At 69.0% G+C, this 56,411-nt stretch carries 48 protein-coding genes and 6 tRNA genes; 20 read left to right on the forward strand and 34 right to left on the reverse strand.

From position 1 onward, the window contains the following. Positions 1 to 159: 159 nt before the first annotated feature. A complete protein-coding gene (locus ACLBYD_RS09375) occupies positions 160 to 957 on the forward strand; it encodes a peptidylprolyl isomerase (RefSeq protein ID WP_447816195.1) in 798 nt (265 codons plus the stop codon). 34 nt (positions 958 to 991) lie between these two features. Here ACLBYD_RS09375 and ACLBYD_RS09380 read toward each other — a convergent pair whose 3' ends face one another. From ACLBYD_RS09380 to tesB, 12 genes are all read right to left on the reverse strand, one after another. Beyond that, a complete protein-coding gene (locus ACLBYD_RS09380; protein ID WP_060653184.1) occupies positions 992 to 3,304 on the reverse strand; it encodes a RelA/SpoT family protein in 2,313 nt (770 codons plus the stop codon). Positions 3,305 to 3,408: 104 nt separating this feature from the next. After that, positions 3,409 to 3,966, reverse strand: coding sequence for an adenine phosphoribosyltransferase (locus ACLBYD_RS09385; RefSeq protein ID WP_016694929.1), 558 nt, complete (start codon positions 3,964 to 3,966; stop codon positions 3,409 to 3,411). Continuing rightward, a complete protein-coding gene (locus ACLBYD_RS09390; protein WP_447816196.1) occupies positions 3,963 to 5,714 on the reverse strand; it encodes an ABC transporter substrate-binding protein in 1,752 nt (583 codons plus the stop codon). The genes ACLBYD_RS09385 and ACLBYD_RS09390 overlap by 4 nt, the downstream gene beginning before the upstream one ends. A gap of 1 nt (position 5,715) precedes the next feature. After that, positions 5,716 to 6,918 (reverse strand): protein translocase subunit SecF, encoded by a 1,203-nt coding sequence (secF, locus tag ACLBYD_RS09395; protein WP_447816197.1) that lies wholly within the window; start codon positions 6,916 to 6,918, stop codon positions 5,716 to 5,718. Between the two features lie 2 nt (positions 6,919 to 6,920). After that, entirely contained in the window at positions 6,921 to 8,717 is a 1,797-nt protein-coding gene (gene secD / locus ACLBYD_RS09400) for a protein translocase subunit SecD (RefSeq protein WP_447816198.1), read from the reverse strand. Between the two features lie 111 nt (positions 8,718 to 8,828). Continuing rightward, positions 8,829 to 9,158: a preprotein translocase subunit YajC gene (yajC, locus tag ACLBYD_RS09405; RefSeq protein ID WP_447816232.1), complete on the reverse strand. Its 330-nt coding sequence runs from the start codon at positions 9,156 to 9,158 to the stop codon at positions 8,829 to 8,831. 147 nt (positions 9,159 to 9,305) lie between these two features. Beyond that, on the reverse strand, positions 9,306 to 10,403 hold the full coding sequence (ruvB, locus tag ACLBYD_RS09410) for a Holliday junction branch migration DNA helicase RuvB (RefSeq protein WP_231782071.1): 1,098 nt from the start codon (positions 10,401 to 10,403) through the stop codon (positions 9,306 to 9,308). A 95-nt stretch (positions 10,404 to 10,498) separates the two neighbouring features. Beyond that, complete coding sequence (ruvA, locus tag ACLBYD_RS09415) at positions 10,499 to 11,095, reverse strand: Holliday junction branch migration protein RuvA (RefSeq protein WP_106199921.1); 597 nt, start codon at positions 11,093 to 11,095, stop codon at positions 10,499 to 10,501. Next, complete coding sequence (gene ruvC / locus ACLBYD_RS09420) at positions 11,092 to 11,670, reverse strand: crossover junction endodeoxyribonuclease RuvC (RefSeq protein WP_033096573.1); 579 nt, start codon at positions 11,668 to 11,670, stop codon at positions 11,092 to 11,094. The genes ruvA and ruvC overlap by 4 nt, the downstream gene beginning before the upstream one ends. A 196-nt stretch (positions 11,671 to 11,866) precedes the next feature. Next, positions 11,867 to 12,619 (reverse strand): YebC/PmpR family DNA-binding transcriptional regulator, encoded by a 753-nt coding sequence (locus ACLBYD_RS09425; protein WP_006551388.1) that lies wholly within the window; start codon positions 12,617 to 12,619, stop codon positions 11,867 to 11,869. Positions 12,620 to 12,724: 105 nt separating this feature from the next. Beyond that, on the reverse strand, positions 12,725 to 13,363 hold the full coding sequence (gene pdxT, locus ACLBYD_RS09430) for a pyridoxal 5'-phosphate synthase glutaminase subunit PdxT (protein ID WP_447816233.1): 639 nt from the start codon (positions 13,361 to 13,363) through the stop codon (positions 12,725 to 12,727). Between the two features lie 82 nt (positions 13,364 to 13,445). Then, on the reverse strand, positions 13,446 to 14,270 hold the full coding sequence (tesB, locus tag ACLBYD_RS09435) for an acyl-CoA thioesterase II (protein WP_059381320.1): 825 nt from the start codon (positions 14,268 to 14,270) through the stop codon (positions 13,446 to 13,448). 142 nt (positions 14,271 to 14,412) lie between these two features. Between tesB and ACLBYD_RS09440 the strand changes: the two genes are divergently transcribed. Both ACLBYD_RS09440 and ACLBYD_RS09445 read left to right on the forward strand, forming a co-directional pair. Next, positions 14,413 to 15,234, forward strand: coding sequence for an alpha/beta fold hydrolase (locus ACLBYD_RS09440; protein WP_447816199.1), 822 nt, complete (start codon positions 14,413 to 14,415; stop codon positions 15,232 to 15,234). Continuing rightward, positions 15,231 to 16,427, forward strand: coding sequence for a SpoIIE family protein phosphatase (locus tag ACLBYD_RS09445; protein ID WP_447816200.1), 1,197 nt, complete (start codon positions 15,231 to 15,233; stop codon positions 16,425 to 16,427). Before ACLBYD_RS09440 ends, ACLBYD_RS09445 begins: the two co-directional genes overlap by 4 nt. Before the next feature lie 5 nt (positions 16,428 to 16,432). Here ACLBYD_RS09445 and pdxS read toward each other — a convergent pair whose 3' ends face one another. The 9 genes from pdxS to ACLBYD_RS09490 all read right to left on the reverse strand — a co-directional run bounded on the left by pdxS (position 16,433) and on the right by ACLBYD_RS09490 (position 25,275). Beyond that, positions 16,433 to 17,335 (reverse strand): pyridoxal 5'-phosphate synthase lyase subunit PdxS, encoded by a 903-nt coding sequence (pdxS, locus tag ACLBYD_RS09450; RefSeq protein WP_447816201.1) that lies wholly within the window; start codon positions 17,333 to 17,335, stop codon positions 16,433 to 16,435. A gap of 250 nt (positions 17,336 to 17,585) precedes the next feature. Then, positions 17,586 to 18,668, reverse strand: a complete 1,083-nt coding sequence (locus tag ACLBYD_RS09455) for an NUDIX hydrolase (protein ID WP_447816202.1) — start codon at positions 18,666 to 18,668, stop codon at positions 17,586 to 17,588. Beyond that, a complete protein-coding gene (locus tag ACLBYD_RS09460; protein ID WP_231411668.1) occupies positions 18,665 to 19,792 on the reverse strand; it encodes a glycosyltransferase family 4 protein in 1,128 nt (375 codons plus the stop codon). The genes ACLBYD_RS09455 and ACLBYD_RS09460 overlap by 4 nt, the downstream gene beginning before the upstream one ends. Then, on the reverse strand, positions 19,793 to 20,695 hold the full coding sequence (locus ACLBYD_RS09465; RefSeq protein ID WP_447816204.1) for a phosphatidylinositol mannoside acyltransferase: 903 nt from the start codon (positions 20,693 to 20,695) through the stop codon (positions 19,793 to 19,795). Then, on the reverse strand, positions 20,692 to 21,363 hold the full coding sequence (gene pgsA / locus ACLBYD_RS09470; RefSeq protein WP_447816205.1) for a phosphatidylinositol phosphate synthase: 672 nt from the start codon (positions 21,361 to 21,363) through the stop codon (positions 20,692 to 20,694). Before pgsA ends, ACLBYD_RS09465 begins: the two co-directional genes overlap by 4 nt. A 151-nt stretch (positions 21,364 to 21,514) precedes the next feature. Further along, the gene (locus ACLBYD_RS09475; RefSeq protein WP_060653306.1) at positions 21,515 to 22,036 is read right to left on the reverse strand and encodes an HIT family protein; all 522 of its coding nucleotides are present in this window, start codon (positions 22,034 to 22,036) and stop codon (positions 21,515 to 21,517) included. A 59-nt stretch (positions 22,037 to 22,095) separates the two neighbouring features. Next, positions 22,096 to 24,174 (reverse strand): threonine--tRNA ligase, encoded by a 2,079-nt coding sequence (gene thrS / locus ACLBYD_RS09480; RefSeq protein ID WP_447816206.1) that lies wholly within the window; start codon positions 24,172 to 24,174, stop codon positions 22,096 to 22,098. Between the two features lie 139 nt (positions 24,175 to 24,313). Next, positions 24,314 to 24,964 carry a DUF742 domain-containing protein gene (locus tag ACLBYD_RS09485; protein WP_447816207.1) on the reverse strand — a complete coding sequence of 217 codons (651 nt, stop codon included), beginning with the start codon at positions 24,962 to 24,964 and terminating at the stop codon, positions 24,314 to 24,316. Positions 24,965 to 25,203: 239 nt separating this feature from the next. Continuing rightward, positions 25,204 to 25,275, reverse strand: a tRNA-Val gene (locus tag ACLBYD_RS09490). Positions 25,276 to 25,708: 433 nt separating this feature from the next. Here ACLBYD_RS09490 and ACLBYD_RS09495 point away from each other — a divergent pair. The 5 genes from ACLBYD_RS09495 (at position 25,709) to ACLBYD_RS09515 (ending at position 26,171) form a co-directional block, all read left to right on the forward strand. Beyond that, positions 25,709 to 25,781: transfer RNA gene (locus ACLBYD_RS09495), tRNA-Gly, on the forward strand. Positions 25,782 to 25,806: 25 nt separating this feature from the next. Beyond that, positions 25,807 to 25,877, forward strand: a tRNA-Cys gene (locus ACLBYD_RS09500). Between the two features lies 1 nt (position 25,878). Beyond that, a tRNA-Val gene (locus tag ACLBYD_RS09505) sits at positions 25,879 to 25,953 on the forward strand. A gap of 50 nt (positions 25,954 to 26,003) precedes the next feature. Further along, positions 26,004 to 26,079 (forward strand) — tRNA-Gly (locus tag ACLBYD_RS09510). A gap of 20 nt (positions 26,080 to 26,099) precedes the next feature. Then, positions 26,100 to 26,171: transfer RNA gene (locus tag ACLBYD_RS09515), tRNA-Val, on the forward strand. Between the two features lie 158 nt (positions 26,172 to 26,329). On the opposite strand, the gene ACLBYD_RS09520 is transcribed toward ACLBYD_RS09515, so the two are convergent. Continuing rightward, positions 26,330 to 26,824, reverse strand: a complete 495-nt coding sequence (locus tag ACLBYD_RS09520; RefSeq protein ID WP_447816208.1) for a 2-isopropylmalate synthase — start codon at positions 26,822 to 26,824, stop codon at positions 26,330 to 26,332. Between the two features lie 450 nt (positions 26,825 to 27,274). Between ACLBYD_RS09520 and ACLBYD_RS09525 the strand changes: the two genes are divergently transcribed. After that, complete coding sequence (locus ACLBYD_RS09525; protein WP_447816209.1) at positions 27,275 to 27,844, forward strand: GNAT family N-acetyltransferase; 570 nt, start codon at positions 27,275 to 27,277, stop codon at positions 27,842 to 27,844. 52 nt (positions 27,845 to 27,896) lie between these two features. On the opposite strand, the gene zapE is transcribed toward ACLBYD_RS09525, so the two are convergent. Beyond that, a complete protein-coding gene (gene zapE, locus ACLBYD_RS09530; protein ID WP_060651215.1) occupies positions 27,897 to 28,910 on the reverse strand; it encodes a cell division protein ZapE in 1,014 nt (337 codons plus the stop codon). Positions 28,911 to 29,090: 180 nt separating this feature from the next. Between zapE and ACLBYD_RS09535 the strand changes: the two genes are divergently transcribed. The 3 genes from ACLBYD_RS09535 to msrB all read left to right on the forward strand — a co-directional run bounded on the left by ACLBYD_RS09535 (position 29,091) and on the right by msrB (position 32,420). Then, on the forward strand, positions 29,091 to 30,635 hold the full coding sequence (locus tag ACLBYD_RS09535) for an alpha/beta hydrolase (protein WP_447816234.1): 1,545 nt from the start codon (positions 29,091 to 29,093) through the stop codon (positions 30,633 to 30,635). 63 nt (positions 30,636 to 30,698) lie between these two features. Beyond that, entirely contained in the window at positions 30,699 to 31,934 is a 1,236-nt protein-coding gene (locus ACLBYD_RS09540; RefSeq protein ID WP_081314378.1) for a glycosyltransferase family 87 protein, read from the forward strand. 57 nt (positions 31,935 to 31,991) lie between these two features. Next, positions 31,992 to 32,420, forward strand: coding sequence for a peptide-methionine (R)-S-oxide reductase MsrB (gene msrB / locus ACLBYD_RS09545; RefSeq protein ID WP_447816210.1), 429 nt, complete (start codon positions 31,992 to 31,994; stop codon positions 32,418 to 32,420). Here the strand turns inward: msrB and ACLBYD_RS09550 are convergent. Beyond that, positions 32,383 to 33,108, reverse strand: a complete 726-nt coding sequence (locus ACLBYD_RS09550; protein WP_447816211.1) for an HAD family hydrolase — start codon at positions 33,106 to 33,108, stop codon at positions 32,383 to 32,385. The two genes, msrB and ACLBYD_RS09550, sit on opposite strands and share 38 nt — an antisense overlap. Positions 33,109 to 33,284: 176 nt before the next feature. On the opposite strand from ACLBYD_RS09550, the gene ACLBYD_RS09555 reads away from it, so the two are divergent. Continuing rightward, positions 33,285 to 34,253, forward strand: coding sequence for an L-lactate dehydrogenase (locus ACLBYD_RS09555; protein WP_447816212.1), 969 nt, complete (start codon positions 33,285 to 33,287; stop codon positions 34,251 to 34,253). Positions 34,254 to 34,257: 4 nt separating this feature from the next. On the opposite strand, the gene ACLBYD_RS09560 is transcribed toward ACLBYD_RS09555, so the two are convergent. From ACLBYD_RS09560 to hemE, 4 genes are read right to left on the reverse strand one after another with little or no spacing between them, the layout of a single operon-like run. Further along, positions 34,258 to 36,543, reverse strand: a complete 2,286-nt coding sequence (locus tag ACLBYD_RS09560; RefSeq protein WP_447816235.1) for a molybdopterin-dependent oxidoreductase — start codon at positions 36,541 to 36,543, stop codon at positions 34,258 to 34,260. 55 nt (positions 36,544 to 36,598) lie between these two features. After that, a complete protein-coding gene (gene hemQ / locus ACLBYD_RS09565) occupies positions 36,599 to 37,294 on the reverse strand; it encodes a hydrogen peroxide-dependent heme synthase (RefSeq protein ID WP_447816213.1) in 696 nt (231 codons plus the stop codon). Between the two features lie 5 nt (positions 37,295 to 37,299). Next, a complete protein-coding gene (locus ACLBYD_RS09570) occupies positions 37,300 to 38,658 on the reverse strand; it encodes a protoporphyrinogen oxidase (RefSeq protein ID WP_447816214.1) in 1,359 nt (452 codons plus the stop codon). After that, the gene (gene hemE, locus ACLBYD_RS09575; RefSeq protein WP_447816215.1) at positions 38,655 to 39,752 is read right to left on the reverse strand and encodes a uroporphyrinogen decarboxylase; all 1,098 of its coding nucleotides are present in this window, start codon (positions 39,750 to 39,752) and stop codon (positions 38,655 to 38,657) included. The genes ACLBYD_RS09570 and hemE overlap by 4 nt, the downstream gene beginning before the upstream one ends. Before the next feature lie 168 nt (positions 39,753 to 39,920). Here hemE and ACLBYD_RS09580 point away from each other — a divergent pair, with 168 nt between their 5' ends. The 3 genes from ACLBYD_RS09580 (at position 39,921) to ACLBYD_RS09590 (ending at position 43,330) form a co-directional block, all read left to right on the forward strand. Beyond that, positions 39,921 to 40,496, forward strand: a complete 576-nt coding sequence (locus ACLBYD_RS09580) for a DUF3000 domain-containing protein (protein WP_026061620.1) — start codon at positions 39,921 to 39,923, stop codon at positions 40,494 to 40,496. Positions 40,497 to 40,546: 50 nt separating this feature from the next. Beyond that, positions 40,547 to 41,959, forward strand: coding sequence for a WS/DGAT/MGAT family O-acyltransferase (locus tag ACLBYD_RS09585; RefSeq protein WP_447816216.1), 1,413 nt, complete (start codon positions 40,547 to 40,549; stop codon positions 41,957 to 41,959). 117 nt (positions 41,960 to 42,076) lie between these two features. Further along, on the forward strand, positions 42,077 to 43,330 hold the full coding sequence (locus ACLBYD_RS09590; RefSeq protein WP_447816217.1) for an HRDC domain-containing protein: 1,254 nt from the start codon (positions 42,077 to 42,079) through the stop codon (positions 43,328 to 43,330). A 48-nt stretch (positions 43,331 to 43,378) separates the two neighbouring features. Here the strand turns inward: ACLBYD_RS09590 and ACLBYD_RS09595 are convergent, their stop codons facing one another. Beyond that, positions 43,379 to 43,990: an oxygenase MpaB family protein gene (locus ACLBYD_RS09595; RefSeq protein WP_447816218.1), complete on the reverse strand. Its 612-nt coding sequence runs from the start codon at positions 43,988 to 43,990 to the stop codon at positions 43,379 to 43,381. Between the two features lie 474 nt (positions 43,991 to 44,464). Between ACLBYD_RS09595 and ACLBYD_RS09600 the strand changes: the two genes are divergently transcribed. After that, positions 44,465 to 45,862 carry a sugar porter family MFS transporter gene (locus ACLBYD_RS09600; protein WP_447816219.1) on the forward strand — a complete coding sequence of 466 codons (1,398 nt, stop codon included), beginning with the start codon at positions 44,465 to 44,467 and terminating at the stop codon, positions 45,860 to 45,862. A 56-nt stretch (positions 45,863 to 45,918) separates the two neighbouring features. Here ACLBYD_RS09600 and dxs read toward each other — a convergent pair whose 3' ends face one another. From dxs to ACLBYD_RS09625, 5 genes are all read right to left on the reverse strand, one after another. Then, a complete protein-coding gene (dxs, locus tag ACLBYD_RS09605) occupies positions 45,919 to 47,862 on the reverse strand; it encodes a 1-deoxy-D-xylulose-5-phosphate synthase (RefSeq protein ID WP_447816221.1) in 1,944 nt (647 codons plus the stop codon). Between the two features lie 159 nt (positions 47,863 to 48,021). Then, positions 48,022 to 49,617, reverse strand: a complete 1,596-nt coding sequence (locus ACLBYD_RS09610) for an MDR family MFS transporter (RefSeq protein WP_447816222.1) — start codon at positions 49,615 to 49,617, stop codon at positions 48,022 to 48,024. Continuing rightward, the gene (locus ACLBYD_RS09615; RefSeq protein ID WP_159418508.1) at positions 49,614 to 50,072 is read right to left on the reverse strand and encodes a MarR family winged helix-turn-helix transcriptional regulator; all 459 of its coding nucleotides are present in this window, start codon (positions 50,070 to 50,072) and stop codon (positions 49,614 to 49,616) included. Before ACLBYD_RS09615 ends, ACLBYD_RS09610 begins: the two co-directional genes overlap by 4 nt. Before the next feature lie 152 nt (positions 50,073 to 50,224). Continuing rightward, complete coding sequence (locus ACLBYD_RS09620; RefSeq protein ID WP_447816223.1) at positions 50,225 to 51,508, reverse strand: class I SAM-dependent RNA methyltransferase; 1,284 nt, start codon at positions 51,506 to 51,508, stop codon at positions 50,225 to 50,227. Then, a complete protein-coding gene (locus ACLBYD_RS09625; RefSeq protein ID WP_447816224.1) occupies positions 51,505 to 53,502 on the reverse strand; it encodes an APC family permease in 1,998 nt (665 codons plus the stop codon). Before ACLBYD_RS09625 ends, ACLBYD_RS09620 begins: the two co-directional genes overlap by 4 nt. A 141-nt stretch (positions 53,503 to 53,643) precedes the next feature. On the opposite strand from ACLBYD_RS09625, the gene ACLBYD_RS09630 reads away from it, so the two are divergent. The 3 genes from ACLBYD_RS09630 to ACLBYD_RS09640 all read left to right on the forward strand — a co-directional run bounded on the left by ACLBYD_RS09630 (position 53,644) and on the right by ACLBYD_RS09640 (position 56,337). Further along, positions 53,644 to 54,309 carry a potassium channel family protein gene (locus ACLBYD_RS09630; RefSeq protein WP_447816225.1) on the forward strand — a complete coding sequence of 222 codons (666 nt, stop codon included), beginning with the start codon at positions 53,644 to 53,646 and terminating at the stop codon, positions 54,307 to 54,309. Between the two features lie 25 nt (positions 54,310 to 54,334). Beyond that, complete coding sequence (locus ACLBYD_RS09635) at positions 54,335 to 54,988, forward strand: potassium channel family protein (protein ID WP_016694461.1); 654 nt, start codon at positions 54,335 to 54,337, stop codon at positions 54,986 to 54,988. A gap of 131 nt (positions 54,989 to 55,119) precedes the next feature. Then, complete coding sequence (locus tag ACLBYD_RS09640; protein ID WP_254582871.1) at positions 55,120 to 56,337, forward strand: IS110 family transposase; 1,218 nt, start codon at positions 55,120 to 55,122, stop codon at positions 56,335 to 56,337. Positions 56,338 to 56,411 lie beyond the last annotated feature (74 nt).

Raw genomic sequence — 56,411 nt, forward strand, 5'->3', positions numbered from 1 at the left:
ACGTCGGCGTCTTCAGGGCTCCGAAGGCGTGGATGCTACCGTCCGGTACGAGATCCGCTGGACCACACCACCTCACGGGGTGATCTCGGGGGTGATTGTTCACCGATCCGCACTCGGCACCTATCGGTTCGTGCAGGGTTCCGATAGCGTCCCGATTCTGTGATCCACACCACTGAGCGGCGGTTCGCGTCCCGGCTCCGCACCGTTGTTCCGCTCTGTCTCGTCGCCGTCGCAGCGTTGCTCGGCGGTTGTGCGCAGGACGCCGGTTCCGCGACCACGAAGGTCACCGAGGCCGCACAGCCACGGTCGGCTCCCCCGCGCGATCTGTCCATCTATCGGGGACTCCCCGAGGTCCCGGCCCCACCGGCACCGACCGTGACGTGCGAGTACGTCGACAAGGGTGGTGCTCGTCCCCCGTCGACCACATCGACCGTGGGCATCGTCGACTTGACCCTCGAGACGTCGATCGGGGCGATCCCGCTCGTGCTCGATCGGGCCCAGGCGCCGTGCACGGTCAACAGCTTCGTCGATCTCGCGCGTCGCGGGTTCTACGACGGCACGTCCTGCCACCGTCTCGCAACCGATCCGGGCGGTGAGCTCTACCAGTGCGGCGACCCGACCGGCACGGGATCCGGCGGTCCCGGTTACACCTTCGCGGACGAGTACCCGGTGCCCCAGTTCGATGCGGAGGCGGCGACGTCCTATCTCCCGCCGGCGGTGCTGTATCCGCGCGGCACGATCGCGATGGCCAATGCCGGGGTGGAGAACAGCAACGGCAGCCAGTTCTTCCTGCTGCTCGGAGATTCGCTGTTGCGCCCGGACTTCACGGCCTTCGGCCGCATCGCCGATGCCGGGATGCCGGTGCTCGACGCGGCCGCCGCGAACGGACACGACGGTTCCAGCCCGCTCGGGGGTGGCGTACCCACGACGCCCGTCGTGATCGGAGCCGTACGGTGACGGAGCGACGTGAACGGGGCGATCAGGGGGGCGATCAGGCTGCCGAGGTCACCCGGTAGACGTCGTAGACGCCCTCGACGTTGCGGACGACATTGAGCACGTGTCCGAGATGCTTCGGATCGCCCATCTCGAAGGTGAACCGGCTCACCGCGACCCGGTCGCCCGTGGTCGTCACCGAGGCCGACAGGATGTTGACCTTCTCGTCGGCGAGCGCCTTCGTGACGTCCGACAGCAGGCGGTGCCGGTCGAGGGCCTCGATCTGGATCGCGACGAGGAAGACCGACGACGGCGAGGGCGCCCACTGCACCTCGATGATGCGCTCCGACTGCTCCCGCAGCGACCCGGCGTTGGTGCAGTCGGTGCGGTGCACGCTCACCGCTCCGGTGCGGGTCACGAAGCCCATGATCTCGTCGCCGGGGACGGGCGTGCAGCACTTGGCGAGTTTCGAGACCGTGCCCGGTGCGCCCGGCACGAGGACACCGGAGTCGCCGCTGTGCCGCGAGCGGGTGGGGATGGTCGACGGGGTCGACCGCTCGGCCAGCTCCTCCTCGACACCGCCGACCCCGCCGAGCAGCGCGACCAGCCGTTGCACGACGTGGTGCGCCGAGACATGGTGCTCACCGACCGCGGTGTACAGCGCCGAGACATCGGCGTAGCGCAGTTCCTTGGCGACCGCGACCATCAGGTCGGCGTTCATCAGGCGCTGCAACGGCAGACCGACGCGACGGACCTCCTTCGCGATGGCGTCCTTGCCGGATTCGAGGGCCTCCTCGCGACGTTCCTTGGCGAACCACTGCCGGATCTTCGCCTTGGCGCGGGGTGAGACGACGAACGACTGCCAGTCGCGGCTCGGGCCGGCGTTGGGGTCCTTGGAGGTGAAGACCTCCACGACCTCGCCGTTCTCGAGCTTGCGTTCGAGGGCCACGAGGCGGCCGTTGACCCGGGCACCGATGCAGCGGTGCCCGACCTCGGTGTGCACGGCGTACGCGAAGTCCACGGGCGTCGAGCCGGAGGGCAGCGTGATCACGTCGCCCTTGGGCGTGAAGACGAAGATCTCCTTGACCGCCAGGTCGTAGCGGAGCGATTCGAGGAACTCCCCCGGGTCGGCCGCTTCCCGCTGCCAGTCGAGGAGCTGCCGCATCCAGGCCATGTCGTCGAGCTCGGCGACATCACCCGAGTGGCGTCCCTTGGTCTCCTTGTACCGCCAGTGCGCGGCGATGCCGAACTCGGCGGTGCGGTGCATCTCGTGCGTGCGGATCTGCACCTCGAGCGGCTTGCCCTCGGGACCGATGACGGTGGTGTGCAGCGACTGGTAGACGCCGTAGCGGGGCTGGGCGATGTAGTCCTTGAACCGTCCCGCCATGGGCTGCCACAGCGAGTGCACGACACCGACGGCCGCGTAGCAGTCGCGGATCTCGTTGCACAGGATGCGCACGCCGACCAGGTCGTGGATGTCGTCGAAGTCGCGCCCCTTGACGATCATCTTCTGGTAGATCGACCAGTAGTGCTTGGGTCGGCCCTCGACGACCGCGTCGATCCGCGACGCCGAGAGTGTCCGCCCGATCTCGTCGCGGACGGTGGCCAGGTAGGTATCGCGCGACGGCGCGCGGGTCGCGACGAGCCGGACGATCTCCTCGTACTTCTTCGGGTGGAGGATCGCGAAGGCGAGGTCCTCGAGCTCCCACTTGACCGTCGCCATCCCGAGGCGGTGGGCCAGCGGGGCGATGACCTCGAGGGTCTCCCGTGCCTTGCGGGCCTGCTTCTCGGGAGGCAGGAAGCGCATGGTCCGCATGTTGTGCAGGCGGTCGGCGACCTTGATGACGAGCACCCGAGGGTCGCGCGCCATCGCGATGATCATCTTGCGGATGGTCTCGCCCTCGGCGGCCGAGCCGAGCACGACCTTGTCGAGTTTGGTGACGCCGTCGACGAGATGCGCGACCTCTTCACCGAACTCGGCGGTGAGCTGCTCGAGCGTGTACCCGGTGTCCTCGACGGTGTCGTGGAGCAGTGCCGCGACGAGGGTCGTGGTGTCCATGCCGAGTTCGGCGAGGATCGTGGCGACCGCCAGCGGATGGGTGATGTACGGATCGCCGGACTTGCGCTTCTGGCTGGCGTGCCGTTCCTCGGCGACGTCGTAGGCCCGCTGCAGCTGCGAGAGGTCGGCCTTCGGATACAGCTCGCGGTGGATGGTGACCAGCGGCTCGAGGACCGGCTTGAGGCTCGTGCCCCGCTGACCGGTGATGCGTCGCGCCAGGCGGGCGCGTACCCGCCTCGACGCGGAGGTCGATGCCGGTGTGGGGGTCGGGTTCTGACCGGAATTGTGGGACCGATCGAGATTCTGGGTCATGCCTCCACCTCCCGTCGCGGCTGCGAACCCGGTTCGTCACCGATGCGCATGTCCGGACCGTACGGGCCCGGCGGGTTCACCGGCACCTGTGGCAACTCTATCTCTCAGATCCGCACGAGAGACGTGAGCGGGTACTTCTGCAGCCGCGCCCGACCACCGAGGGCTTCGATCTCGGTGACGACGGTGATCCCGACGACCTCGGCGCCGACGCGTTCGAGCAGTTCGACGGTCGCGGCGAGGGTTCCGCCGGTCGCGAGGACGTCGTCGACGACGAGCACCTTGCGGCCCTGGAGGGCCATCCAGTCGCCCGGGATCTCGATCGCGGCGGTGCCGTATTCGAGGCTGTATTCACAGGTCTGGACGGGCGGCGGGAGTTTGCCCGCCTTGCGGACGGCGAGCACGCCCACCCCGAGGGTGCGGGCGATGCCGCCGCCGAGGAGGAAGCCGCGCGCATCGATACCGGCGACGAGTTCGGCGTCGGGCGCCGCGGAGGCCAGCGCCGCGATCACGGCCGAGAAGGACGGTCCGTCGGCGAAGACGGGCGTCAGGTCGGCGAAACGGACACCCGCGGTCGGGAAATCGTCGACCCATCGGGTGTGTTCGGCGACGGCCACGGCAGCTTCCTCGACGAGCCGCGGGTCGCCGATCCGTTGAGCGTTCATCCTCCGAGTATCCACCGGTCCATGTTCCAGCCCGCACCCGCGGTCGTCGGGTTGGGCATCCCGGCATGCATTCCCGCCGCGAACCCGATCGTGCGGGGCTGCGCGAACAGGGGCAGGGTGGGGACGTCGCCCCACAGGATGCGTTCGGCCTCGGTCGCGAGTCCCGCGATGGCCGCGTTGTCCTTCGCCACGAGCAGGCCGTCGAGCAGTTCGTCGACGCGGCCGATCGAATAACCGCCGACGTTGCTGCCGGCCCCGGAGTGCAGTGCGTCGCGGGCGTGCTCCATGTCGGCGGCGCCACCGGCACCGGCGGCCGTGGCCGTCCCGACGAGGATCGCGTCGACCTCCCCCGCCGTCAGCTGCGACGGCCTGAAGGTGTCGGAGCCGGCGTCGACGATCTCGATGCCCGCCTCGCGGCAGGACTCGCCGATCAGCTCGACGGTGCGCGCGCGGCGCTCGTCCGGTCCGAGATAGCCGATGCGGACCTGCATGCGGTCCTGACCGGAGGCCTCACGTTCGGAACGCGCGGCGTCGATGTCGACCTCGGCGTAGCGTTCGGCGGTCGGCACGGTCTGCGGGTACAACGGCGAGTCGGGCGCCAGGAGCCGCGAGGTGATCGGGCCCGTGACGCCGTTCGACTCGTCGGACGCGCCGAGTTCGTCGAACAGCTGTGTGCGAGGCGTGCACAGGGCGACGGCGCGGCGCGCCGCCGGGTCCTGGAAGACACCGCTCGTGGCGAACACCAGTTGCTCGAGGTTGCGTGAGACGACGGTGGAGACGTCGGCGCCGTCGCCGAGGTTGCTGTGGCCGACGGATCCCTCGGCCACGTCGACGACGTGGATGCGGCCGTCCTCCGCGGCCGCGGACGTGTCGGTGCCGCGCGGCCAGACGACGATGCGGTCGGTGCCCGGGGCGTTCCCCCACCACCGCTCGTTCGCGACGAGCGTCAGGCCGTCCTCGGCGGTGTACGACTCGAGGCGGTACGGGCCCGCGGACGGGAACAGCGCCGGATCGATCTCACCCGGGGTGAGGCTCCAGCCGGTGTTCCAGAACTCCGCGATGCGCCGGACGGCCTCGGTGTCGTTCGCCGTGATCGCTCCGACCAGGTCGGACACACCCGACCGTCCTGCCGCCACGTGGGCCGGCATCAGCTCGGTGGCCCCGAACAGCGCCTTCCAGTTCGTGTCCTCGCGGCCGGGCCGGAAGACGACGGTGGCCTCCTTCGACCCGGGCTGACAGTCGACCCGGTCGATGTCGGCGTAACCACCACGATGGGCGGCGTCGAACAGCGGGACCTGCTCGCCGGACTCGTCGGGAGCGGTGAAGCGTCCGCTCGACGCAGCCCAGGCCAGGACGAGGTCGTCGCAGGACATGGGCACACCGTCGGAGTAGACCGCGTCCGGCGACAGGCGGTACTGCACGGTGAGCCCCTCACCGGGCACGACCGAGGCGGTGCCGATGTCGGTGTCCGCGATCACCCGGCCCGACGGACCGACGTAGCCGAAGCCCGGCAGCACCCGGGCGAACGCCTGGCGCGCGCCCGAGGCCGCACCGTCGACGGTGTTGGCGTTGTAGGTCGTCACCGTGTTGTCGATCGCGTACCCGATCGAGTGCACCGGTTCCTCGTCCGTGCCGCACGCGACGGTGGAGAACGCAAGTGTCGAGGCCACCGCCGCGCACGCGAGGAGCGTGCCGCGGCGCCTCGGCGACCGCGTCGTCGTCGGGTCGTTCCGCTCGCTCACCGCCATGTCAGGACCTTCTCTTGCCGCGCTTTCCGGTGGGTCGTGCCCCGGGGGCGGGGCCGCGACGGACCGTCGCCCGGTCGGGCAGGGATCCGGCGCCCTGCACCGTCGGCACCACCTTTGCGTCGACCGCGTCGGCCGACTGCGATCCGGCCGTCGTCCCGGCCTTCGCCGCGCGGGCGGCGGCCTCCTCCCGCTTGGCAAGCACCTTGCGGGTGTGCTTCGCGACCGGACCACGCCATTCCTCGAGCGTAACCAGCAACGGGGTCGCGAAGAAGATCGACGAGAAGGTACCGACGACGATGCCGACCAACTGGACGAGGGCGAGGTCCTTGAGCGTGCCCACACCGAGGAGCCACACCGCGATGACCATCAGGGCCAGCACCGGCAACACCGAGATGATCGTGGTGTTGATCGAGCGCATGAGCGTCTGGTTGACGGCGAGGTTGGCCTGCTCGGCGTAGGTGCGGCGGTGCAGGTGCAGGATGCCGCGGGTGTTCTCCTCGACCTTGTCGAAGACGACGACCGTGTCGTAGAGCGAGAAACCGAGGATCGTGAGCAGACCGATGACGGTCGCAGGGCTGACCTCGAAGCCGACGAGGGCGTAGACACCCGCTGTCACGATGATGTCGAAGAACAGGGCCGTGATCGCTGCGAGCGCCATGTTCCGCTGGTATCGGATCGTGATGTAGATGCTGACGATGACGAGGAAGACCACCAGCGCGATGAGCGCCTTGTTGGTGATCTGGCTTCCCCACGTCTCGCTGACGTCGGCGACGCTGATCGAGTTGCGGGACGGCTCACCGTCCGGCCCGGCGGGCTGGAACTCCTCGAACAGCGCGGTCTGCAGCTCGGCGACCTGCTCGCCGTCGAGGGTCTCCGACCGGATCTGGACGGTCGCTCCGTCGCCGGCGCCGACAGTCTGCACCGCCTCGGGTTCGAAGCCGATGGTGTCGCTGAAGACGGTCTCGACTTCCTCGACGGAGACGCCCGGCACGGCCGGCATCTGGATGCGGGTGCCGCCCTCGAAGTCGATACCCCAGCTGAATCCGCGCAGCAGCATGCTGAGCAGGGCGATCAACACGATCACCGCGGTGACGATGTACCACCGCTTGCGGCGTCCGACGATCTCGAAGGCGCCCGTGCCGGTGTACAGACGGGACAGCCGGCTGTGCTGCGGCGCGGCCGTCGTCGTGGTCGTGTCGGTCATCGTCACGCCTCCTTCGCAGCGGTCGCGGCGACGAGACGACGCTCGTCGGCCACCTGCTGGATCGCGCCCAGACCGTTCACGCTCGGCTTGGACCAGAACTTCGACTTCGAGGCCAGGAACACCAGCGGCCAGGTCACCAGGAACACGACGACGACGTCGAGGATCGTGGTGAGGCCGAGGGTGAACGCGAAGCCGCGGACCTGACCGACGGCCAGGACGTAGAGCACGGCGGCGGCGATGAAGCTGACCGCGTTACCGGACAGGATCGTCCGGCGGGCACGGGCCCAACCGCGCGGCACCGCGGAACGGAAACTCCGCCCCTCACGGATCTCGTCCTTGATCCGTTCGAAGAACACGACGAACGAGTCGGCAGTCATGCCGATACCGATGATGAGACCGGCGACGCCGGCGAGGTCGAGCGTGAACCCGATGTATCTGCCGAGCAGCACCATGACCGCGTAGACCGCCAGGCCCGACAGGACGAGCGACAGCGCGGTGAGCAGTCCGAGCATCCGGTAGTAGGCGAGGCAGAAGAGCAGCACGAGGGCCAGGCCCACCGCACCGGCGATCAGGCCGGCCTCGAGCGAGGCCAGACCCAGTGTCGCGGAGACGGTCTCGGCTTCGGACGCCACGAACGACAGCGGCAGCGAGCCGTACTTGAGGGTGTTCGCGAGCTCGGCGGCCTGCGTGTTCGTGAATTGGCCGGTGATCGAGGTTGCACTGCCGGCGGGCGTGGCGCCCTGGATCACCGGGGCGCTGACGACCTTCGAGTCGAGCACGAAGGCGGCCTGCTGACCGATGTTCGCGGCCGTGAACTGCGCCCAGGTGTTGCTGCCCTCGCTGTCGAAGGTCAGGCTGACCTCGTAGCGCGACTGCTGCTGGTTGAAGCCGGAGGTCGCGTCGTCGATCTGCTGACCGTCGATGATGCTCGGACCGAGCAGGTAGATCGCGGTGCCGTCCGTGGAGCACGCGACGAGCGGAAGCGCCGGGTCGTCGTTGCCCGCGAGCGGGTCGGCGGCGGAGCAGTCGAGCGCGAGAGCCGCGGCCTGCTGCACCGCGGGGTCCTCGCTCTGACGGGTGGCCTTGGCCGTGGCGATGTCGGCAGCCGCCTGTTCCTGCGGCGTGAGCGAGCCGTCGTTCTCGGGAGCCTCGGGTGCTCCGGTGGGCTCGGCCGGAGCCTGGGGCGCCTCGACGGGGGCCTCGGGCGTCTCGGCCGGTGCCGGGGCATCGGTGGGCACGGTGGGATCCTGCGCCGGGAACGGACGTCCCTGCGGTTCGGGTGCGTCGGCGGGCGGAGCCTGGTCGGCCGGCGCGGGTTCTCCGGGTGCCGGTTCGGCAGGGGCCGGTTCTGCGGGCAGCCCGCCCTCGGGGGTACCGGCACCGGGCTGCTCGGCGAGATCCTCGGCGGTCATGTTCGCGTCGATCGGTCCCCCGATCACCGGCCTGATGTACAGCCGGGCGGTCTGGCCCAGCGTCCTGGCCTGGGCGCTGTCCTCACCCGGGACGGTGATCACGAGGTTGTCGCCCTCGACGATCACCTCCGAACCCGACACACCGAGCCCGTTGACGCGGGTCTCGATGATCTGCTGGGCCTGGCGGAGGCTGTCCGGACTCGGGCTGCTCCCGTCGGGGGTTCGCGCGGTGAGGGTGACGCGGGTGCCACCCTGCAGGTCGATGCCCAGCTTCGGGGTGGGCGACTTGTCCCCGGTGAAGAAGACCAGTGCATACAACGCGGCGAGAATCACCCCGAACAGGGCGAGAGCGCGCACGGGATGCACCGATCCGTTGGAAGGTGCCACGGTCTGTCAGTCTCCTCGATGCGAGTGAGTGGTGGTCGGGTGCAGTCGCGCGGCGCTCGGCACCGGCACCGGAGGACTCCGGTGCCGAAACCGTGCGTCGCGAATCGGCTGTCAGTACTCGGTCGGACGTCCCTCCGGCGGGTTCGCATCGTCGTCCTTGCGGAGCAGATCCGGATCCTGCGGGGTCTCGGTCTCGACGCGCTCCCGGATGACCTGACGCGACCAGGTCGTCACGACACCCGGCGCGATCTCGAGATCGACGGTGTCGTCGGCGAGGGCGGCCACCGTGGCGTGCAGACCCGCGGTGGTCATCACGCGGTCGCCGATGCGCAGGGAGTCCTGCAGCGCCGTCACCTTCTGCATCTCCTTCTTCTGACGCCGCACGCCCAGGAAGGTCGGGACGAGCAGTGCCAGGATCAGGAGAGGGAAGAGCAGTTCCATCGTTGAAGTCAGTCCTCGGTCGTTGTCGGTGGGTGGTGACGCGAGCGACACCAGCGGGTCGTGGTGGCGCATGCGGCACCACGACGTCGGGATCGGCCTCCACGGACCGACGCAGTAGACCAGTGTGCCATTCCCCGGGCGAGGGTCCTACCGCCGTACGTCCGGATCGTCCGGGTCGGACGGATCGACACCGCCCTCGAGGGTCGTGTCCGGGTCGTCCTCGAACAGCTCGAGCTGTGGTTCGCGCGCACGCACCTCGATGCCCCCGGTGGCGGCCTCCGGCGGCGGGGTGAGGCCGAGCTGCAACCAGGCGGCCTGCGTCGCGACACGTCCGCGCGGAGTGCGCGCGACCATGCCGGCACGGACCAGGAACGGCTCGCACACCTCCTCGACGGTGGCGGGCTCCTCCCCCACGGCCACCGCGAGTGTCGACACGCCGACCGGGCCACCACCGAAACTGCGGACGAGTGCGCCGAGAACGGCGCGGTCGAGACGATCGAGACCGATCGGGTCGACGTCGTACACCTCGAGCGCGGCCTGGGCCACGGCCCGGGTCACGACACCGTCGGCGCGCACGTCGGCGTAGTCGCGGACGCGGCGCAGCAACCGGTTGGCGATACGCGGCGTGCCGCGGGAGCGACCGGCGATCTCCGCGGCGGCGTCGTCGCGGAGATCGATCCCGAGGATCGATGCGGAGCGGTGCAGGATGCGCTGCAGCTCGGGGGGCTCGTAGAAGTCCATGTGCGCAGTGAAACCGAACCGGTCGCGCAGCGGGCCGGTGAGGGCACCGGAACGGGTGGTCGCGCCGACGAGGGTGAAGGGTGCGACCTCGAGCGGGATGGACGTCGCGCCGGGCCCCTTGCCCACCACGACGTCGACGCGGAAGTCCTCCATCGCCAGATACAGCATCTCCTCGGCCGGTCGGGCGATGCGGTGGATCTCGTCGATGAACAGCACGTCGCCCTCCGCGAGGTTCGACAGCATCGCAGCGAGATCACCGGCGCGTTCGAGCGCGGGACCGGAGGTCAGTCTCAGTGACGTGCCGAGTTCGGCGGCGATGATCATCGCCATCGACGTCTTGCCGAGACCGGGCGGACCGGACAGGAGGATGTGATCGGGAGTGCCGCCGCGCAGCTTCGCTCCTCGCAGGACGAGCTGCAACTGCTCGCGGACCCGTGGTTGCCCGATGAAGTCGTCGAGGCTGGTCGGACGCAGGCTGGTCTCGATATCACTGTCGGAGGGCAGGTGCTCCGCCGTGACCGGCGACTGCTCGCGGTCGGCCGATGCAGCATCGAATTCGCGGGCCGCTCCTGCGGCCTCGAACTCACGGTACTCGTCGGTCACCGCGACCTACCCAACAGCTTGAGCGCCGAGCGCAGTGCCGTCGAGACGTCGGCGCCCGGGTCCTCGGTGAGGACCTTGTCGGCGGCCGGTTCGGCCTGACGCGGCGTGAAGCCGAGACCGACCAGCGCCTCGACGATCTGGTCGCGCAGCGGCGAGGCACCGGCCGCGACGGGCGACGATCCGGTCGCGCCGAAGGCCGCGACCTTGTCGCGCAGTTCGACGATCATGCGTTCGGCGCCGCGCTTGCCGATCCCGGGCACCCGCGTCAGCGCCGCGGTGTTGCCGTCGGCGAGAGCCGCACGCAGCGCATCGGGTTCGAGGACGGCGAGCGTGGCCATGGCGAGCCGGGGACCGACGCCGCTGACCGTCTGCAGCAGGCCGAACAACTCGCGCGCCTCCGCGTCGACGAAGCCGTACAGCGTCATGGAGTCCTCGCGCACGATCATCGCGGTGGCGAGTCTGGCCTGCTCGCCGCGCCGGAGACCGGCGAGGGTCGCGGGTGTGGTGTTGATCCGATAGCCGATCCCACCCGCCTCGATCACCACGTGGTCGAGGGCTATGTCGAGTACCTCGCCGTGTACCGAGGCGATCACCGGCTACCTGCCTTCCGTGCGGCCGACTGTTCGCGCAGCCGCTCCTCGTAGCGTTTCTTCTGCTGGGCGGCCGCAGCTTCGGCGGCCGCGAGTCTGGCGATCAGCGGGGCCCGCCAACAGTGTGCGACGGCCAGCGCGAGCGCGTCGGCGGCGTCGGCGGGCTTCGGCGCGGCGTCGAGCTTGAGGATGCGGGTGATCATCGTGGTCACCTGCTTCTTGTCGGCCGTGCCACTGCCGGTGACCGCGGCCTTCACCTCGCTCGGCGTGTGGAACATGACCGGGATCGAGCGACGCGCCGCAGCCAGGGCGACGACGCCGCCGGCCTGCGCGGTGCCCATCGCGGTGCGCACGTTGTGCTGGGAGAACACGCGCTCGATCGCGACGACGTCGGGCTTGTAGCGGTCCATCCACTCCTCGACCGAGTCGGAGACCTTGAGGAGCCGGTGCTCGAGGTCGAGTTCGGGCGAGGTGCGGATGACACCGACGGCGACGGGGATCACGTCGCGTCCGCGTCCCGTGTCGACCATCCCCAGACCACAGCGGGTCAGACCGGGGTCGACACCCATCACGCGCACCCGACTCACCTCTCGACACCTGAATACGGCCGGTTTCCGACGCCTTCGACGGGCCCGACCTCGCTTCGCACGATTGCGAACGCCTGTTCGAGAGCATAGCGGCCGGGATCGGGTGCCGGGAGACCGACACGCGACCCCGGCCGCTGTGACAAGTACGACGAGCGTCGCTCGTGGACGAGTACGACGAGAGCGTCGCTCAGGCGTCGAGTTCGGCGAGGACGTCGTCGGAGATGTCGACGTTCGTGTAGACGTTCTGCACGTCGTCGCAGTCCTCGAGCGCGTCGACCAGCTTCATGACCTTGCGTGCACCCTCGGCGTCGACCGGCACCTCGACGGATGCCCGGAAATCGGGGTCGGCCGAGTCGTAGTCGATGCCGGCGTCGACGAGAGCCGTACGCACGGCGATCAGGTCGGACGCCTCGGAGACGATCTCGAAGGAGTCGCCGAGATCGTTGATCTCCTCGGCACCCGCTTCGAGGACGACCTCGAGGATCTCGTCCTCGGAGCGGCCGTTCTTCTCGAGCACGACGACGCCCTTGCGGGTGAACAGGTAGGCGACCGAACCCGGATCGGCCATGTTGCCGCCGTTGCGGGTCATCGCCGTGCGGACCTCGCCGGCGGCGCGGTTGCGGTTGTCGGTCAGACACTCGATGAGCAGCGCGACACCGTTGGGGCCGTAGCCCTCGTAGGTGATGGTCTGCCAGTCGGCACCGCCGGCTTCCTCACCGCCGCCACGCTTGCGGGCACGCTCGATGTTGTCGTTCGGGACCGAGCTCTTCTTCGCCTTCTGGATGGCGTCGAACAGGGTCGGGTTACCCGCCGGGTCGCCACCGCCGGTCCGAGCCGCCACCTCGATGTTCTTGATGAGCTTCGCGAACATCTTGCCGCGCTTGGCATCGATGACCGCCTTCTTGTGCTTGGTGGTGGCCCATTTGGAGTGGCCGCTCATTCGCTTCGAGCCCCTTCCGGCGAAGTGTGGTCGGCGTCAACCGACAGGTCGGAGCGTCGATTCTACTCGCTCCCGGTGTGGGCCACCGGCACGGTGGCCGTGTCGTCATGTCGCCGAGGCCGTCGGGCGCACCCGAGGTCGGGTCGCCGAGCGCACGGTCTCCACGAACAGCCGATGCACGCGATGGTCGCCGGTGATCTCGGGATGGAAGGAGGTCGCGATCACGGCACCCTGACGCACCGCGACCACCCGACCCGCCGCCGGCCCGTCCGGAACCGTGGCCAGGACCTCCACGTCGGGCCCGATCTCCTCCACCCACGGGGCTCGGATGAACACCGCGCGCACCGGCCCGTCGCCGAGACCCGTCATCGGCAGGTCGGTCTCGAACGAGTCGACCTGCCGGCCGAAGGCATTGCGGCGCACCACGATGTCGAGGGCGTCGAGGTGTTCGGCGTCCTCGGTGGTGTCGAGCACCCGGGAGGCGAGCAGGATCATGCCGGCGCACGAACCGTAGGCGGGCAGGCCCGCCTTCAACCGGGTCCGCAACGGCTCGAGCAGGTCGAACACGCGCAACAGGCGGCTGACCGTCGTGGACTCCCCACCGGGGAGGACGATGCCGTCGACCTCGTCGAGTTCGCGCTCGCGCCGCACCGCGATCGTCCGCGCGCCCGCCGCCTCGAGGGCGCTGCGGTGCTCGCGGACGTCGCCCTGCAGTGCCAGAACGCCGATCGTGGGAGAGGAAATGGTCACCGTTGCCTGCCTGTCCGTGCGGGGTCGCCGATGCGCAGGCACTTTGTGGGGACGTCCTCGTCGGGGACGCCCTCGTTCAGGACTCGCGCAGGTACCGCGTGAGTCCTTCCTGCACCACCGCCGCGACCATGTTGCCGTTGCGATCGAAGATCCGCCCCTGGGTCAGTGCGCGCCCCAGCCCGGCGGAGGGTGACGTCTGGTCGTAGAGCAGCCAGTCGTCGGCGCGGAACGGCCGCAGGAACCACATCGCGTGGTCCAGGGATGCACCCTGCGTCCGTTCGTCGTCGTGGCCGACACTCGCCGAGCCGAGCAACGTCATGTCGCTCATGTACGCGAGCGTGCACACGTGGAAGACCGGGTCGTCGGGGAGGATCTCGCGGGACTTGAACCACAGCTGCTGCTGTGCGGCCATCCTGCTCGACGAGTCCATCCGGTCGCGGGGAACGAACCGGAAGTCCCATTCGGCCCATTCCTTCTTCGCCCACAGCAGGGTCGCGTCGTCGACCACGGTCTCCGGATCGGGCAGTTCCTCCGGAGCCGGCACCCGCGGCATCGTGTCCTGGTGCTCGATCCCCTCGTCGCGTACGTGGAACGACGCCGACATGGTGAAGATCGCCTTGCCGTCCTGGACGGCCGTCACGCGCCGGGTGCAGAAGGAGCGGCCGTCGCGGATCCGGTCGACGAGGTAGACGATCTGCATCGTCGGGTTCCCCGGCCGGAGGAAGTAGCCGTGCAGCGAGTGGACCCCGAATGCGGGATCGACGGTGCGGACCGCCGACACGAGCGCCTGACCGGCCACCTGACCACCGAACGTCCGCGGCAGCAACGTCTCCGTCGCTATGCCCCGGAAGATGTCGTTCTCGATCTGTTCGAGCGCCAGGATCTGCTCGATCTTCGCCATGGGAACTCCTTCTGTGCACCGTACGCAAGAAGGCTAGCTGCACGGACGCGTGCCGAACGCCGTGTCCCCGGGAAGTGGCGAGAGAACCGGGATCGCTATCGAGTAGCGAATATGACACCCTCGGGAGAACGGAGGGGGTGCAATGCGACAAGTCACCGATGTGGTGCGCAGGAACAGTGTGACGATCACGGGCAACCGACAGGGCCCGGTGGTCGTCCTCGCGCACGGTTTCGGCTGCGACCAGCACCTGTGGCGCCTGATGATCCCGCTGCTCGAACCCGACTTCACCGTGGTGCGGTTCGACCACGTCGGCTCCGGGCGTTCGGATGCGACCGCCTGGGACTCCCAGCGCTACTCGCGGATGGAGACCTACGCCGAGGACATCGTGGACCTGTGCCGAAGCCTGGATCTCGGTCCGGTGCTCTTCGTCGGCCACTCGGTCAGCGCGTCGATCGGTGTCCTCGCGGCGGCCGCTGCCCCCGAGGTCTTCTCCGGTCTCGTGCTGCTCGCGCCGTCCCCGTGCTTCATCGACGATCCGGCCACCGGTTACCGGGGTGGGTTCAGCGCCGACGACATCGACGAGCTGCTCGAATCCCTCGAGGCGAACTATCTCGGCTGGACCGAGGCCATGGCGCCGGTCATCATGGGCAATCCCGATCGGCCGGAGCTCGGCGACGAACTCGCCGAGATCTTCTGCCGCACAGATCCTGAGGTGGCGCGCGTCTTCGCCCGGGTGACCTTCCTGTCCGACAACCGCTCCGACCTGGCCGCGGTGTCTGTGCCCACGCTCGTCGCCCAGTGCGCCCACGATGCGATCGCCCCGCGCGAGGTCGGTGCCTTCGTTCACGAGCAGATCCCCGGGAGCGAACTCGTGACCCTGAACGCGACCGGCCACTGCCCGCAGCTCAGCGCACCCGAAGAGACAGCAGCCGCGATCGCGGCGTTCGCGCGCCGATCGGGGTGACGGCGACGACCGATCGAACCCTCGATCCCCGTATCCGACACGGCGACGCGCTGTACGACAACGCGCCGTGCGGATTCCTGACGACGCTCCCGGACGGCCGGATCACGGAGGTGAACCGGACCTTGACGGACTGGCTCGGGTTCACGAGCGACGAACTGGTCGGCAAGCGGTACTTCTCGGACCTTCTCAGCGTGGGCGGCCGCATCTACCACGAGACCCACTACGCGCCGCTCCTCCTCATGCACGGACAGATCAACGGGATCGCCCTCGAACTCGTCCGTGCCGACCGGACCCGGCTGCCGGTCCTGGCCGCCTCGGTGGTCGAGCCGGACGCCGAGGGCAGGCCCGCGCTGATCCGCACGATGCTGTTCGATGCCCGCGAGCGCCGCGCCTACGAGACGGAACTGCTCCGTGCCCGTCGCGAGGCCGAACTCGAACGTGAGCGGCTCCGCAAGATCAACGCCACGCTCCAGGCGACCCTTCTTCCGCCGAGCCTGCCCGCGGTACCGGGACTCGAGGTCGACGCGTACTACCACATCGCGTCCCCCGACGAGGTCGGCGGCGACTTCTACGACCTGTTCCCCGCGCGCGCCGGCACGTGGGGGCTGTTCCTCGGCGATGTGTGCGGAAAGGGCGCTCGCGCAGCGGCGGTGACGTCGATCGTCCGCTACACGCTGCGCGCCGCGGCGGTCTACGAGACGTTCCCGTCCGCGGCGCTCAGGACGCTCAACACCACCCTGCTCGACGAACGCGACAGCGAGACGCGAGCTCCCTTCTGCACGCTCACCTTCGGTACGGTCGCGCCCGATCCGGACACCGGACGGGTCGACATCCGTCTCGCCTCGGGTGGGCATCCGCCGCCGCTCCTCGTGCGCGCGAACGGCAACGTCGACTATCTCCCCACGATCGGCGGACAGCTGATCGGAATGCTGCCCACGCCGCGGCTCGTCGAGCACACCTTCGCGCTGCGCCCCGGCGACACGCTGCTGCTGTACACCGACGGGGTGACCGAGGCCCTCGTCTCCGGTGAGACCCGCGAACGCTTCGGGGAGGACCGGCTCCTCGACCACGTCCGCGCATCGAAGCCGACGAGCGCGACGGAAGCGGTCGCGGCCGTCCGCGAGGCGCTCGCGACGCTCGGGGCGGGCGTGCAGGACGACGTCGCCCTGCTCGCCCTGCACGCGCCCCGGTAGAACGATCACCAGCCGCGTTCGGCGAGCCGGTGGGGCTGCGGGATCTCGTCGACGTTGATACCGACCATCGCTTCGCCGAGGCCCCGCGAGACCTTCGCGAGCACGTCGGGATCGTCGTGGAAGGTGGTGGCCTTGACGATCGCGGCCGCACGCTGGGCGGGGTTGCCCGACTTGAAGATTCCGGATCCGACGAACACGCCCTCGGCGCCGAGCTGCATCATCATCGCCGCGTCGGCGGGGGTGGCGATTCCACCGGCAGTGAAGAGGGTGACGGGCAGCTTGCCGGCGCGGGCGACCTCGACGACGAGGTCGTAGGGGGCCTGCAGTTCCTTGGCGGCGACGTAGAGCTCGTCCTCGGGAAGCGAGGTCAGGCGCCGGATCTCCTGGCGGATCCGACGCATGTGGGTCGTGGCGTTCGAGACGTCGCCGGTGCCGGCCTCGCCCTTGGAGCGGATCATCGCCGCGCCCTCGTTGATACGGCGCAGTGCCTCACCGAGATTCGTGGCGCCGCACACGAACGGCACGGTGAACGAGAACTTGTCGATGTGGTTCTCGTAGTCGGCGGGGGTGAGCACCTCCGACTCGTCGATGTAGTCGACCCCGAGGGCCTGCAGGACCTGCGCCTCGACGAAGTGGCCGATGCGCGCCTTGGCCATGACGGGGATCGAGACGGCCTCGATGATGCCGTCGATCATGTCGGGATCGCTCATGCGCGACACGCCGCCCTGCGCGCGGATGTCGGCGGGCACGCGTTCGAGGGCCATGACCGCCACCGCGCCGGCGTCCTCGGCGATCTTCGCCTGTTCGGGGGTCACCACGTCCATGATCACCCCGCCCTTGAGCATCTCGGCCATGCCGCGCTTGACGCGGGCGGTACCGGTGACGGGGGCGGTGTCGGGGCTGGTCACGATGGGAGTCCTCCTCGGTGGACGGATCGGCGAAAGCTGCCGGCGCACGGGCGACGGACAGCGGAACCGAGCCTAGGGGCGCAGCTGAGCCGGTCCTATAGCCAGTTCGGAACAACTGGACTGCATCACACCGGTCCACTCCTCGGACGGGCATTGAAGATCCTGCGCGTTCCCGAGAGGAACCGTCCAGTTTCGCGAACTGGACCTCTACGTAAGGGGCCCTGCGGCCGGACCGAAAGGGTTCAAAATTTCAGTGGATCGCGCGGATCTCCGGCTCGAGCCGCCGCGTCGCGACCTGCCTCGCCTCGTCGAGCAGCTCGGGCAGATCGTGCGGGTAGACCGGGTTCCCGGACCGCACCAGCGTCTGCAGTTCGTCGTCGTCGAACCAGCGATGTTCGAGGCGCATGCTCCGCTCGAGATCGGTGAAGCCGTCCGCAGCGGGTTCGAAGGACGGCACCCGCACCGCGAAGAACAGCTCCTCCGAGTGCAGGACCTCACCGTTGAACGGGAAGACGGCCACGCGCCGCCACATCGGCCCGCACAGGAGGTCGCGCTCGATCCGCAGGCCGGTCTCCTCGGCGAGCTCCCGGAGCGCGGCCGTCGCCAGGTCCTCGCCGGGTTCGACGGCGCCGCCGATCGTGAACCAGAAGTGCCGCTCGGGCACTGTGGGGTCGTGTCCGCGCAGCAGCAGGACCCGGCCGTCCTCGTCGAGCACCACGACGCGAGCCGACGTGCGTGCCCGATCCGGCACCGGGGTGGTCCGCGCAGCGGGAGCAGGGGCCGCGCCTGAGGAAGGGGACGTGCCGGGAACGGCCGGAGGCGCGGTGGCGACCGCACCCGCCCGCTCGGCAATCTCGAAATAGGTGGGCAGCGGGGCGGTTCCCCCGAGGTGCAGCCAGCGGACCGGCCGTCGGGTGCGCAGCGCCAGGGTGTCGCGTACCGCGTCGTTGTGGAACCGGCGGGCAATGAGCACCCGCGCCTCCGCGTCGGCGAGTTCGGCCACGAGCTGGGGACGCAGCCGGCCGGTCTCGAGCCGGGCCAGGGCGGCCGACAACGCGTTCTCGGCTTCCTCGCGCCGGTCGCGGTCGGCCCGCTCCGCGGTGTCGGCGAGTAGGGCGAGTGCGCGTCCCTCCGGAACCGGGATCGACGCGGCGATGCTCCGCACGACCACCGCACGACGTGCCAGGGCCGCATCGAGTGCCTGCCAGGACAGATCCGAGCGCACATGGAGGCGGTCGAGTCGGTTGGCGGTGGAATAGGCCCACACACCGATCGCCACGACCACGGCGGCGATCAGCGACAGGACGAGGATCGTCGCTGCACTGAGTGTCACGACCGGACCTCCCGCACCGGGCCGGCGCCGACGGTGACGGTCTCGTAGACCCGCAGGATCTGATCCGCGACCACCGGCCAGTCGTACGCTTCGACCACCGTGGATCCGAAGTCGACCAATGCCTGCCGGCGGTCGTCGTCGTCGAGGACCTCGAGGAGTCCACGCGCGAGCGCATCGGCATCGCCGACCGGGACGAGGACCCCGGCCTGCCCGTCGCGCAGCACCCGGCGGAAGGCGTCGAGCTGGGAGGCGACGACCGCCGTTCCCGCGGCCATGGCCTCGACGAGCACGATGCCGAAGCTCTCACCACCGAGGTTCGGCGCGCAGTACACGTCGGCGCTGCGCATCGCGGACGCCTTCTCGTCGTCGTCGACCTGCCCGAGCAGCCGCAGGTGCCGGAAGTAGCGTCCCGCTTCCTTCCGCAAGCGGTCCTCGTCACCGCGCCCGACCACGAGGATCTCGATGTCGGGATGTCGGGCGACGAGCGCCGGCAACGCGCCGAGCAGGATCTCCATGCCCTTGCGGGGTTCGTCGTACCGGCCGAGGAAGAGCACCGTGCGGCCCGCTCGCGGGTAACCCGGCAGCAGCGGGGCGTGCCGGAAGAACGGCACGTCGACACCGTTGGGGATCTCGACCGCATCGGCACCGAGAGAGGTGACCTGCCACCGCCGGGCCAGCTCGGACACCGCGATCCGGCCGCTGATCTTCTCGAGATAGGGCTGCAGGACACCCTGGAAGGTGCTGAGCACCAGCGATTTCGTCGTCGACGTGTGGAAGGTCGCGACGATCGGTCCTTCCGCCACCTTGAGCGCGAGCATCGACAGGCTCGGCGCGTTCGGTTCGTGGATGTGGAGGACGTCGAAATCGTTGTCGTTGATCCAGCGGCGGACCCGGGCATAGGAGACCGGACCGAAACTCAGGCGCGCGACGGACCCGTTGTACGGGATCGCGACGGCGCGACCGGCGGAGACGACGAAGTCGGGCAGGGGCGTCGTCTCCGACGCGGGTGCCAGCACACTCACCTCGTGCCCGCGGCCGATGAGGACCTCCGCGAGATCCACGACGTGTGCCTGTACTCCACCGGGAACGTCGAAGGAGTACGGGCAGACCATCCCGATCCTCACCTACGCCTCCATCCGGGCGCGGCGAGCCTCCGACAGGTCGTCGAGCCACAACGGTTGCAGCATGTGCCAGTCCTCGGGGTGGGCGGCGATGTTGGCGGCGAACCGGTCGGCGAGGGCCTGTGTGGCAGCGTCGATCCCGACACTCACGTCGAGCTCCGGATCCACGTGGAACCCCCAGCCGTCCTCGGTGAACCAGCAGTGCACCGGCAACAGTGCCGCACCGGTGTCGATGGCCAGTTTCGCCGGTCCGGCGGGCATGCGGGTGGGTTCGCCGAAGAAGGTGACCGGCACTCCCTTGCGGGCGAGGTCGCGTTCGCCGAGCAGGCACACGATCCGGTTGTCGCGCAACCGCGCGGCCAGCTCCCCGAACGGCGGCGTCTCCCCGCCGCTCGAGGGGAAGATCTCGAAGCCGAGCCCCTCGCGGTAGTCGAGGAAGCGACGGTAGAGCGACTCGGGCCGCAGGCGCTCGGCGACTGTGGTCAGCCCGCCGAAGTAGCGGACGCACCACACGCCGGCGAGATCCCAGTTCCCGCTGTGCGGCAGGGCCAGGATCGCGCCGCGACCGGAGGCGAGCGCCGCCTCGATGTGCTCGCGGCCTTCGATGGACGAATCGATCGACTTCGCGGTCGCGTCGAGATCCATCGCCGGCAGGCGGAACGCCTCACGCCAGTAACGCGCGTAGGACCGGACCGACCGGCGGATCAGATCGTCGGGCACCTCGTGCGGCTGCACCCCGAGCACCCGCGCGAGGTTGCGGCGCAGTTGCTGCGGTCCGCCGCCACGGCGCGCCGCATAGTCGGCGCCGGCGTCGAACAACCGTCGCGCGACACCCTCGGGCAGTGCCCGGACCAGACGCCAGCCACCCGCGTACGCGAGATCGGACGCCTTCTCGCGGACACTCACTGCGCTCCCCCGTCGTCCCGGGTCTCCGTCGTCCCGCCGGCCGGGGGTGTGATGGGAAGCAGTTCGCGCGCACCCGCGGAGTTGCGGACGGCGAGAACCCGCTGGAAGACGGTGATCACCGATCCGACGACGAGCAGCCACATCGCGATGTGGATCGCCCAGTCGAGTCCGAGGCCGGTGAGACCGGCGCCGACGAGCACGATCACGAGCCGGTCGGGTCGTTCGATCAGACCGCCGTCGGCGGACAGTCCACTCGCTTCGGCCCGCGCCTTCGCGTACGAGATGACCTGCGACGTCGCGAGGCAGACGAGGGTGGCGACGAACAACGGGCGGCTCTGCTCGTGGTAGACGGCCCACCACGCGAGACCACCGAAGATCGCGCCGTCGGCGACCCGGTCGCAGGTCGCGTCGAGAACCGCGCCGAAGCGCGTTCCGCCACCGCGGGCCCGGGCCATGGCGCCGTCGAGCATGTCGAACATGACGAACAGCCAGATGACCATCGCACCCCAGAACAGGTGTCCCATGGGGAACAGGGTCACGGCGGCGGCGATCGTGGCGACGGTGCCGACGAGTGTGACGGCGTCCGGAGTCAGGCCGGTACGGATCAGCGCCTTGCCGAGCGGCGCGGTGACCTTCGACACCGACGCACGCCCGAAGAAGCTCAGCATCCCGCGACCCCTGTCTTCCTGTCCGACCGTTGTGTCCGGAATCCGATCCTGCCACGAGTAGGGCCGGAAATGCGCAGTCGGCCCGCAGCGGATCGGCACGCGAACGGCACCACGGCCGTGCGATGCGATCGCGACGACTCGGGGAGGGCTGTCACTCGTCCCATGCCGAGGCGAGCAGTGCACGGGTGTCGCGCAGCAGCTGCACCATGACCTTCGACCCACCGAGGACGGTGATGAAGTTGGCGTCGCCGCCCCAGCGCGGCACGACGTGCAGGTGGAGATGCTCGGCCAGCGAGCCTCCCGCCGCGGCACCGAGGTTGAGGCCGACGTTGAAGCCGTGCGGACGCGAGACGCGCTTGATGACGCGGAGCGCCCGCTGCGCGAACTGCATGAGTTCGGCGCTCTCCTCGGGCGTCAGGTCCTCGAGGTTGGCCACCCGGCGATACGGTACGACCATCAGATGACCCGGGTTGTACGGGTACAGGTTGAGCACCGCGTACACCAGTTCGCCGCGTGCGACGACGAGGCCCTCCTCGTCGGACATCTTCGGGATGTCGGTGAAAGGCTCGTACGGCTCGTCGCGACCCCGCGGGGACTCGGTGATGTACGACATGCGATGAGGCGACCACAGGCGCTGCAGGTGGTCGGACTCCCCCACGCCGCGGTCGACCATCGAGGCGGGACTGTCGTCGGTCGCTGGGATGTCGGCGGGCCCCGGGGTACGGTCGCCCGTCACGACGGGCTGCCTTCCCCGCCGGAACCGACGAGTTCGGCGGTGGGCGAGGCGTTCTCGCGGCGGCGGACCCACTCGGTGACGATTCGCACGGCCTCGTCGACGGGCACGCCGTTGACCTGCGTGCCGTCGCGGAAGCGGAAGCTGACCGCGCCGGCCGCGACGTCGCGCTCGCCGGCGAGCAGCATGAACGGCACCTTCTGCGTGGTGTGGGTGCGGATCTTCTTCTGCATGCGGTCGTCGGAGACGTCGACCTCGGCGCGGATCCCCTGCGCCTCGAGCTTGCCGACGACGTCGAACAGGTGGCCCTCGAAGTCGGCGGCCACGGGAATGCCCACGACCTGCACGGGCGAGAGCCACGCGGGGAAGGCACCGGCGTAGTGCTCGGTGAGCACACCGAAGAACCGTTCGATGGAACCGAACAGTGCGCGGTGGATCATGACGGGGCGGTGCTTGGCACCGTCGGCGCCGGTGTACTCGAGTTCGAACCGCTCGGGCAGGTTGAAGTCGAGCTGGATCGTCGACATCTGCCAGCTGCGGCCGAGCGCGTCCTTGACCTGCACCGAGATCTTCGGGCCGTAGAAGGCGGCTCCGCCCGGGTCGGGCACGAGGTTGAGGCCGGAGGCCTCACCGACCTCCCGCAGCGTCTCGGTCGCGACGTCCCACAGCTCGTCGCTGCCGACGAACTTCTTGGGGTTCTTCGTCGACAGTTCGAGGTAGTAGTCGTCGAGCCCGTAGTCCTTGAGCAGGTCGAGGATGAAGTTCAGGACGCTGGTGAGCTCGTCGCGCATCTGCTCGGGGGTGCAGAAGATGTGCGCGTCGTCCTGCGTCATGCCGCGCACGCGAGTCAGGCCGTGGACGACACCGGACTTCTCGTAGCGGTAGACCGAACCGAACTCGAACATGCGCAGCGGCAGTTCGCGGTAGGAGCGCCCGCGCGACCGGAAGATCAGGTCGTGCATCGGGCAGTTCATGGGCTTGAGGTAGTAGTCCTGGCCCGGCTTGCGGACGGTGCCGTCCTCGTTGAGCTCCTCGTCGATGTGCATCGCCGGGAACATGCCGTCGCGGTACCAGTCGAGGTGACCGGAGACCTCGTACAGCTGGCCCTTGGTGATGTGCGGCGAGTACACGAACTCGTAGCCGGCCTCGACGTGCCGCTGACGCGAGTAGTTCTCCATCTCCTGGCGGATGATGCCGCCCTTGGGATGGAAGACGGGCAGACCCGAACCGAGCTCGTCTGGGAACGAGAACAGGTCGAGCTCGTTGCCGAGCTTGCGGTGGTCGCGGCGTTCGGCCTCGGCGAGGAGTTCGAGGTGCGCGTCGAGCGCTTCGGTGGACTCCCAGGCCGTGCCGTAGATGCGCTGCAGGCCGGCGTTGTCCTGGTCGCCGCGCCAGTAGGCCGCGGAGCTGCGCGTGAGCTTGAAGGCCGGGATGAACTTGGTGGTGGGCACGTGCGGGCCGCGGCACAGGTCCTTCCAGACGAGCTCACCCGTGCGCGGGTTGAGGTTGTCGTAGATGGTCAGTTCCTTGCCGCCGACCTCCATCACCTCGGAGTCCGGCTCGAAGTCACTGCTTCCTGCCTTGTCGTCGATGAGTTCGAGCTTGAACGGCTCGTCCTTCAGTTCCTCACGGGCGTCTTCGAGGCTGTCGACGACGCGACGCGAGAAGCGCTGGGCGTCCTTGACGATCTTCTTCATCCGCTTCTCGAGCTTCGCGAGATCCTCGGGCGTGAAGGGACGCTCGACCTGGAAGTCGTAGTAGAAACCGTCGCGGATGGGCGGGCCGATGCCGAGCTTGGCCTCCGGGAACTCCTGCTGCACGGCCTGCGCGAGCACGTGGGCGGCCGAGTGACGGATGACGCTGCGGCCGTCCTCGGTGTCGGCGCCGACGGCCTCGACCTCGACGTCCGCTTCGGGCGTCCAGGACAGATCGCGCAGCGCGCCTTCGGAGTCGCGGACGACCACGATCGTCTCGGGTCCCTTGGTGGGCAGACCCGCGTCACGGACCGCCGCGCCCGCAGTGGTCCCCGCGGGCACCCGGACGATCGTGGCTGGTTTCGCGGATGCGGGCGTGGTCACTGTGACGGACTCCTCGGCTCGATGCCTGATACGTGGTCGTCGCCGGGCACGTGCTGCGGTCGACGACCGCGAGCACACGGCAACTTCATCATGCTATCGACATCCGCGCGGACCGCGAACACAGGGAGCCGCGAAGTCCTCAGAGGTGGTTGAGACCCGTCAGTACCCGTTCGAGCAGTTCGACGTTCGGTCCCACCTTGTCGGCCGTGCGGTGCACGGTGATCTCGCCGGTCGCCGCGAGATCCCCGACGAGCACGCGCGCGACACCGAGCGGGATCTGCGCGAGGGCCGCGATCTCCATGATCGATCTCGGCTGGGCGCACAACGCCAGCACGAGGCGATGCTCGTCCATCGCCGGACCGGACTCACTGCCCATCGCGGAGGGGACGGCCGACACGAGCACTTCGAGAGGCAGCTCCACCTCGGCTCGGGTGCGTCCCCCGCTCCGCACGAACGGCCGCACGAACGACGACGTCTCTGGCTGGTTCATGTCCTCGATTCCCACACTGGTCCCGGTGCCCGCATTCCGGCCGGCCGCCTGCGCTGTACCGACCGACAGCGCTCTGTCGACCGGCTGCGCTGTGTCGACCGGCTGCGCTGTGTCGACCGGCTGCGCTGCGGGCCGGTACATCTCGGCTGCCGTGACCTCGTCCACGACGGGGCCCGGCTCGCGGTGATTCCGTACCGGCACGGCGTGATCCGCCGGTCGCCGACGTCGACGGGACCGACCGGATCCGAATCTCGCTCCGGTCGCCCCCACGACCGGCCATTCGCTGTCCGCAACGCTCATCCGGACGTGTCCTCCTCGACGACCACGATCCTGCCATCACTACGCGCACTTCGGCCACAAGCACCACAGCTGTGCCCACACGACACGCGTGGTCGAGCCCGATGGGGCCGTTGCGGTTCGAAGGAAACAAGCGCTCGCGGGCGACCCACCCGACCGGGCGCCACGCACGCTCAACGATTTCATCAAGGTACGAAAAAAGGCACCCCTGCGGGGGTGCCTTTCGTCACTGTCGATCTCGGTGGTCCCGGCTGGGATCGAACCAGCGACCTCCCCGGTGTGAACGGGACGCTCTTCCACTGAGCCACGGGACCGGGCCGCTTCGCAGCGGCTCGAACGAGATGGAACACTAACACGCTCCCGCCACGAAGACGAATCGCCTGGTCCCAGCGTTTCGACGCGATGTTCCGCGCAGCGCGTTCGAGCGGTGCCTCACGCGCGCGTACGCGAGCGGGCAGGAGACCGTGCTCGAGGAGACGAGAAGACGCACCCGGAGCCCCGGGACGTGGACGGCCCTCCGCTCGGGAGGACCGGAGGACGCAAGTGCCGGCCGGAGCGACTACGAGCGGGGGACGCGGGCTCGGCCTCCGAAGCCCGATCTGTCGCCTCCCGCGAGGGTCATCGACCCGTCACCTTCGCGAAATCTGCCGGTTTTCCGCCGTTGACCTGCGGATTTGTGTGTTCCGTAGATGCTCGGCTACTGTTTTGAACCGCACCACGGAGAGCAAGACGCCGAACGGTGCGAATGCGGATGTAGCGCAGCTGGTAGCGCATCACCTTGCCAAGGTGAGGGTCGCGGGTTCGAATCCCGTCATCCGCTCGAGAGGTTGGACTCGACCTTTTACGGTGGAGTGGCCGAGTGGTGAGGCAACGGCCTGCAAAGCCGTGCACACGGGTTCGATTCCCGTCTCCACCTCGCGCGATTAGCTCAGCGGGAGAGCGCTTCCCTGACACGGAAGAGGTCACTGGTTCAATCCCAGTATCGCGCACCAGGTTCGACCAGCACGTGGGTCGAGCCGGTTCACCGAAAGAACGTGCACATGCGGATGTAGCGCAGCTGGTAGCGCATCACCTTGCCAAGGTGAGGGTCGCGGGTTCGAATCCCGTCATCCGCTCCACTCCGGCGATCACCATGCCGGCGCGATTAGCTCAGCGGGAGAGCGCTTCCCTGACACGGAAGAGGTCACTGGTTCAATCCCAGTATCGCGCACAGAAGATGAAGGCTCCCTTCGAATTTCGAAGGGAGCCTTCATTCGTTCGTGGAGACGCATTCGTTCGTGGAGACCGCCGATCGTCCGGGCCACCCGGTGAGGAATCCGGCAGCGGGTGATCCGGTGCGGAGGTACTCCCCCGCACCGGACCGGCGCGTCACGCGGCGAGCTTGTTGATCCCCGCGATCATCGCCCGCAGCGACGACTCGTTGCCGGTCTCGCCCGTGCCCATCACCCAGGTCGTGCGCTCGCCGGAGCGGCACAGCAGGAAGGTCGCGGACATCTCACCGAGGTCGTGGCGGTGGAACGACAGGATCTCGATGTTCAGCCCGAGGTCGTACAGCATCGCGGTCATCGCGGCGATCGGTCCGCAGGTCGTGGCGGATGCCGTGTGGATCGTGTCGCCGATCGCGATCGTCGCCTCGAAGGCGCTGCGTCCCGCACCCAGGGCCGTCGCGGTCCAGCCACCGAGGCGGACCGGGCCGTGCTGCGCACCGTAGGTGGATTCGAACTCCGTCCAGCTCATGCCGGAGGCTTCCTCGCGCAATCCCCGAGGAAGGGCGCGTCCGTAGCGGGCGAAGAACGGATCGGCATCAGGGGTGCCGAAGGGGAACATCGGAGCGAAACCCGAGAAGGAGTTGAAGGCGTTCATCGTTCGTAGTGGTCTTCCACGAGAAGGAAGGACCGACGCGTAGCTCAACGACCCGCAGCGAGGGGTCGGTCCGAATCAGACCCCGCTACGGCGGTGAACTACGAGTACGCGCTTCATAGCCGCGACGGTACAACGCACCGACATTTCGTGCAAGTCGCATGCACGGGACCGTGTGACGCAACCGTGACCACGGTCGCTGGAACCTGAGGGATCCCTCATGTAGCGTGGATGTTGCCATCCCCCCGATGGTGTCGAACCCCAGCCATGACCCCCCATCCAAGGCTGGGGTTCAGCCATATCCGGACCCTTCTCCGTCTCGCGTCCGGGCTCGTGTCTCCGTCTCGCGTCCGGGCTCGTGTCTCCGTCTCGCGTCCGGGCTCGTGTCTCCGTCTCGCATCGACATGCGGGGCACCTGCCGGATCGTCCCGTCCGAGTGCTTCACTGGTGTGCATGTCCATGCCACCACTCGAAGAAGCGGTCTCCGTCGACGAGGCGGGCATCTGGGATGCCGAGGCGATCGCTCAGGTCGCCGCCGCGACCTTCCCGCTCGCCTGCCCTCCGGACGCCGCCGAGGACGACATCGCCGACTTCATCGAGCGCACCCTCAGCGCGGAGAAGTTCGCCGAGTACCTGTCCTCCCCCGAACGCATCGTTCTCGAGGCGCGCGCGGGTGAGGAGATCGTCGGATATCTGATGGCAGTGGACGCCGCTCCCGAGGATCCGGCGATCGACGCGATGATCACGGCGCGGCCGGCGATCGAGATCAGCAAGCTGTACGTGATGCCGGGCCATCACGGTTCCGGAATCTCTGCGGCGCTCATGGATGCGATCGTCGCGCGGGCCCACACGCTCGGGCGTGCCGGCCTGTGGCTCGGCGTCAACCAGGAGAACACCCGCGCCCGGCGCTTCTACGAGAAGCAGGGCTTCGAGGTGGTGGGCACGCGCACGTTCGTCGTGGGGGCGCAGACGCACGACGATTTCGTCATGCAGCGCACCCTCCGAAGGGATGCCGGCCGGTGAGCCGGTGATGCGGTGAAGGTCGGCCCGGCGCGCATGAGCGCCGGATATCCGATCAGCCCGCGGCGACCTCGAAGCGGGACAGCGCCAGCAGACGGGACGTCGCGCGCAGGTACTTCTTGCGGTAGCCGCCCGCGAGCATCTCGGGCGTGAAGATCTCGTCGAGCTTGGCGCCGGAGACCGTCACGGGGATGCTCGCGTCGTACATGCGGTCGGCGAGGACCACCAGACGCAGGGCCACCGACTGGTCCTTCGCCGGGTGCACACCCTCGAGGAAGACGGCGGGGACACCCTCGACGAGCTTGCCGTAACGGGACGGGTGCAGCGTGCTCAGGTGCGCGCACAGCTCGTCGAAGTCGTCGAGCGTCGCACCCGGGATCGCGTCGGCGCGCTCGGTGAGCTCGGCCGAGTCGACCGGATCGGGTGCAGGCGGCAGGTCGCGGTGACGGTAGTCGGGGCCGTCGACGCGGATGGTCTCGAAGATCGACGCGAGCTTCTTGATCTCGCGCAGGAAGTCCTGTGCCGCGAACCGTCCCTCACCCAGCTGGCCGGGGAGCGTGTTGGAGGTCGCGACGATCGAGACGCCGCGGGCCGACAGTTCGGTCAGCAGGCGCGAGACGAGCATGGTGTCGCCCGGATCGTCGAGTTCGAACTCGTCGATGCACAGCACGCTGTGGTTCGACAGCTCCTCGACGGCCTTGTTGAACCCGAGGGCGCCGACGACGTGGGTGAGCTCGACGAACGTGCCGAAGGCCTTGGGCGCGGGTGCGCTGTGGAAGATCGAGGCGAGCAGGTGGGTCTTGCCCACGCCGAAGCCGCCGTCGAGGTAGAGGCCGGCACCCTGCGGCTGGGAGCGGCGGCCGAACAGGCCGCGCTTGCCGCCGCGGATCTTCCCGATCTTGCCGACGAACTCCGCAGCGGTCTTCACCGCGGCCGCCTGGCTCGGCTCGTTCGGATCCGGAATGTACGACTCGAAGCTCACCTCGTCGAACATCGCGGGGGGCACCATCTGCGCCACCAACTGGTCTGCAGGCACCACCGGATTGCGGTCGACGAGACGTTCGTGCATCAGCCCAGGGTACGACCGCATCATGCTCGGATCCTCACTCGAATCCGGAATGCGACCTACTTCACACGGCGTTCACCTCGGCGTCATGCACCGGGAGGACACTTCGGATCGGCCGCTCCACCACCGGTTGCGCGCGTCCGCCGGTGAACCTGGCAGGCTGTGCGCATGCGCAGATCGGGAGTGATCGCCGCGATGTTGATCACGGTTGCCGCGGCGTCGACCGCGTGCGGAGCAGGACCGTCGATACGTCCCGACGTCGCCGTGGTGCGCGACGATCCCGGTGTCGCCGTCGACGGGACCCCGCAGGACGAGACCGAGGTACCCGAACTTCCGGTGCCGTCGGCCGAACCGGCGTGGCGGAACTGCACGGACGAGACGCTCTCCTCGTTCGACGCACCGCCCGGTCCCCAGGGCCTCGTTCTGGAGTGCGCGGAGGTCGTCGCCCCGATCGATGCGGCCGGCACCGTGACGGGCACCTTCCCGCTGGCAGTCATGCGCGCACGACTGCCCGACACCCCCACCGACGTGGCGCCGCTGGTTCTCACGACCGGCGCCGACATCGCGTCGACGCGCGCACTGACCGGCATGGCGACCGGCGCGATGTCCGGTGCACTGGCGATGCGTCCGATCGTCGCGGTGGATCGGCGCGGGATCGGCAACTCGCTCGCGATCGACTGCATCTTTCCTGCGGATCGTCGCGGTCTCGGCGATCTCGGACAATTCGGCCGCACCGACGATGCACCCGAACGCGTCGCCGATCTGGGCCGTCAGGCGACCGTCTCGTGCACCGACTACCTGCAGCCGCAACAGCTGATGTTCGGCGCATCACACGCCGCCGACGACATCGAACGCCTCCGCCAGGTATGGGGCGTGGACCGGATCGGTCTCCTCGGGGTGGGGAACGGTGCGACGGTCGCGCTCGCCTACGCCGCCGCCTATCCGGGCGCGGTCGGCCGTCTCGTCCTCGACTCCCCCGCCGCGGCCACCGCCGACGCCGAACTCATGGCCGAGTCGCAGGCCCGCGGCGCGGAGGCCGCCGTCGATGCCTTCGCCCGGCAGTGCACCGCCCTCGACTGTGCCCTGGGCGACGATCCCCGCGCGGCGATCGAGGATCTGCACGAGCAGGCCACCGAGGGTGCACTCGCGCCGGTCTCGGCCAATTCGTTCCTCACGGCGCTGACAGGTGTCCTCGGCACGCCGCGCGCCGATCTGCAGGCCCGCGTCCGTGAGGTGGCGGACGTCCTCGCAGCCGCGCGGGACGGCGATGTCATGCCGCTCATCGAACTGGTCGGTGCGGCCGAGGAGCGGCTCTCGACGGACGGTCAGTTCGTTGCCCGGTGCAGCGACGGACAGCGCTGGCCGACCCCGACCCACGCGGGTGATCTCGCCCGGAGCTGGTCGACCCTGTATCCGCTGTACGGCGCGGATCTGGCGACGGGCCTGACGGCATGTGCGGCGTGGCCGAGCCTGCCTCCCCCGCCGCTGCCGGCGGCGCTCGACGTGCCCGTGCTCGTCTCCTCGGGGGCCGCGGACCCGGTCGTGGGCAATGCCGGCGTGGAGTCGGTGACCGGTGTGCTCACCGCAGGCGGTATCGCCTGGGCGTCGCTGTCGTGGCAGGGTGCCGGTTACTCGGCGGTCCTGCACTCGGGTTGTGTGCAGGCCCGGGTGGAGGCCTATCTGTCCGGCGGGGAACTTCCGCCCAACGGGAGCCTGTGCCCCGCGTGACGTTCCCCGGTCGGGGTCAGGGCGTGTGCACGGGTCCGCAGGCCCGCGGTGTACCGTGCCGTAGTGTTCCTCAGAAGTCTCGAACCCCGGACCGCACGCACGACCGCCGAGGTGGTCAAGGCTGTGGTGTGGCCCCTTGCCGTACTGACGGTTCTGCACCGGGTCGTGATCAAAGCGGTCAACGGGTTCCGGACGGACGACTTCACTCCGGTCTACAACGCGGCGCTGGCCTTCCTCAACCGCCGGCCGGTGTACACCGCCGAGTTCCAGTGGGTCGATCCCCACTACCTCTATCCGCCTTCCGGCACGTTGTTGATCGCCCCGATTGCGGTGATCGACCCCGAGCGGTCGCGGTGGTTGTTCATCCTCGCCAATGCGATCGCGATCCTCGTCGCGCTCTACCTGTTGCTGCGCATGTTCGGTCTGCGACTCGATTCGCCGATCGCGCCGGTGCTGGTCTTCGCCGCGTTCGCGTCCGAGACGGTGACGAACACGCTCGTCTTCACGAACATCAACGGTCTCGTCCTGCTCGGCGAGATCGCGTTCCTGACGTTGCTGCTCAAACGACGTGATCTGTGGGCGGGGGCTGCGCTCGGCCTGACCTTCGCCGTCAAACCGATCCTCGCTCCCCTGCTGTTGCTCCCGCTCGTGCGCGGACAGTGGAAGGTCTTCATCACCGCCGCGGGTGTCCCGATCGCGCTGACGATCATCGCGTGGCCCCTGTCGGTCGACGCGTGGCAGTTCGTCGAGCACACCGTGCCGTACCTGCTCGAGTCCCGCGACTACTTCAACAGCGCGATCGTCGGCAACGGCATGTACTACGGGCTCCCGGCCTGGCTGATCTTCGGTCTGCGGGCGGTGCTCGCGGTGATGGTCGCGGTGTCGGTGTGGTTGCTCTACCGCTACTGCCGCCACGACGAGGTGTTCTTCGTGTGCACCGCTGGCGGTGTGTTGCTCGCGGCTTCGTTCCTGCTCGGATCGCTCGGCCAGATGTACTACTCGATGATGCTGTTCCCGCTGCTGATGACGGTGCTGCTGCCGAACTCCGTGATGCGGAACTGGCCCGCCTGGCTCGCCGTCTACGGCTTCCTGAGCTACGACTCGTGGCTGTCGAGCCGGTGGGTGGAGGCCGGGCGCGCGGCGGAGTACATGAAGACCACCTTCGGCTGGTCGCTGCTGCTCATCGTCGTCTTCGCCGTCCTGCTCGACCGTTACCTCGTCGCGAAGCGCGAAGGGCGCCTGGCGGACGGTATCGAGCCGTCGCACCTGCTCGAGGAGAAGCAGCCGGCACGGACGTGATCCGTCCGTTCCGGTGCAGACGTGACGCGCGCGCCGAGCGCGGTTAGCGTGGACATCATGACGTCTGCTCCTCGATCCGAACCCGCACCCAAGGTCGTCCACACCGACGAGGAATGGCGCGCGAAGCTCACTCCCGCCGAATTCGCCGTGTTGCGTCAGGCCGGCACCGAGCGCCCCTTCGTCGGCGAGTACACCGACACCGAGACCGAGGGCATCTACGAATGCCGCGCGTGCGGTGCCGAACTGTTCCGCAGCACCGAGAAGTTCCACTCCCACTGCGGGTGGCCGTCGTTCTTCGACCCCGCCGACTCCGACGCCGTGATCCTGCGCGAGGACAACTCGCTGGGCATGCGGCGCATCGAGGTGGTGTGCGCGACGTGCCACAGCCATCTCGGGCACGTCTTCGAGGGCGAGGGTTACCCGACGCCCACCGACAAGCGGTACTGCATCAACTCGATCTCCCTGCGCCTGGTTCCGTCGGAGTGATCCCGGCCGCGGCCAGCGCGGTCCACAGTGCGTCGTGCCGCTCGGTGGTCGGTGCCGGTTCGACGAGTTCGAACGCGCATCCGATCGACCGGGCGGCACCGTCCGCCTTCTCGCTGTCGCCGATCATCAGCGTCCGTCGCGGGTCGACACCGAGTCTGTCGACGGCGTAGCGGAAGATCTCCGGTTCGGGCTTGACGGCGCCCACCTCGAAGGACAGCGCGAACACCGACACGAGGTCGTCGATACCGAGCCGCGCGAAGGCCGGCCGCAGGTCGAAGGCGATGTTGCTCACCACGCCGACGGCGATCCCGTCTCCGGCGAGCGCCTCGATGACGGGGACGGTGTCGGGATAGACGGTCCAGCAGTCGGGGTCGGTCACCTTCCCGTAGAGCGCCTGTGCCTGCTCGGGATCGGCCACGCCCGATCTGCGCAGCACCGTCAGGTAGGCCTCGCGGTGCCAGCGCGGTTCGCGGTCGCGGTTGGTCCACGCGTGGTGCTCGTCGGCGTCCATCTCGACGGGCTGCCCGACGGGTTGCGTCAGCCGCCGCATGAGTTCGGCCTGCCGGTGCACGTCGAAGGGTCTGCCCTCGTGATCGGTGACGTCCGCGAGCCAGCTCTCGTCCTCCTCGAGCCGGAACAGGGTGCCGGAGAAGTCGAACAGGACGGCATCGAAGGGGGTCTCGGCCATGTCCCGAGGCTAACGGCTGAGCGACAGCGGCAGGTCGGCTCGGGTAGATCTCCTCGAGCAGTCGCATCGCCGCCATCGCGGCGGGCCGGCCGCTCGCAGGGAATGTTCCGATGCGGACCGAGTCATGTGGCCCGAGGTGACCGACCGAGCGGCCGGTTTGCGCCACAATTTCTCGCATGGGTGAGACGGGTACGAGAATCCGGCGACACACGAAGCTGTCCGTCGTCGGCGCCGGGAGCGTCGGTACCGCGGTGGCGTATGCATGTCTGCTCAGGGGTTCGGCAGACGCGATCGCGCTGTTCGACACGAATTCCGCGAAGGTGCGCGCGGAGGTCCTGGACCTGAACCACGGCACGCAGTTCGCGCCGTCGTGCCGGATCGAGGGCAGTGACGACATCGCGGTCACCGCCGGTTCCGATTTGATCGTCGTGACCGCGGGGGCCAAGCAGCATCCCGGCCAGTCGCGTCTGGATCTCGCGGCGGCGAACGTCGCCCTGGCACGGGACCTGACTCCCGGCCTGCTGTCCGTCTCCCCCGATGCGGTGATCGTCTTCGTCAGCAATCCGGTCGACATCGTCACCCGCGCCGCGATCGCGGCGACCGGCATCTCGGACGGCCGGATCTTCGGGTCGGGCACGGTGCTCGATTCCGGCCGGCTGCGGTATCTGCTCGCCCACCGCGCCGACGTCGCGGTCGAGAACGTTCACGCGTTCGTCGTGGGGGAACACGGCGACTCGGAGGTCGCCCTGTGGTCGAGTGCGACGATCGGCGGCGTGCCGGTGGAGTCCTTCGCCGTCGACGGACGACTCGTCTTCGGACCGGACACCCGCGCCGAACTCTTCGAGGAGGTCGTGCGCAGCGCCTACGAGATCATCCGCGGCAAGGGCGCCACGAATCTCGCGATCGGACTGTCGAGTGCCCGCATCGTGGAGGCCGTGCTGCGGAACCAGCGCCGGGTGCTCGCGGTGTCGACGCTGCAGACCGGGCGGCACGGCCTGCAGGACGTCTGCCTCTCGCTTCCCACCGTCGTCGACGCGCGCGGCGCGCACACCGTGCTCGAGGTGCCGTTGTCGCCGGAGGAGGAGGCGGGTCTGGCCACCTCGGCGGCCACCCTGCGCGACGTCCAGTCGTCCCTCGGCCTGTGACCGCTCAGCGCTGCCGGACGACCGGCGGATCGTAGGCCCGGATGGGCGGTAGCTCGCCGTCGAACCGCTCGACGTCGACGAGCACGTGCTGCCCGGTGCATCCGTGGGACAGCGACGACGTGCCGACGTCGGGGGTGAGCACGTTCGCGTTCCCGTGCACGCACATCGATCCGGGATCGGACGGATCCAGCGGGTCGTACCAGGCTCCCGTCGCGAGCTGGACGACGTTCGGCAGCAGACCGTCGTCGAGGACCACCCCGGCGAGGCACGAACCACGATCGTTGAAGACGCGGATGATGTCGCCGGCCTCCAGACCTCGCGCGGCCGCGTCGTCGGGACGCATCCGGATCGGTTCGCGGCCACGGATCTTCGACGCCTGGCTCACCGAGCCGTGATCGAGCTGCCCGTGCAGGCGCGTGGCCGGCTGGTTGGCGATCAGGTGCAGTGGGAACCGTTCGACCCGCGGGGAGCCGAGCCATTCGTCGGGTTCGTACCAGGTGGGGTGCCCGGCGCAGTCGTCGTAGCCGAACGAGTCGATGTCGGCGGAGAAGATCTCGAGCCGTCCGCTGGGAGTCCGCAGCGGGTTCGCCTCGGGATCGGACCGGAAGTCCTCGAAGAGGGTCAGATCGTCCTCGGTCCGCATCCGGACCGGTCCGCCGTACCAGAAGTCGTCGAAGGGCGGCGGGTCCTCGATGCGCCGGTCGTCGGCGAGGACGAAACCGCGCCACTGCTCGTAGAGGTGTTCGAGCCACTGCCGGGAGGTCCGGCCCTCGGTGAACTGCTCGCCGAAGCCGAGGCGGTGGGCGAGAGCGGTGAAGGTGTCGTAGTCGTCGCGGGCGTCGGCGAAGCGTGGGACGGCAGCCTGCATCGCGACGAGCAGCGGATCATTGCGCGTGCACGTCAGGTCGTCGCGCTCGAGCGCCGTGGTCGACGGCACGACGATGTCGGCGTGCTTGGCCATCGGCGTCCAGTACGGGTCGTGGACGACGATCGTGTCGGGCCGCTGCAGGGCCCGGCGGAGCCGGCCGATGTCCTGGTGGTGGTGGAAGGGATTGCCACCCGCCCAGTACACGAGCCGGATATCCGGGAAGGTCAGGCGACGGCCGTCGTAGTCGAACTGCTCCCCCGGTCGCAACAGCAGGTCGGAGATCGCGGCGACGGGGATGAAGTCCTCGACGTCGTTGTTGCCCTGGAACAGGGTGGGCAGCGGATACGGGACGGGCGCGAGACCGGGTTCGTTCATCGAACCGTAGCCGTGGCCGAAACCGCCTCCGGGAACGCCGAGTTGGCCGAGCATCGCGGCGAGGGTCACGCCCGCCCAGGGCGCCTGCTCGCCGTGCCGCACGCGTTGCAGCGACCATGTGACCGACACCAGGGTGCGGCCACGGGCCATGCGTCGCGCGAGGTCGACGAGGGTTCCGGCCGGGATGCCCGACAGTCCGGCGGCCCACTCGGGGGTCTTCGGGACGCCGTCGGTGCGGCCGAGCAGATACTCCTCGAAGCGGTCGTAACCGGTGCAGTAGCGGTCGAGGAACTCACGGTCGGCCAGACCCTCGGTGGCCAGGACATAACCGAGGGCGAGCATGATCGCGACGTCGGTGCCCGGCCGGGGCGCGAGCCACTCGTGCTCACCGTGCACGTCGCTGCGGATCGGGCTGAACGAGACGATCCGTCCGCCGCGGGCCCGCATCCGGTCGAGGGCGTCGCGGGTGGGGTGATCGCTCGTGCCGCCGTCGTTGACAGCGGTGTTCTTCAGCGGGATCCCGCCGAAGCACACCATCAGATCGGTCTCGCGGGCGATGACCTCCCAGGAGGTCGAGCGCGCGAACAGTTTCCAGTGGGTGCCCACGACGTGCGGCATGATCACGCCGGTCGCGCCGAGCGAGTAGGAGTGCACCGAGCGGGTGTAGCCGCCGAACATCTTCAGGAAGCGGTGCACCTGGCTCTGTGCGTGGTGGAACCGGCCCGGGGCGGACCAGCCGTAGGAGCCGCCGAAGATCGCCCGGTTGCCGTGCCGGTCCTTCACGCGCTGCAGTTCGCCCGCGAGGATCTCGGTGAGTTCGTCCCACGAGACCGCGACGTACTCGTCGTCGCCGCGTCGTGTGCTCGGTCCCGGTCCGTTCTCGAGCCAGCCGCGGCGGACGGCCGGACCGGCGATGCGAGCACGGTGCCGCACCGATCCGGGGATGTTCCCCAGGATCGGTGAGGGGTCGCGGTCCCCGGCGTAGGGCCGCACGGCGACGACCTCGCCGTCGCGTGCCTGCGCCGAGAACATCCCCCAGTGCGCCATCTGGGAGAACAGACGACCTTCTCCCTCGGGTGGCACCGCGCTCGTCGAGGTCACGTCAGGGCAGCGACGCGACGAGGGCTTCGACGTCGACCCGCGGTCCGGTGAAGAAAGGGGTCTCCTCCCGGACGTGCAGGCGCGCGTCGGTGGCACGCAGGTCGCGCATGAGATCGACGATGCGGTGCAGTTCCGGCGCCTCGAAGGCGAGGATCCACTCGTAGTCGCCGAGCGCGAAGGCCGGAACGGTGTTGGCGCGGACGTCGGGGTAGCCGCGGGCCGCCATGCCGTGGTCGGCGAGCATCTTGCGACGCTGCTCGTCGGGCAGCAGGTACCACTCGTAGGACCGCACGAAGGGGTACACGCACACGTAGTTGCCCGGCTCCTCCCCCGCGATGAAGGCGGGCAGGTGGCTCTTGTTGAACTCCGCGGGTCGGTGCAGTGCGGTGTTCGACCAGACCGGGATGCTCGCGCGGCCGAGGATCGTGGTGCGCCGGAAGTCGGCGTACAGCTTCTGCAGATCCTCGATGTGCTCGGCGTGCGTCCAGATCATGAAATCGGCGTCCGCGCGGGTGCCGGCCACATCGTAGATACCGCGCACGATCACGTCGGTGTCGTCGAAGCGGGCGAAGAACGCTTTCGCGTCCTCGATCGCCGCGGCGCGGTCGTCGCCGAGGACGCCGGGCCGGACCTGGAAGACCGACCACATCGCGTAACGGAGGGTGGAATTGAGCTTGTCGTAGTCGAGACGTGCCATGACGTTCATCCTTCCATTCGTGCAGTCAGGCGTGCGGCCGCGGCCGTGCCTGTTGCGACACATGCGGGTACACCCACACCGTGCAGCATCGCGCCGGCGACCTCGAGTCCGTCGATCCCTGCGATCTCGGCCTCGAAGGCGGCGACGATCTCGCCGTGGTGTTCGCGGTACTGCGGCAGCCCGCCGTGCCACCGCTGCACGAAGGCGGCCACCGGTTCGGCGTCGACTCCGGTGACGGTCGCGAGATCCGCGCGGGCCAGCGCGATCAGGTCGGCCTCGGACGCGTCGACGAGCGCGTCGTCGCCGAACCGTCCGAACGACGCGCGCGCGAGTGCGACGGGTCGTTCGGCGAGGTGCGGCCACTTGCGGCTCGACAACGTGAAGGCCTTCGCCGACAGTTCCTCCCCGGTCGCGACGAGGATCCCGGAGTTCTGCGGCAGACCGGCGTCGTGCGGCAACGCGAGCGCGACCACCACCGACGAGGCGAGCGGGATCTGCGCGGCGCACTGTGCGGCGGATCTGACACTGTCGACGAGCAGCCGGGCGGCGTCCGGGGCGGGCACGGCGAGCACCACACCGTCGACCTCGCCGAGCGGGTCGACCGACCACCGGCCACCGCTGCGCTTCAGTCCGGATGCGGCCGTGCCGTAGAGGAACTCGGCGTCGGCCTCGCGGACGAGGGCTTCGATCAGCACGCCGTAGCCCTCGCGCAGCGTCCCGAAGACCGGGGCGTCCGACTTCGGGAGCAGAGCGCGGGCGACGGCGTCGCTCAGGCTCGTCGCGCCGGCGTCGAGGGCCGCGGCGAGCGTCGGGACGGTGGCACGGACACCCGCGGTGTCGGACAGCCCCGAGTACACCCCACCGAGCAGCGGGTCGACGCTGCGCCGCACCACCTGCTCACCGAAGCGTGATCGGACGAGATCCGCGACGGAGACGTCGGAGTCCCGGTCCCAATGGAACGGCACGGTGGGCTCGGCGGCGATGCGCGCCAGGGTCTCGTCGTCGACGAGTCCTTCCACGGCCTGCGCCGAGGCGGGGATGCCCATGAGCGTGCCCGCCGGCAGCGGGTGCAGTCGCGCGTCGGCGTACAGGAGCGGACGGGCAGCCGAAGGGTGGACGATGTGGTCGCTCAGGCCGAGTTCCTCGACGAGCGCGAGCACCTCGGGTCGGCGTGCGATGAACGCCTCGGCACCGACGTCGACCGGGTCGCCCGCGAGCGGGACCGTGCGGAGCTTGCCGCCGAGCCGCGACGATCGCTCGAGCACGACGATGCGCGCGGCGGCGCCGAGCGAACGACGCAGCCGATACGCGGCGACGAGCCCGCTGATCCCACCGCCGACGACCGCGACCGTCGGCGGGGTCACAGCGAATGCACCAGCTCGACCACTCGGGTGATGGCGTCGGGATCGGTGTCGGGCAGCACGCCGTGACCGAGATTGAAGATGTGTCCGATGGCGCCGGCCTCGAGAGCACGGTCGGCCTCGGCGACGATGCGGCGCACCTCGCGTTCGACGACCTCCCGGCCCGCGAACAGGATCGCGGGGTCGAGGTTGCCCTGCAGGGCCTTGCCGGGGCCGACGCGGGTCGCGGCGACGTCGAGCGGGATGCGCCAGTCGACGCCGACCACGTCGGCGCCCGCCTCACCCATGGCGCCGAGGAGCTCACCGGTGCCGACACCGAAGTGGATGCGCGGCACCCCCGCACCGGCGATCTCGGCGAAGACACGTTCGGAGTGCGGCAGGACGTACTCGCGGTAGTCGGCGAGCGAGAGGGCACCGGCCCACGAGTCGAAGAGCTGGACGGCGTCGACACCGGCACGGATCTGCGCGCGCAGGAAGGCGATGGCGACGTCGGTGAGCTTGCCGAGGAGGGCGTGCCAGGTCTTCGGGTCGGCGTGCATGAGCGCCTTGGTGCGCTCGTGGTTGCGGCTCGGGCCGCCTTCGACGAGATAGGAGGCCAAGGTGAAGGGCGCGCCCGCGAACCCGATGAGCGGGGTGTCGCCGAGTTCGCGGGTCAGCAGACCGACCGCGCGGGCGACCGCCCCGACCTCTTCGGCCTCGAGGGTCGGCAGCGCGGTGACGTCGGCGGCGGTACGGACGGGGTTCGCGACTACCGGGCCCGTGCCGGCGACGATGTCGAGGTCGATCCCGGCGGCCTTGAGCGGGACGACGATGTCGGAGAAGAGGATGGCGGCGTCGACCTTGTGCCGCCGCACCGGCTGCATCGTGATCTCGCAGACCAGTTCGGGGTCGAAGCACGACTCGAGCATGCCGATGCCGGCCCGGATCTCCCGGTACTCGGGCAGGGAGCGGCCGGCCTGGCGCATGAACCACACGGGCCGGTGGGCCGGCTTCTCACCGCGCGCGGCCGCCAGCAGGGGCGCATGGGGCAGGATCCTCCGCGCGGGGTACTCCGCGGGCACCGCAGATCCGACGTTCGTGTTCTCCAAGCCGGTCATCGATCCTCGTTCTTCGGGCACTGCGCGCCGTCGCGCAGGGCAGCGTCTGCCGGGTCGCACACAGGACGTGTGGTCCGGACCCGCTGCCCATGCTGCCACGCCCGCGCCGTTCGCCGGAATCGGCGCGCCTCCCGCGTGCGGTGCGTCACCGGCACTAACCTCCGCTCGGTGACCACCTCGCCCGCCGAGCCGGCCCGCTTCCGTTCCGCAGTCGATGCGATGAACGCGGCCACCGTGCGCCCGGAGATCGAGGTCGGGCCGATCCGACCCCCGCAACGGCTCGCTCCCTACAGCTACGCACTGGGCGCCGAGGTCCTGCACGACGAGACGGACCGGGTGCCCGAGCAGTCCGAGGGCGACGCGTTCGGCCGCCTCATCCTTCTCTACGACCCCGACGGCGACGAGGCGTGGCACGGGACCACCCGGCTCGTCTCGTACATCCAGGCCGACGTCGACGAGAGCCTGGCAGCGGACTCGCTGCTGCCGGAGGTCGCGTGGAGTTGGCTCGTCGACGCCCTCGCCGCGCACGGTGAACCGCTCACGGCGCTCGGCGGCACGGTGACCGCGACGACCTCCGTACGGTTCGGGGACATCGCGGGCCCGGGACGCGCCCACCAACTGGAACTGCGCGCGTCGTGGACTCCGCAATCCGACATGCTGACCCCGCACGTGGAGGCGTTCTGCGACGTCCTCGCATATGCCGCGGGTCTGCCTCCGGCGGGGGTCGCGCGACTTCAGCGGTGAAAACCGGCGCAATCCGACCGGATTTCTAGAACCTGTTCTACTCTTTATCCATGCAGCGTCTCAGCGGGCTCGATGCCGGTTTCCTCTATCTCGAGACCCCCAGTCAGCTCCTCCACATCTGCGGGCTGATCGTGCTGGATCCGTCCACCGTCCCGGGCGGCTACGACTACGTGAGCCTGCGCAACGAACTCGAAGCGCGCCTCACCGCCGTACCCCAGTTCCGGATGAAGCTGGCCGACAGCAGATTCAACCTCGACCATCCGGTCTGGGTCGACGACCACGACTTCGACCTCGACCGGCACGTCCACCACGTCGGCGTGCCCGCCCCGGGCAGCCGGACCGAGCTCGCGGACCTGTGCGGCCACATCGCCGCACAACCGCTGGATCGCTCGCGCCCGCTGTGGGAGATGTGGTTCGTCGGCGGCCTCGACGACGGCAGGATCGCGGTCATCGCGAAGATGCACCACGCCGGGGTGGACGGGGTCTCCGGTGCCGCACTCATCGCGCAGCTGTGCAGCCTCGACCCGGCCGAGCCCCGGCCCGAACCGGTCCAGTGGGGTGCCGGCGACGCGAACGACCTCGCCATCGCGATCGCCGGAGCCCTCAACGTCGCCCGCCGGCCTCTCCACCTGCTGCGGATCCTCCCCGGCGCGGTCACATCGCTGACCTCGTGGATCGCGCGCGCACGCCGCGGCGACGCCATGCCCGCGCCGTTCACGGCGCCGCGCACCCCGTTCAACTCCACCATCACCGGACACCGCAACGTCGGCTTCGCCGAGTTGAACCTCGACGACGTGAAACTGGTGAAGAACGTCTTCGGCGTCACCGTCAACGACGTGGTGATGGCGGTGTGCTCCGGTGCGCTGCGCCGATATCTGGAGCGGTGCGAGGAGCTGCCGGACTCCCCGCTCATCGGGATGATTCCGGTCTCGGTCCACGGCAGGTCGGATCGGCCGGGACGCAACCAGGTCTCGGCGATGTTCGCCGATCTCCACACCCACATCGCCGACCCCGCCGAGCGGCTGCGAGCCCTCGCGGAAGCGAACGCGGTGGCCAAGGAGCACAACGCCGACCTCGGCGCGAACCTGCTGCAGGACTGGTCGCAGTTCCTCGGCGCGGCGGTCTTCGCTCCCGCGATGCGCGCCTACGCCGGACTCCGACTCGCCGACCGGCACCCGGTGATCCACAACCTCGTGATCTCCAACGTGCCCGGACCGCCCGTCCCGCTGTACTTCCTGGGTGCGCGCATGACGGCGATGTACCCCTTCGGCCCGATCTTCCACGGCGCGGCGCTCAACGTGACGGTGCTCTCCCTCGACGGCAGGCTCGACATCGGCCTGATCTCGTGTCCCGATCTCGTCCCCGACCTGTGGGAACTCGTCGACGACTTCTCCCCCGCCCTCGAGGACCTCATCCTCGCGGCGGGTGCGGAAAGCGACGACGTCGTCTCGCAGGAGGGGTGACGCGGCGCCCCGAAGGAGGTTCGCGCGGCGTCGAGCGGGTCCGTGCGCACCCGCCGATCGGACGTTCCGGACAGGAACGGAATTGCGCACGGGGACGACACCGCTAGAGTCACGCCCATGCCGGCACAGAACGACGAGGACGAGCAGAAGAGCACGAGCGTGACGACGGTGCCGCTCCTCGAACCGCGCGACGGCGTCCCGGAGGTCGTCACCACGGCGCGCGGGGTCGCCGAGGCCGCAGCGATGCTCGCACAGGGACACGGCCCGCTCGCCGTCGACGCCGAACGCGCATCGGGCTACCGCTACTCCGCGCGCGCCTATCTCGTCCAGCTCCGCCGTGAGGGCGCCGGCACGGTGCTGCTCGACCCCATTCCGACGCGGGACGACCTCGCTCCCCTGGCCGAGGTGATCAACGACCTCGAATGGGTCCTGCACTCCGCCGACCAGGATCTCCCCGGCTTGGCCGAACTCGGACTCCGCCCGGCGAAGTTGTACGACACCGAACTCGCCGGTCGCCTCGCCGGATTCCCCCGCGTCGGTCTCGCGGCGATCGTGGCCGAGACCCTCGGCCTCGAGCTGCGCAAGGGCCACGGTGCGGCGGACTGGTCGACGCGGCCGCTTCCCGACTCGTGGCTCAACTACGCCGCGCTCGACGTCGAACCGCTCGTGGAACTCCGCGACGCGATGGCGAGCGAACTCGAGCGGCAGAACAAGACCGAGTGGGCCGCTCAGGAATTCGAGCACATCCGGCTCGCGGGGCCGCCCGCTCCGAAGCCCGATCGGTGGCGCCGCACGTCCAAGATCCACGCGATCAAGGACCGACGCCGCCTGGCGATCGTCCGGGAACTGTGGACCACCCGCGACGAGATCGCTGCCCGGCGCGACATCGCGCCGGGGCGCATCCTTCCCGACTCCGCGATCATCGCCGCCGCGGAGGCGAATCCCGCGACCGTCGAACAGCTGCAGAAGCTTCCGGTTTTCGGCGGTCCGCGGCAGCGGCGTTCCTCACGCGCGTGGCTCAACGCGATCGAGCGGGCCCGTGCACTGCCGGAGGACCGGCTCCCACCCCTCACGCCGCCCCTGACCGGGCCTCCCCCGGCGGGCCGGTGGTCGCGCCACCACCCCGAGGAGGCCGCACGTCTCGCCCTCGCGCGCGGCGAACTCGCCGCTCTGAGCGAGGAAGTCGCCGTTCCGGTCGAGAACCTGATCAGTCCCGAACTCGTTCGGCGCCTGTGCTGGGACTGGGATGTCTCCGACGGGGGCGACGTCGAGGAGTACATCGACGGCCGCTTCGCCGAGGGCGGGGCACGTCGGTGGCAGCGCGCGCTGACCGTGCCGCGACTCGCGAAGGCCCTGACGGCGGAGAACTGATCTCCGCCGCCTCTGCCGCATGCTGTCTCTTTCCGGCGCTGCCGCGTCCTAGGCAGCGACGTGCGCGGGCACTGCGGCGAACCTCGTGCGCGCGTCGCGCAGGACCAGCTTCCTGGGCAGGTGGCGAGCCGCCGCGGGCAGCGCCCGGTAGGCGGGCACCGCGATCCGCATGAGGCGGTCGAACCATCGTTGGTGGGCCTCGGTCCACGTGAAGCCGTAGGCCTCACGGATTCGAGGATCGAGCATGCCGAGGGTGATGAACCTGTTGAGCGCCATCGCCGGCCGGACGACGATCGGCAGGTCGCCACCGGAGAGCAGGGCGCGTGTGTAGGAACGAACGGTCTCGTCGATCTCGAGATCGTCGACGACGCTGTGCCAGTAGGCATCGAACGCGTCGAGGTCGGCGGGCCACATCTCCTCCGGTACCTGCAACGACGTGCCGTAGACCGCGAACTCGCGGTACAGCCGTTCGGCCTCGGCTCGGTCGAGGCGGCCGAAGAACCGCTCGTACACGTCGCGGCCGCCGTGGAACATCACCGCGGCGATCCACAACTGGAGCCTCGGATCGAAGGCGTTGTATCCGTCGGAGCGGACCGGTGCGTGGGCGCGGTTGACGAAACGCACCATCCTGCGCCGTTCCTCGTCGTCGCCGAACGCCACGAGGAAGATGTACGCACTCGTGTTCCGGAAGCGTGTGACGGGATCGATGAGCGCTTGCTGTGTTCCACCACATCGTGCCCCACCGTAGGCAGAGCGATCCCCATGAGAAACCTCCGAGGTGAGGTCAGCAGGAACGCCGCTTCACCCACCACACCCTGTACCGTCGCGTCCGGTCGTCGCCGAGTCATGGAACGAGACTGTATTCCCAGATCACACAGTGTCAAGCGGAGGTCCTCACCGGACGGGAACGTCGCAGGCAGAGCGACGGTGCAGAGAGAATACTACTTAACTTCTTGCCCGCTCGGAGGCGTCGTCACACTCCGTGGATGTCCCGTTCGAAGTCCGCCCGGTGGGCGAGTTCTCGCCGGAAACGTCGAGTCGGCCGTTCACCCCGGCGTAATGTTCCCCTGAAGAAAACACACTGTGTCCAGCCCTTTCCCGCCCTCGCGGCCAGTCCCATCCAGGAGTGTCTCGGTGACCCAACCATCGACCGCACACGCCGCGAAAGTCATCGCCGTGACTGTCGCGGCGGCCGTGGGCGGTTTCCTGTTCGGCTTCGACAGCTCGGTCATCAACGGCGCCGTCGACTCCATCCAGGACAACTTCGCGCTCAGTTCGTTCGTGACCGGTTTCGCCGTCGCCATCGCCCTGCTCGGCTGTGCCGTCGGGGCGTGGTTCGCCGGACGCCTCGCCGACAGTTGGGGCCGCAAGCGGGTGATGCTCCTCGGCTCCGCCCTGTTCGTCATCTCGTCGATCGGGTCCGGCCTGGCCTTCAGCGTTCCCGATCTCATGCTGTGGCGTGTGCTCGGCGGCCTCGGTATCGGTATCGCCTCGGTCATCGCACCGACCTACATCTCCGAGATCGCACCCGCTCGCTACCGCGGCGCGCTCGCATCACTGCAGCAGCTCGCCATCACCCTCGGCATCTTCGCGGCCCTGCTGTCCGACGCGGTGCTGCAGAACGCCGCCGGTGGAGCGTCGAACGAGCTGTGGTGGAATCTCGAGGCCTGGCGTTGGATGTTCCTCGTCGGCGTCGCGCCCGCCGTCCTCTACGGCGTACTGGCGCTGACGATCCCGGAGTCCCCCCGCTATCTCGTCGGCAAGGACATGGACGAAGAGGCTGCGGCCGTCCTGGCCAACGTCACGGGCGAGCTCCGGCCCGACGAGCGTGTCCGCGAGATCCGGCTGACGCTGCGACGCGAGTCGAAGGCGTCCTTCGGCGACATCCGCGGCCCGGTCTTCGGTCTGCAGCCGCTGGTGTGGGTCGGCATCACGATGGCCGTCTTCCAGCAATTCGTCGGTATCAACGCGATCTTCTACTACTCGACGACACTGTGGAAGTCGGTGGGCTTCACCGAGAACCAGTCGTTCACGACCTCGGTGATCACCGCCGTGATCAACGTGCTCATGACGTTCGTCGCGATCCTGTTCGTCGACAGGATCGGTCGCCGTCCGCTGTTGATGACCGGTTCGATCGGCATGTTCGTCAGCCTGCTGCTCGCCGCGATCGCCTTCTCGCAGGCGGTCGGCAGCGGTGAGGACGTCGAACTTCCGGCACCGTGGGGTGCGCTCGCCCTCGTCGGCGCGAACGCCTTCGTGATCTTCTTCGCCGCCACCTGGGGTCCGATCATGTGGGTGATGCTCGGCGAAATGTTCCCGAACCGCATGCGCGCGGTGGCCCTCGGTATCAGTACCGCCGCCAACTGGATCGCGAATTTCACGGTGACACTGGCGTTCCCACCGCTCACCTCCGCGGTCGGCCTGTGGTTCCTGTACGGACTGTTCGCGTTCTTCGCCCTGCTGTCGTTCTTCTTCGTCAAGGCCAAGATCCCCGAGACCAAGGGCATGGAACTCGAGGAGATGCAGAGCTAGTCGATACAGACGCCAGGGGCGGNCCCCTGGCGTTTGCTCACCTGCGTCGGTCGGACTCAGCCCGCTTCGCGGTCGGACTGCTCGACCGCCGACGGTCGCGACCGCTCCTCGGGTTCGCTGTCGAGGCCGGCGACCCAGCCGGTGACCTGACGCGCCACGTCCTGGGCAGTCAGACCGAGTTCGGCGTGGATCTCGTTGCGCGAGGCGTGATCGAGGAACTTCTGCGGCACCCCGAGATCGCGCGTGGGCACGTCGACGTCGTTGCGGCGCAACGCGGCGGAGACCGCCGAGCCGACACCACCGTGGAGGCCGCTGTCCTCGATCGTGACGACGATCCGGAAGCCGCGTGCGAGGTCGACCACCGCGTCGGGCACGGGGAACACCCATCGCGGGTCGACGACCGCAGCGTCGATGCCCTGCTTGGAGAGACGATCGGCGACGTCGAGCGCGAGACCGGCGAAGGCGCCGACCGCGACGATCAGTGCGTCGCCGCGCCGCGACGGCGGCATCCGCAGCACGTCGACCGTGCCGTCGAGACGCTCGATCGCCGGGATGTCTTCTCCCACCGAGCCTTTGGGGAACCGGAGGACGGTCGGGCCGTCGGAGACGTCGAGCGCCTCACCGAGTTCCTCGCGCAGCGTCGCCCCGTCGCGCGGAGCGGCGACCCGGATGCCGGGAACGATGCCCAGCAGGGACAGATCCCACATTCCGTTGTGACTGGCCCCGTCGGAACCCGTGACACCCGCCCGGTCGAGCACCACGGTGACCGGCTGCCGAAGCAGTGCGACGTCCATGAGCAGCTGGTCGAACGCGCGATTGAGGAAGGTCGAGTAGACGGCGACGACGGGATGCATCCCACCGAGCGCGAGACCCGCCGCCGACGTCACCGCGTGCTGTTCGGCGATGCCGACGTCGAAGGTGCGCTCGGGGAACCGTTCGCCGAACTCGGCGAGGCCGGTCGGTCCGGGCATCGCGGCGGTGATCGCCACGACGTCCTTCCGCTTCTCCCCCAGCGCGATGAGTTCGTCGGAGAAGACCGACGTCCAGTCGGGAGCGGAGGCGGACTTCGCCCGACCCGTGCGCGGATCCATCACGCCGGTGGCGTGCATCTGATCGGCGAGGTGGTTCTCGGCGGGCGCGTAGCCGGCTCCCTTGCGGGTGACGGCGTGGACGAGGACCGGACCGCCGTACGCCTTCGCGCGACGCAGCGCCGATTCCATCGCCTGCTCGTCGTGCCCGTCGACCGGGCCGAGGTACTTGATGCCCAGATCGGTGAAGAGCACCTGCGGGCTGACCGCGTCCTTCACACCGGCCTTCATGCCGTGCAGCACCGAGTAGGCCGCCGAGCCGATCCAGGGGATCCGCTTGACGATGCGCCGACTGTTGTCGAGCACCTTCTCGTAGCCGGGCTTGAGGCGCAGCGCCGCGAGGTGCTCGGCGAGACCGCCGATCGTGGGCGCGTAGGAGCGGCCGTTGTCGTTGACGACGATCACCATCGAGCGGTTCTGCCCGGCGGCGATGTTGTTGAGCGCCTCCCAGCACATACCGCCGGTCAGCGCGCCGTCGCCCACCACGGCCACCACGGTCCGATCGGACTGTCCGGACAGCGAATAGGCCTTGGCAAGTCCGTCGGCGTACGACAGGGCCGCCGAGGCGTGCGACGACTCGATCCAGTCGTGTTCGCTCTCCGCGCGGCACGGGTAGCCGGACAACCCGCCCTTCTGCCGGAGACTGTCGAACTCGTCGCGACGACCGGTGAGGATCTTGTGGACGTAGGCCTGGTGACCGGTGTCGAAGAGGATCGGATCGCGCGGCGAATCGAACACCCGGTGCAGAGCGATGGTCAGCTCGACGACGCCGAGATTGGGACCGAGGTGACCGCCGGTCGCTGCGACCTTCTCGACCAGGAATTCCCGGATCTCCCCCGCGAGCTCGGTGAGCTCCACAGGGGAGAGTCGACGTAGATCGTCGGGCGACTGGATGCGGGACAGAACACCCAACTGGAACAGCTCCCTCCGGCTCGTGCCTCACGCTCGTCGCGCGAGTGATTTCCTCAGTCTACGGAGCGCGGGAACGGAGCGTCTCCCGCCACCGCCTCGCTTCCGCGTGATCTCCTGGTCACCGGCGGACGGATCGTCCGCCGGTGAGCGAGGTCACCCTCACGAGGAGATGTCGGCGCGATCGGCCGGCGACTTCTCCTCGACGAGGTCGATGGTGGTGCGCAACGCCTGGTTCGGGATCAGCACCACTGCCACCAGGGTAACGACCGCGAACGCCGCCGCCACGAGGAAGAGGGTCGCCGTCGCGTCGCCGTAGGCGGCACGGATGACTTCGGCCACCGGCTCGGGCAGCTGGGAGAAGTCGAGGCTTCCACCCGATCCGCCGCCGGAGGTGTCAACACCGAGCTTCGCGAGGCCGTCGGCGGAGATCGTCGCGACACGGGACGCGAGGATCGAACCGAGCACCGACACACCGATCGCGCCACCGAAGGTGCGGAAGAAGGCGACCGAGCTGCTTGCGGCGCCGATGTTGCGCACGCTCACGGTGTTCTGCACGGCGAGGACGAGGTTCTGCATCAGCATGCCGGTGCCCAGACCCACGATCGCGATGTACACGCTGATCAGCGTGAGCGAGGTGAGGTGGTCGACCGTGCCGAGCAGGCCGAAACCGACCATCTGCAGGATCGCGCCGCCGATCAGGAAGCCCTTCCACTTGCCGAAGCGCGTGATGAGCTGACCGGAGAGCATCGACGAGACGAGCGTGCCGGCGACCATCGGGATGGTGAGCAGACCCGCGACCGTCGGGCTGTAGGCCCGCGAGGTCTGGAAGTACTGGCCGAGGAAGGTGGTGGCGCCGAACAGACCGATACCGACGGCCACGGACGCGATGATCGCGAGACCGGTGGTGCGTTCGGTGACGATCTTCAGCGGGATGATCGGATCGGCGACCTTCGTCTCGACGATCAGCGTCGCGACGAGCAGGACGATGCCGGCACCGACGTACAGGGCGGACTCGACCGAGATCCACTCGTAGTAGCCGGCCTTACCGGCGAAGGACACCCAGACGAGCAGGACGCTCACGGCGGCGGTGATGAGCGTGGCGCCGAACCAGTCGATGCTCACGTTCTCCTTGCGGACGGTCGTGACGTGCAGCGTGCGCTGCAGCAGGATCAGCGCGACGACGGCGATCGGAACGCAGACGTAGAAGCACCAGCGCCAGCCGAGGAGGTCGACGATGACACCACCGAGCACGGGTCCACCCGACATGGCGACGGCCATGACGGCGCCCATGTAGCCGGAGTACCGGCCGCGCTGGCGGGGCGGGATGATGCTGCCGATGATCGCGACGACGAGAGCGGTCAGACCACCCATGCCGATGCCCTGGATCACGCGGGCGGCGAGCAGGACCGGCACGTTGTGCGCGATACCGGCCAGGACCGAGCCGATCACGAAGACCAGGATCCCGAGCTGGACGAGCAGCTTCTTGTTGAACAGGTCGGCGAACTTGCCCCAGATGGGCGTCGACGCGGCGTTCGCCAGCAGTGCCGTCGTGATGACCCAGGCGTACTGGGTCTGCGTGCCGTTCAGATCCGCGATGATCGTCGGCAGGGCGGTCGAGACGATGGTGCTGCTCAGCAGCGCCGTGAAGAGGGCGGCGAGGAGGCCCGACAGCACGACGAGGATCTCGCGGTGCGTCATCTGCTCCTCGGCTGCCGGAGCATCCGGCTGCGCTCCCTGTCCGGAGACTGTGGTCATGAATTGGTCCTTCGAGTATCGATGACGAGCGGAGCCAGGGACGAGGTGAGACGTTCGAGCGTCGTGATGGCGCCTGCGATCTCGTCCTCGTGCCAGTCCGAGAGTTCCGCGGAGAGCCGTTCGGTCCGGCGCTTCTTCACGAGGTCGAGGATCTCGATACCCGCGACCGAACAACTCACCCGGTGCGCACGACGATCGTCGGGATCGGGATGTCGATCCACGAGGCCTCGCTCGACGAGTTCGGCGATCTGTCTGCTCAACGACGACTGGCTGACGCACATTTCGACGGCGAGCTCGCTGGGCCGGCACTCCCCCATCCGTGCGAGCACGAACAGCACCGCGACGAGCGCGGAAGGAAGCACATCGGTGTCGTGGTGCACGAGTGCACCGCGCAGCGTGCGACCGAACATGAAGATGGCGTCGGCGAGTTCGTGGGCCTGAGCCTTTTCCGGCACAGCGAACCTCCGTCGGAATGAACTAATTGATTACGTCATGCAACTATACAGATTAGTTGCGTACTACAAGCAATCTCTTTTTCATGTCACACCGACTACCGGATGCGGCCCTCGTCACACCTCGCCCCGAGCGGGTGCGACGGGAACCCGGTTCAACGGGTGAACAGACCGATGCATTCCACGTGATGGGTGGAGGGGAACGCCGCGAAGGCCCGGACGTCCGCCAACTCGAATCCGTGGTCCCGGTACAGACCCACGTCGCGACCGAAGGACGCGGGATCGCAGCCCACGTGGACGATCCGGCGCGGTCCCGCTGCGGCCACGGCGGCCACCACGTCCTTGCCCGCCCCCGCCCGCGGCGGGTCGAGGACGACCACCTCGGGAGCCGGCAGATCGGGAATCATCCGCTCCACGCGCCCGTGACGGAAGGACACCTGACCGAGGTCGGCGAGCGCCTCGATCCCGTCGTCCACGGCGGTCTTCGACGACTCGACCGACACCACCCGACCGGACGGACCGACCTGCTCGGCGAGCACGGCCGCGAAGACCCCCACTCCGCCGTACAGATCCCACGCCGTCGCACCCTCCGAGGTCTGCGCCCAGTCGGCCACCGCAGCCGAATAGGTCGACGCGGCACCGCGGTGGGCCTGCCAGAAACCGGTCGGCGCCAACCGCCACTCGCGTTCGCCGACCCGCTCGACCACACGTCCCGAGCCTTCGATCACCTTCTCCGGACGGGGCGCGTTCACCGCCGCCCGCCGCGACGCCGCGCCGCGCCGGCCCTGCCGTCGCGCACCACCCGAGAGGACCGGAGGTGCGATCTCCACCACGTGCCGCCGGCCCTCCGCGTCGAGTACGACCTGCAGCTCCGCTCCCGGCTGCCACACACGATCGGTGAGGCCGACGTAGGCGTGCGGATCGATCTGCGGGCACGCCAGTTCCGGGACGACCTCGTTGCTGCGGTACCGGCGGTATCCCGGGTTCCCCACCACGTCCACCGCGAGCCGGACCCGGGTGCGCCACAGGGTGCCGTTGGACGCACCGCCCGGCACCTCCTCGACGGTCACCTCCCGGTCCACCCCACCGAGCCGGCGCAGCTGCTCGGCCACCACCGCACCCGTGAACCGGCGTTGTGCCTCGACGGTCATGTGCGAGAGGTCGCAGCAACCCGCCCCTCCCGGGCCGGAGATCGGGCAGACCCGATCGACGCGGTCCTCGGACGCCTCGAGCACGTCCTCCACATCGGCGAAGCAGAACGACCCGCCCCGATCCTCGGTGACACGAGCGAAGACCCGCTCCCCCGGCAGTCCGTGCCGCACGAACACGACGCGCCCCTCGAACCGCGCGACACACGCACCACCGTGGGCGGGATTGCCGAGGATCACCTCGATCCTCCGGCCGGACCAATCCGTGCGCGGGTGTGCCTGACGATTCACCGCGGTTCCTCCTCGTTGTCCAACTGTCGATCGTGCCCGTTCGGGGCGGCCCGCCCCACCACGCCGGCGTCCGCGGACGAGCGCAGCTGCCAGGGCACACTCGTCACCATCACCCCCGGCTGGAAGAGGAGCCGGCTCTTGAGCCGCAGGGCGCTCTGGTTGTGGAGCAGTTGTTCCCACCAGTGCCCCACCACGTATTCGGGGATGAAGACGGTCACGACGTCGCGGGGAGAATCGCGCCGCACCCGGCGGACGTAGTCGAGGACGGGCCGCGTGATCTCCCGGTAGGGCGACTCGACCACCTTCAACGGCACCGTCAGATCGCTCTTCTCCCACTCGAGTACGAGACGCCGGGTGCTCTCGTCGTCGACGTTCACGGTGATCGCCTCGAGGGTGTCGGGGCGGGTCGCCCGCGCGTAGGCGAGGGCGCGCATCGTGGGCAGGTGCAGGGTCGAGACGAGCACGATCGAATGGGTGCGGCTGGGCAGCACCCCGTCCCAGTCCGCCCTCTCGAGTTCGGCGGCGACCGTGTCGTAGTGGTGCCGGATCGCCTTCATGAGCCCGAACGCGACGACCATGGTCACCACCGCGATCCACGCGCCGGCGGCGAACTTGCCCGTCAGCACGACCAGCAGCACCACCGACGTGGAGACGCATCCGACGCCGTTGATCAACCGCGACCGCGCCATGCGGCCCCGCGCCGACGGATCCGTCTCGGTGCCCAGTTCCCGCGTCCAGTGACGCACCATGCCGGCCTGCCCCAGGCTGAACGCGACGAACACACCCACGATGTACAGCTGGATGAGCCGGGTGACCTCGGCCTCGAAGACCCACACGAAGACGACGGCGATCCCGGCGAGGAAGAGGATGCCGTTGCTGAAGGCGAGCCGGTCGCCGCGGGTGTGGAACTGGCGCGGCAGGTAACGGTTCTGCGCGAGAACCGAACCGAGCACCGGGAATCCGTTGAAGGCCGTGTTCGCGGCGAGCACGAGGATCACGGCGGTGACGATCGTGATCAGGACGAACGCGGCCGGCACCCCGTCGAAGACGGTGTGCGCCAGCTGGGAGAGCAGCGTCTTCTGCTCGTAACCCTCGGGTGCGCCGCGCAGCTGGGTGTCGGGATGCTCGGCCACCACCACACCGAGCCGCTCGGCGAGGAAGACCACCCCGAGGAACAGCGTGACGGCGATGCCGCCGAGTACCAGCAGGGTCGTCGCGGCGTTGCGCGCCTTCGGCTTCTTGAAGGCCGGCACGCCCGTGCTGATCGCCTCGACACCCGTCAGCGCCGCGCAGCCGGACGAGAAGGCCCGCGCGAGCAGGAGGACGAAGGCGAGCGCGGTCAGATCCGTCTGCTCGGCGACGAGTTCGAAGTCCGCCGACTCCGCACGCAGGTCGTCGCTCAGGACGAAGATCCGGAACAGTCCGGCCCCGAGCATCACCAGCAGGCAACCCACGAAGGTATAGGTGAGGACGGCGAACGCCCGGCCGGCGCGCCGGAGTCCGCGCAGGTTCACCGCGGTCAGCAACGCGATCGCGACAACGACGAAGAGCACCTTGTGCCGGGCGACGAACGGGACGGCCGATCCGACCGTCGCCGCCGCGGACGACAGCGACACCGCGACCGTCAGGACGTAGTCGACGAGCAGCGCACTGCCGACGGTCAGCCCTGCCGTGGGGCCGAGATTCTTCGTGGCGACCTCGTAGTCGCCGCCGCCGGACGGGTAGGCGCGCACGGTCTGGCGGTAGCCGGCGACCACGATCACGAGCACGAAGGCGACAGCGAGCCCGATCCACGGCGAGAAGGCGTAGGCGGACAACCCCGCGACGGAGAGGACGAGGAAGATCTCCTCGGGTGCGTAGGCGACCGACGACAGCGCGTCGGAGGCGAAGACCGGCAGTGCGGTGCGCTTGGGCAGCAACTCGTGCCCGAGAGTGTCGCTGCGGAAGGGGCGACCCAGCACGAGCCGCTTCGCCGCGGTGGAAAGCTTGGACACGCGCAAAGCCTATGCGGTTCCGGCCCCGAAGTACCCCTCGGCCGGGTCACGACCTCTCGAAGATCGTCACGCGGTACCGTTCGGATCGGCGGTCCGCAGCGGTCCGTCTCGGAAAGATCGACCGGAACGGAGTCCACTGGGGTGTACGTGGTGGTGATGGGGTGCGGTCGGGTCGGTTCGGCGGTGGCCACCGCACTCGTCCGGCTCGGCCACGAGGTCGCGGTCATCGACCGCGATGAGAGCGCGTTCGGACGACTCGGCCCGGACTTCCCCGGGCGCACCGTGCTCGGCATGGGCTTCGACCGCGACGTCCTGATCTCCGCCGGCATCGAACACGCCGACGCCTTCGCGGCGGTCTCGTCCGGCGACAACTCGAACATCATCTCGACGCGCGTGGCCCGCGAGACCTTCGGCGTCGAACGCGTCGTCGCGAGAATCTACGACGCCAAGCGGGCCGCCGCGTACGAGCGGCTCGGCATCCCCACCGTGGCGACCGTGCCGTGGACCACCGACCGTTTCCTGCATGCGCTCACGCACGACAGCGAGACCGCCCGCTGGCGCGATCCCACCGGATCCGTCGCCATCGCCGAGGTGAACGTGCACGAGGGGTGGGTCGGACGACGCGTCACCGACCTCGAGGAAGCCACGGGTTCGCGCGTCGCGTTCCTGATCCGGTTCGGCACCGGGTTGCTGCCCGACCGCAGGACGGTGCTGCAGGCCGACGACTCCGTCTACATCGCGGCCGTGTCGGGTTCGGTCTCGGAGGCGATCACACACGCCGAGAACCCGCCGGTCGACGAGAACTGACCCGTCCACCCGAGAGGAAGCCCACATGAAGGTGGCGATCGCCGGCGCCGGAGCGGTGGGGCGCTCGATAGCGCGGGAACTGCTGCGCAACGCCCACGAAGTGATGCTCATCGAACGCAAGCTCGACCACGTGGAACCCGAGTCCGTGCCGGACGCGACGTGGGTACACGCCGACGCCTGCGAACTCAGCTCGCTCGAATCCACCGGACTCGAGCAGTACGACGTCGTGATCGCGGCGACGGGCGACGACAAGGCCAACCTGGTCCTCAGCCTGCTCGCGACCACCGAGTTCGGTGTTCCACGGGTCGTGGCCCGCGTCAACGATCCGCGCAACGAGTGGCTGTTCGACGAATCGTGGGGTGTGGACGTCGCGGTGTCCACACCGCGCATGCTCGCGGCGCTGGTCGAGGAAGCCGTCACCGTGGGCGATCTGGTGCGGCTGATGACGCTGCGCAAGGGCGCGAACCTGGTGGAGGTCACCCTGCGCGACACCACCGCCCTCGCCGGGAAACCGGTCCGGAAACTGGAACTGCCGCGCGATACGGCACTCGTGGCGATCCTGCGCGGCGGGCGGGTGATCGTCCCGCAGCCGGACGATCCGCTCGAGGGCGGGGACGAACTGCTGTTCGTCACGGCGGAGGACGTCGAGGACGATCTCCGCCAGGCGGTGAACCGCTGATATGAGTTGAGTCAGTCCTTCACAAACACCTCCGGAGGTGTCAGGAAGGGAATGTCGTAGTTCCCGTTCCGAAGGAGTCGAGCGTTCGGGCGCTCCGCTCCTCGCTGACACACCCTCCGGAGGTGTTCGTCGTGCCTGTGCATGCCGCTCCAGTCACACCGTCCACGATCGTTGTTGCCGTCGACGTCGGCAAGACCACCGCATCGGTCTCGGCGACCGACACCGGCCGCCACCGCCTGTTCGGGCCGGTCGACATCGCCATGACCCGCTCCGACCTGAGGCTGCTCGTAGACCGACTCACCCAGAGTTTCCCACCGTCACCGCAGGTCAAGATCGGTATCGAAGCCGCCGGCCACTACCACCGACCGATGCTCGACTACCCTGGCTGGCCTGCGGGATGGGAGATCCTCGAACTCAATCCCGCCCGGGTCGGCGAACAACGCCGCATCCACGGCCGCCGGCGGATCAAGACCGATGCCATCGACCTCGACGCAATCACCGACCTGCTCCTGACCGGCCAAGGACAACCGGTCACCCACCCCGATCGGGTGCTCGGTGAGCTCACCGCTTGGGCGACCCACCGGATGCGGCGGGTCGCCACCCGCACCGCGACGAAGAACCAGCTCCTCGGCCAACTCGACCGGGCCTTTCCCGGCCTGACCCGGGCACTGCCGGACGTACTGGGCACCCGGATCGGCCGTCTGGTCGCGGCCGAGTTCAGCGACCCGGCCCGCCTGGCCACCCTCGGATCGAGCCGTCTGATCCGCTTCGCCGCGCATCGGGGCCTGCGGGTGCAGCGCCCGCTGGCGGAGCGTCTGATCACCGCCGCCCGCGAGGCGTTGCCCACCAGCGACGCGGTGATCGCTCGCCGGATCCTGACCGCCGATCTGGCGTTGCTGACCGATCTCGACACCCAGATCACCGCGGCCGAGGCCGAACTGGCCGCCCTGCTACCACGGACTCCATTCGCCACGTTGACCACCGCCCCCGGATGGGGTGTGGTCCGCGTCGCGAACTACGGTGCCGCACTCGGAGATCCACAGCGGTGGCCAGGACCCCGGCAGATCTACCGAGCGTCGGGATTGTCGCCGATGCAGTACGAATCTGCCGGCCATCGTCGCGACGGAGGGATCAGCCGCGAAGGCAGCGTCACGCTACGGCGGGCACTGATCGACCTCGGAGTGGGGTTGTGGCAGGCCGAACCCACCGCGAAGGCCTATGCCGCCGGCCTGAGGGCCCGGGGCAAGCACGGCGGGATCATCGCCTGCGCTCTGGCCCACCGCGCCAACCGCATCGCCTACGCAATGACCCGTGACCACAACGACTACGACACCACCTGCTGGTCCTGACCGTGAGACACCAGCCGACGTCGACCTGGAGAAAGGACCCGAGAGCGCTGCCCCTTCCCGAAGCCCGACCGGGG

This window comes from Rhodococcus sp. C26F (assembly GCF_053345925.1).

Excerpts from the sequence above, each read along its gene's own strand:
- ACLBYD_RS09560 (WP_447816235.1), bottom strand. The coding sequence starts at position 36,543 with ATGGCGCACTGGGGGATGTTCTCGGCGCAGGCACGCGACGGCGAGGTC.
- secF (WP_447816197.1), bottom strand. The coding sequence starts at position 6,918 with ATGACCGACACGACCACGACGACGGCCGCGCCGCAGCACAGCCGGCTG.
- ACLBYD_RS09590 (WP_447816217.1), top strand. The coding sequence starts at position 42,077 with ATGCCGGCACAGAACGACGAGGACGAGCAGAAGAGCACGAGCGTGACG.
- hemQ (WP_447816213.1), bottom strand. The coding sequence starts at position 37,294 with ATGGCACGTCTCGACTACGACAAGCTCAATTCCACCCTCCGTTACGCG.
- tesB (WP_059381320.1), bottom strand. The coding sequence starts at position 14,270 with ATGGCGAAGATCGAGCAGATCCTGGCGCTCGAACAGATCGAGAACGAC.
- ACLBYD_RS09390 (WP_447816196.1), bottom strand. The coding sequence starts at position 5,714 with ATGGCGGTGAGCGAGCGGAACGACCCGACGACGACGCGGTCGCCGAGG.
- ACLBYD_RS09525 (WP_447816209.1), top strand. The coding sequence starts at position 27,275 with ATGTCCATGCCACCACTCGAAGAAGCGGTCTCCGTCGACGAGGCGGGC.
- ACLBYD_RS09555 (WP_447816212.1), top strand. The coding sequence starts at position 33,285 with ATGGGTGAGACGGGTACGAGAATCCGGCGACACACGAAGCTGTCCGTC.
- ACLBYD_RS09550 (WP_447816211.1), bottom strand. The coding sequence starts at position 33,108 with ATGGCCGAGACCCCCTTCGATGCCGTCCTGTTCGACTTCTCCGGCACC.
- ACLBYD_RS09610 (WP_447816222.1), bottom strand. The coding sequence starts at position 49,617 with ATGACCACAGTCTCCGGACAGGGAGCGCAGCCGGATGCTCCGGCAGCC.
- ACLBYD_RS09385 (WP_016694929.1), bottom strand. The coding sequence starts at position 3,966 with ATGAACGCTCAACGGATCGGCGACCCGCGGCTCGTCGAGGAAGCTGCC.
- pgsA (WP_447816205.1), bottom strand. The coding sequence starts at position 21,363 with ATGCTGAGCTTCTTCGGGCGTGCGTCGGTGTCGAAGGTCACCGCGCCG.
- ACLBYD_RS09635 (WP_016694461.1), top strand. The coding sequence starts at position 54,335 with ATGAAGGTGGCGATCGCCGGCGCCGGAGCGGTGGGGCGCTCGATAGCG.
- ACLBYD_RS09475 (WP_060653306.1), bottom strand. The coding sequence starts at position 22,036 with ATGGTCGACCGCGGCGTGGGGGAGTCCGACCACCTGCAGCGCCTGTGG.
- ACLBYD_RS09440 (WP_447816199.1), top strand. The coding sequence starts at position 14,413 with ATGCGACAAGTCACCGATGTGGTGCGCAGGAACAGTGTGACGATCACG.
- hemE (WP_447816215.1), bottom strand. The coding sequence starts at position 39,752 with ATGACCGGCTTGGAGAACACGAACGTCGGATCTGCGGTGCCCGCGGAG.
- ACLBYD_RS09520 (WP_447816208.1), bottom strand. The coding sequence starts at position 26,824 with ATGAACGCCTTCAACTCCTTCTCGGGTTTCGCTCCGATGTTCCCCTTC.
- ACLBYD_RS09485 (WP_447816207.1), bottom strand. The coding sequence starts at position 24,964 with ATGAGCGTTGCGGACAGCGAATGGCCGGTCGTGGGGGCGACCGGAGCG.
- msrB (WP_447816210.1), top strand. The coding sequence starts at position 31,992 with ATGACGTCTGCTCCTCGATCCGAACCCGCACCCAAGGTCGTCCACACC.
- ACLBYD_RS09380 (WP_060653184.1), bottom strand. The coding sequence starts at position 3,304 with ATGACCCAGAATCTCGATCGGTCCCACAATTCCGGTCAGAACCCGACC.
- zapE (WP_060651215.1), bottom strand. The coding sequence starts at position 28,910 with ATGCACGAACGTCTCGTCGACCGCAATCCGGTGGTGCCTGCAGACCAG.
- yajC (WP_447816232.1), bottom strand. The coding sequence starts at position 9,158 with ATGGAACTGCTCTTCCCTCTCCTGATCCTGGCACTGCTCGTCCCGACC.
- ACLBYD_RS09425 (WP_006551388.1), bottom strand. The coding sequence starts at position 12,619 with ATGAGCGGCCACTCCAAATGGGCCACCACCAAGCACAAGAAGGCGGTC.
- ACLBYD_RS09585 (WP_447816216.1), top strand. The coding sequence starts at position 40,547 with ATGCAGCGTCTCAGCGGGCTCGATGCCGGTTTCCTCTATCTCGAGACC.